Source organism: Rhizobium leguminosarum, assembly GCF_004123835.1.
Taxonomy (GTDB): Bacteria; Pseudomonadota; Alphaproteobacteria; order Rhizobiales; family Rhizobiaceae; genus Rhizobium; species Rhizobium leguminosarum_M.
Map to the genome: position 1 here is coordinate 57,672 of NZ_MZMU01000022.1, position 56,113 is coordinate 113,784.

Sequence of the window (56,113 nt, forward strand, 5' to 3'; positions counted from 1 at the left end):
CCTTCGGCTTCGACTGGGGCAAGCTGTCGCTGACTGTGGCGCCCGAGGTCAACGGCGCCAGCCGCTTTTCCGGCGGTGTCGTCGAACTGCCGAGCGGCGAGGGCCATTCCCGCCACAACCATCCGGGCGCGGAGGAAATTATCTTCGTGATTTCCGGCGAAGGCGAGCAGATGGTCGAGGACGAGACGGGTAATCCGATCACGCAGAAGGTCGCCACCGGCTGCACGATCTATATTCCGGAAAGCCGCTTTCATTCGACGAAGAACACTGGCGGCGGAAAGATGCTCCTCTTCGTGGTCTACTCACCGGCGGGGCCGGAGCTTGCGCTTCGCGATTTGCCGGACTTCCGCCTGCTGCCGCCGGGCTTCTGAGGCGGCGCATCCATTTTCTGGGAGGAAAGACGATGAACGACAATGCAGGGCAAACAAGGCAGGCCGCCGTGACGCCGTTCGATACGGCCAAGCTCGACCGTCTCATGGAGGAAGCCGGTATCGACGTCATCGTCGCCACTTCCAAACACAACACGCAATATCTCATGGGCGGCTATAAGTTCATCTTCTTCGCCGCCATGGATGCGATCGGGCATAGCCGGTACCTGCCGATGGTGATTTATGAGAAAGGCGCGCCTGATCACTCCGCCTATGTGGGTAACCGTATGGAGGGCGCAGAGCACCAGAACAACCCATTCTGGACGCCCGCCGTGCATACGGCGAGTTGGGGCACGCAGGACGCCACCGGGCTCGCCGCCGAGCACCTGAAGAAAATCGGCAAGGCCGGTGGGCGCATCGGCATCGAGCCAGCCTTCATGCCATCCGACGCCCGCGACCTCCTTGCCTCTCGGCTGGACGGCGCTCGATTTGTCGATGCCACGCATGTGTTGGAGCGGCTAAGGGCGGTCAAGACGCCGGATGAACTGGCAAAGCTGAGGCGCGCCTCCGAACTGATTACCGACTCTATGCTGGCGACAGTCGCGGCGGCCCGGGCCGGCTCGACGAAGATGGAGATCATCGAGCAGCTGCGCCGGGAGGAAACGAACCGCGGCCTGCACTTCGAATATTGCCTGCTGACGCTTGGCTCCAGCCACAACCGCGCGGGCTCGCCGCAAGCCTGGGTCGAGGGCGAGATTCTGTCGATCGATTCCGGCGGCAACTATCACGGATATATCGGTGACCTCTGCCGCATGGGTGTGCTCGGCGAGCCGGATGCGGAGCTGGAGGACCTTCTGGCTGAAGTCGAATGCATCCAGCAAGCGGCCTTCGCCAAGGTTAGGGCAGGCGCTCCGGGCAGTGAAATGATTGAGGCGGCACAAGCCGAGCTCAAGGCCTCGCCGTCGGCGGCCTTCACCGACTTTTTCTGCCATGGCATGGGCCTCATCGCCCACGAAGCGCCATTCCTCATGACGAACCACCCCGTCACCTATGATGGCATCGATGCCGACAAGCCGCTGGAAGCCGGGAGCGTGATCTCGGTCGAGACGACGATGCTTCACCCGAAACGCGGATTCATCAAGCTGGAGGATACGCTTGCCGTCACCGATGGCGGCTATGAAATGTTCGGCGACCGTGGCCGCGGCTGGAACCGCGGCGGAGCGTGATTGCAGGCCCAACCGCAAAGAAGGCCCGGCAGATGTCAGCTGCCGGGCCTTTTCGTTACTTGGTACCGTCGTCTCAGCTGTGGTGAATCTCTGTTCCCAGCACCTTCAGGCATTCGCGGATAAAGGCGGCGAGCGCCGTCCAGCCCTTGGCCGAAACCATCGTGCCATCGACATAGGCTTCGGTCGGCGAGAGGTCGATATAGGTTCCGCCCGCCAGGGTGACCTCCGGTTCGCAGGCCCCAAGTGCACCCACCTTCTTGCCGCGAACGACACCGTCGACCGCGATCAGGATCTGGACCCCGTGGCAGATGGTGAAGATCGGCTTCTTCTGCTCATGGAAATGACGCACCATTGCCTGCACCCGCTTGTCGGTGCGGATATATTCCGGTCCGCGCCCGCCGGCGCAGTAGACGGCATGATACTGGTCGAGCTGGTTCTCGGCCTCGGAAAACGTTTTGTTGATGGTGACGTTGTGCCCGAGTTTTTCGGTGTAGGTCTGGTCTCCCTCGAAATCGTGCAGCGACGTCCTGAGGATGTCACCGGCTTTCTTATCCGGGCACACGACGTGCACCGTGTGGCCGACCGCCTCCATCGCCTGCTGATAGACGAAGATTTCGTACTCCTCGGTGAAATCGCCGGTGAGCATCAGGATTTTCTTGCCTGGCATGGGTTCTCCTCCTCGTTGTCAGATCGGGCAGGCACGACGTTGCCTGCCGGGGTTGCTCAAATTTCGAAGGCCGGTAACAGCCGGTCGCGCGAATGTTCGATATGGATGCGCATTGCGTTCGCAGCCGCGCCCGGGTCGCGCGCCGCAAAGGCATCGAGCAGCGTCTGATGCTCGGCGAGCGCCTCCTCGGTGACACGGCGATGAAACATCAGACGGAAGATGTGGAAATGCGTGTGCTGGAATGTCAGCATCTCGCGGATCAACTCGTTGCCGGCAAATTCCATGATGCGGTCATGGAAAATAGCGTCCTTGCGGGCGAAGGCCGAATAGTTCGCTCGTTCGTCCCTGTTGTCGCTGCGTGTCATCACCCCTGCGGCCTCCGTCAGGATGGCCAGCTTTTCGTCGTTCATCGCCTTGGCAGCCTTCGCAGCGCCGGCAGGTTCCAGCAGCAGGCGCAATTCATAGAGCTCGTCGAAGCGGTGGCGCGTAATCTGGGGCGCGGCACGATAGCCGACGAGATGCTGCTTGACGACGAGGCCCTCGCCTTCAAGCCGGCCAAGGGCTTCGCGGATCGGCGTATGGGAGACGTTGAACTCCTTGACCAGGTTGTCGACCGTGATGCGCGCACCCGGCGCTATCTTCAACGACATGAGCTGGTTGAAGATTGCCTCGTAGACGTCGCCCGCCAGGCTGTTGGCGCGCGGTATCTGGGTTGTGCCCGTTGAGGGTTCATTCAATCTCGTCGAAATCATCTGCTGCCTTGCCTCTTGACAGGTTCAATCGCTAGCACGATGCTGCGGCCAAGACAATCCTATATCCTATACGATTTAATATAGGGAGCAAGAATCGTGCGCGTATCCGAAGCGGCAGCCCTCGCGCTTGCCACCCGCCTGCTGGAGGAACATGGCGCACCGCGTGACCATGCGGCCCTGCAGGCTCGCGTCCTGGTAACGGCGGAGATGAAGGGGCACCCCTCGCATGGCCTGTACCGGCTTCCGCGGCTGGTCGAACGGATCGAGCGCGGTGTCATTGACCCGCAGACGAAGGGCACGCAGCGCTGGCGCGCGGATGCGGTGCTGGAGGTGGAGGGTTCGTCGGGATTTGGCCCCGTCGTCGCCATGGCCGCGATCGAGCGGCTGGCGCCTAACATTCCGGATCTTGGCATCGGCCTTGTCGCCGTGCGCAATGCCAACCATCTCGGCATGCTCGCGCATTATGTGGAGGCCATCGCCGCAATGGGTTTCGTCGGCATCGCGCTCTCGTCGAGCGAGGCGCTGGTCCATTCCTTCGGCGGTACACGGGCCATGCTCGGCACCAACCCCATCGCCATCGCCGTACCGACCGCCAAAGAACCGCTCGTGCTCGACCTTGCTACCAGCCTCGTGCCGATGGGCAGGATCCATCACCACGCGGCGACCGGGAGGCCCATTCCCGAGGGATGGGCACGCGATGCGGCCGGCAACCCGACGACCGATCCGGGGCGTGCCAAGGCCGGCGCGATTGCGCCCTTCGGCGACGCGAAGGGCTACGGCCTCAGCATCGCTATGGAGCTGCTGGTGGCAGCTCTTGCAGGTTCGGCGCTCGCGCCGGATGTGCGCGGCACGCTCGACAGCCAGTCGCCATGCAACAAAGGCGACGTCTTCATCTTGATCGAGCCCAGTCTGGCGCCGGGACTGCCGGAGCGGCTGTCGACCTATCTCGATGCCGTGCGCGCTTCACCACCCGCCAGCGCCGGCGAACCGGTTCTCGTCCCGGGCGATCGTGCCCGCCGGCGACGGGCGGCGGCAAGCCGCAACGGGTTCGAGATCGACCAGCGCCTCTGGGCAGACCTCAACGCGCTTTCGCGCCCGCGCATTGTGGCCTTCGAGGGACAAAGATCATGAGCCTGTTTGCCGCCTTGAGGCTGCCGCGGGAAATCCTGTTTGGCGTCGGCCAGCGCCATGCGCTCGCGAGCGTCGCCAGCAGAACCGGCCGGCGCGCACTCGTCTGCACGGATGAGCGTTTTGCCGCAACACCCGTCTTCGCGGAAATGATCGCCGCGCTTGAAGCGGCAGGCATCGTCGTCCTGGTGCATGACCGCACGCTGCCGGACGTGCCGCAAAATACGGTCGCGGTTTGTGTTGAAGCCTCGCGCGGCTTTGAGCCTGATATGGTGATCGGCATCGGTGGAGGCAGCTGTCTCGACATGGCCAAATGCGCTTCGCTCCTGCTCGCTCACGGAGGCGCGCTCGCCGATTATTACGGTGAGTTCAAGGTGCCGGCGCCCGTCCTGCCGGTCATCGCCGTGCCGACGACGGCAGGGACAGGCTCCGAGGTGACGCCGGTTGCGGTTGTTTCCGATCCCGATCGTATCCTGAAGGTTGGCATTTCCAGCCCATATCTCATCGCCGCAGCGGCGATCTGCGACCCGGAACTGACCTTATCCTGCCCGCCTGGGCTCACGGCGATTGCCGGTGCGGATGCGTTGACGCATGCCATCGAAGCCTTCACGGCCATGCGCCGCCCCGGCGATCCTGAACTCGCGCAGCAGCATGTCTTCATCGGAAAGAGCGATCTCTCTGACCAGTTCGCGCTGCATGCCATCCGGCTCCTCAGCCGGAGCCTGGAAAGGGCCTTCGTCGACGGCGCCGACATCGATGCGCGCGCCGATGTGATGATGGGCGCGCTCGCAGCCGGCTGCGCCTTCGGAACGGCGGGCACCGCTGCGGCCCATGCCGTGCAATATCCGGTCGGTGCCTTGACCCATACGCCGCACGGCCTCGGGGTTGCGACCATGCTGCCCTATGTGATGACATATAATCGCCGCGTCGCGGGCGCGGACATCGCCATTGTCGGCAGGGCGCTCGGCCTCGATCCCACCGGAGTGGAGGACGACGAAACGGTTGCCGATGCCGCGATCGGCGAGGTGAGCCGTCTCTTCGCCGCGATCGGCATCTCGCCGACGCTTGCCGGGCTCGGCCTGCCGGAAGACCGGATCGACTGGGCCGCAGAGCAGGCGCTCGGCATCGGCCGGCTGATCAAGAATAATCCCCGCTCCTTCGATGCCGCCGCCATGCGCGGTCTGGTACGCGCGGCCTATGACGGCGATCTGGCCGCTTCCGCCCTCTGACTTGGAAAACATCATGAACGTCAACCAGCATTCTTCGCATCCTGACCACGATCGCTTCGGGCTCAGCGCGTTCTCCGACGGCCTCTATATTGGCGGCGCCTGGCGGCCTGCGGCGGGCGAGGGCCGGATCGAGGTGATCGACCCCTCGACTGAGGCGGTCATTGCCTCTGTGCCCGATGCCACGGTCGCGGATGCCGCGGCGGCCGTGGAGGCTGCCGCAAGTGCGGCGGAAGGCTGGCGCGAGATGCCGCCGAGAAAGCGTTCCGAGATCCTGCGCCGCTGCTTTGAACTTATGGTGGAGCGTTCCGAAACGCTCGCTGGGCTCATTTCGCTCGAGAACGGGAAGGCGTTGCGCGACGCGCGCGGCGAGGTCGCCTATGCAGCAGAGTTCTTTCGGTGGAATGCCGAGGAGGCGGTGCGCATCTCCGGTGAGTTCGGCCTTGCCCCGGCCGGTGCCAACCGCATCGTCGTCGATTACCAGCCTATCGGCATCTGCGTTCTCATCACACCGTGGAATTTCCCGGCTGCGATGGCGACCCGCAAGATCGCGCCTGCCCTTGCCGCAGGCTGCACCGTCATCCTGAAGCCGGCGAGCGAGACGCCGCTGACGGCCTATGCGCTTGCGGCTCTCTACGAGGAGGCAGGCGTGCCGCCGGGCGTCGTGAACGTGATGACAACATCGACGCCGGGGCCCGTCATCGCCGCCATGCTGACCGACCCGCGCGTGCGAAAACTCTCCTTCACAGGCTCGACGGGCGTCGGCCGCACGCTTCTGGCGGAAGCGGCGAAAAATGTCATCTCCTGTTCCATGGAACTCGGCGGCAACGCGCCGTTCATCGTTTTCGACGATGCGGACATCGACGCGGCGATCGAGGGTCTGATGGTCGCGAAAATGCGCAATGCGGGTGAGGCCTGCACGGCTGCAAACCGCATTTATGTCCAGTCCGGTATCCACGATTCCTTCGCCGAAAAATTTACCCAACGCATGGCCGCCCTCAGGGTCGGCCCGGGTGTGGATCTGGATACCGAGTGCGGTCCGATGATCACACGCAAGGCGGTGGAGAAGATCGAGCGCCTTGTTGCTGACGCCATTTCGCGCGGCGCGCGCGCGCTCTGCGGCGGACGAACATTGGCAGGGCGCGGCTTTTTCTATCCGCCGACGGTGCTCGTCGATGTTTCTCCGGCCTCCGACATGGGCTGCGAGGAGATTTTCGGTCCCGTCGCGCCGCTCTACCGTTTCGAGAGCGAGGCGGAGGTCATCGCTGCCGCCAACGATACGGAATATGGCCTCGCCGCCTACATCTATACCCGCGACATCGGCCGCGGCATGCGGGTCGCCTCCAAGGTCGAGGCTGGAATGATCGCGCTTAATCGTGGACTGGTCTCCGATCCCGCCGCCCCCTTTGGCGGCGTGAAGCAGAGCGGCCTTGGACGTGAAGGAGGGCAGCACCACGGTATCGCGGAGTTCATGGAAGCCAAGTACATTGCCACAAGTTTCTGAGGGAGGAACTTGTGGCCGCCGATCCGTTCCGCATTCGTGACCATGTCGCAGATTTCGACGAGATCGTTGGCGATATCCGTGCTCGCAGCCTTGCAACGCGGCGCACTGTCGCCATGGAGGCCAACATCGCCTACGGGACTGCGCCGGGCGAGACGCTCGATATCTTCCTGCCAAAGAGTGCCGGCTCGGACATGCCGATCCACATGTTCATCCATGGTGGTTATTGGCGGATGTTTTCCAAGGAGGACTATTCCTGCGTCGCTGAGACCATCACCGGCGCTGGCGCGGTCGCAGCCATCGTCGATTATTCGTTGATGCCCATGGCGAGAATGGACGTCCTGGTTGGTCAGGCCCTGAAGGCCAAGGCTTTCCTGCTGGCGCATGCCGATCGTTTTGGCGCCACACCAAAGCGGTTCTCGGTCAGCGGCCACTCCGCAGGTGCACATCTTGCAACCTTTCTCTTCCATCGCTCGCAAGTGCCTTCGGGCGTCGTTGCTGCTTTCCTGCTTGGCGGGCTATATGATCTCGAACCCCTGCAGAGGTCCTTCCTGCGTGACGAGATCGCCTTGAGCGACGAGGAGGTGCGACGGTTTACGCCCATGCGTCACGAGCACGATCCTGCAACACGTGTCGCTGTCATGACCGGCGAACTGGAAACCGGTCCATTCAAAATCCAGGCGAATGCTTTCAGGGACATTCTTGTCGCCCAAGGGCTTGACGTGCGGGCATCGCAGATCGCAGAGGGCAATCACATGAGCACAGTACGCGATCTCGCCGTCCTCGGAACACCTGTGGCGGCAGCATTGCACGCCTTGATTGCCAATCATGCCGGTGAGGAACCGAAGCGATCACTCTTCCTCTGATCGCCGATTTGCGTGATCGTGGCAATGTGATGCATCAGCTCCTGTGGCGGGTACCAAGCCGTGCCGATCCGCGTTGCCGACATTGCGCAAAGGCCGACTGCTCCCTAGAAATCAGCCACTTTGCCCCAGGCGGATGTCCCGAAGCGCTCGGGGTGGTAGGGCCTCGGATCAACGATCGGCTCATCGCCCGTGACGATATCGGCGATCAGATGACCGGCGCCCGGCCCGATGCCGAAACCGTGACCGCTGAAGCCGGCAGCAAGGATGAAACCCGGCAAGGTGGCAATCTCGCCGATCCCCGGCACACCGTCGGGCGTGCTGTCGATATAGCCCGCCCAGGTCGCACTGATGGCGGTCTTCTTCAAGGCAGGCAGAAGCTCGAGTGCCCGCGCATGGGTGAGGGCAATAGTGGCCTCATCGACCGTCGGGTCGAGGATGCGCATGCGCTCCATCGGCGTCGGCCTGTCGAGCCGCCAGCGGGCCAGAGATTCGTGACCCGAGCGAAAGCCCTCCAACCCGCCGGGTGCGAGACTGCGCCAGCGCCGGGCGAACATCGGCAGGAACTGCCGCGCGAAGCGGAACTGCTGTGGCGTCGGATCGACGCGGGCGCGGCCGCTGATCGCCAGCGTGTGGCCGCCATCGCGGCGTCGCGTCACCGAAACGGCTGACGTATGCAGCGCATCCGGCAGGCTGCTTGCGCCCGGAGATACGGAGAGGATCGAGGAGCGTATCGAGGCTTGCGGAAATCGAATGCCGAGCTGGCGGCAGAAGGAGGAGGCCCAGGCGCCACCGGCCAGAACCGCGATTTTCGTGCGGATCGTGCCATGCTCCGTGACGACGCCCGAGAGCCGGCCGCCTTCGACGTCGAGGCCGCGAGCAGCACAGGATTGATGCACCGTGCCGCCGAGTTTCAGGATCGCACGTGCAACGGCCGGCGCAGCGCTCGCCGGATCGGCGGTGCCGTCGGTCGGCGAAAACACCCCGCCTTTCCATGAAGCGCCGGTGGCACGCCCGCGTTCGGTCGCCTCGGCGCTGCTCAGCATATGCGTCGTGACGCCGACCGAGCGGGCGAAATCGCGCCAGCGTGCCCAGCCGGACAGTTCCTCGTCGCTATTGCTGAGATAGAAGAGGCCGCAACGACGGAAGCCCGTATCCTCCCCGGTCTCAGTTGCGAAGCGCTCCCACAGGTCGAGGCTCTTCGTCGACATCGGCAGCTCACGAGCGTCGCGGTTCTGCTGGCGGCACCAGCCCCAGTTGCGGCTCGATTGCTCGGCGCCGATAAGGCCCTTCTCGAGGAGAGCGACCTTCAATCCGCGCCGGGTGAGATAATAGGCCGCAAAAACGCCGACGATGCCGCCGCCGATGACCACGGCATCAGCGATGGAAGGCAGTTCTGGCGTGGTGTCGACGCGATTGAGCGGTGCAGGCATGGGAGAGTCTCCGTTTTAACGCTAGTGTAACGGATCCGACGCCACGGCTTTGCCGGAGATCGGTTCGTGGCAGCAGAAGATTCCGTGTTGGGAGGATGCCAGCAGCCGTTTGTGCTTCGGCCTGTCTCGCAACGCGATCGACACGCCAACGTCATGTGCTAAGGTTGGTGTCTGGAACAAGCAGCATAATCTGCTGCGTCATTGGCGATCTCCAGCAAGTGAGGGCGTGTGAGATGAAACTCGACCGGATCGACGTAAAAATCCTTTACGAACTGCAGAAGAATGGCCGCGTCACCAATGTGGAGCTCGCCGAACTGGTAAATCTGTCGCCTAGCCCCTGCCTGATGCGGGTGAAGAAGCTGCAGTCGGAAGGCTACATCGAAGGTTACTCGGCCCAGATCAACGTCAGCAAACTGGGGCAGACGCTGACGGTGTTCACCGAGATCACCCTGAAGAACCACCGGCAGATCGACTTCGCCCGCTTTTTGGCGGCGATCGAGAAGGTCGACCAGGTGATCGAATGCCATCTGGTTTCGGGGGGCTACGATTATCTGCTGAAATTCGTCACCGCCGGGATCGACGAATACCAGACGATCATGGAGCGGCTTACCGACCTCGACGTCGGCATCGACAAGTATTTCAGCTTCGTCGTCCTGAAATCGCCGATCATCAAAGCCCACATGCCGCTAACCACCTTGTTTCCGCATTAGCCGGCGAGAGGACCGCAGCCGGGGGCGCTCAAACCCAAGATTTCGGGCTTCCAGACTGACCTCATCCCGTTGCCTTTCCCCGATCCAATCGGTCCTCCGCAGATGCCGATTCTCTGTCGCAGGTTGTTCTCCCCATAACTATAAGTTCCATACTGGTTGGAAGGACTTGCGACAGAATTTCGGGCTTGCTTTCCAAAGCCATGTTCGCTGCCACTTGCTGGCCTCTTGCCGTGAAGCTCAGGCTTTTCAACATGACCTGCCCGGGTGGGCGCTGAGTCCGGCAAGCGTCTCGCTTTTGGCTCCGAGGAGGGCAGCGCGATAACACCTTGAATCGGCACTCAGTGCCGGCAATAGGCCCGCACCAGTTCCAGATCCTGCTGGAGCCCGTCGAGCCAGGCCGGATCGAGCGTCGGCACCGACGAGAAGAGCAGTTGCGAATAGGGGTGTTGCGGCGCCTTCACTGTCGAGGACGTGATTTCCTCGACCTTCCGGCCTCCATACATCACGACGATCTCATCACAGATCGCCTCCACCACCGAGAGGTCGTGGCTGATGAAGATGTAGGAGAGGCCGAGTTCGCGCTGCAATTCCTTGAGCAGGTCGATGACCGCGGCGGCGACCACCGTGTCGAGCGCCGAGGTGATCTCGTCGCAGAGGATCAGCTTCGGATCGGCGGCGAGCGCCCTGGCGAAGTTGACACGCTGCTTCTGCCCACCCGAGAGTTCGCCCGGCCGGCGATGGCGCAGGTTGCGGGGCAGGCGTACCATGTCGAGCAGTTGATCGATCCGGGCGTTCCGGGCCTTTCGATCCATGGCGTGGTAAAAGACCAAAGGTCTGTCGAGTATGTCCTCGACCGATTTTGCCGGGTTGAGGGCGGTATCGGCATATTGGAAGACGATCTGCATCTCGCGCAGCTCATCACGTGAACGCCCGCGCGCGTTGCGATTCAGTTCCGTGCCGTCGAAGACGATCTTGCCGACCGCGGCCGGCAGGATGCCGGCGATGGTGCGGGCGAGCGTCGACTTGCCGCAACCGGATTCGCCGATAATGCCGAGATTGCGGCCTTTTTCCACCTTCAGGCTCACGTGCTCGACCGCGCGAACGAGCGGCAAACCATCAGCCTGGCGCTGCCCATAGCCCGCGACAAGATCTTCGATGCTCAGCAGCGGAGCCGTCGAAGGTTCGGCCGGGCCTGCCGCGCCGCGCGGCTTCGGCTCGAAGGCAGCGAGCAGCTCCCTGGTATAGGGGTGCTTGGCATTGTTGAGGATTTCGTCGGTGGTGCCGGTTTCCTGGGTCTCCCCGCCTTTCAGGACGACGATGCGGTCGGCGATCTGGGCGACGACGGCAAGGTCGTGCGAGACATAAACGCCTGCTATGCCGCCCTTTTTCATGACCGATTTGAAAGCCCGCAGCACTTCGATCTGGGTCGTGACGTCGAGCGCCGTCGTCGGCTCGTCGAAGATGACGAGGGTCGGGTCGCCGATCAGCGCCATGGCGGCCGCCAGACGCTGCAGCTGGCCGCCGGAAACCTGGTGCGGATAACGGCTGCCGATCGTCTCGGGGTCCGGCAGGGACAGCGCCCGGAAGAGCTCGACGGCCCGGGCGCGCGCCTCGTCCGGCGACATCAGCTGATGAATGCGGGTGACTTCGATCACCTGGTCCATGATCGACGTGGCCGGGTTGAAGGCGGCAGCCGCCGATTGCGGCACATAGGCGACTTCGGTGCCGCGCACCTTGGCGCGCTGCTTTTCGCTGAGCGTGACCATGTCCTTGCCGCCGACCGAAACGCTGCCGCCGGAGATGCGACAGCCCGCACGGGTATGGCCCATGAGGGTCAGGGCGATGGTTGTCTTGCCCGAGCCGCTCTCGCCGATCAGCGCGACGATCTCGCCCTCGGCAACATCGAGGCTGACACCCTTGATGATTTCGACACGCCGGCCGGAATCGGTAGTGGCTTCGACCTTCAGGTCACGGATTTCGATGAAATTGCTCATGACGTGCTCCGGTCGCGGATTTTCTGCGGCAAGTTGTCGATCAGCAGGTTGACGCTGATCGTCAGGCTGGCGATGGCAAGCGAGGGAAACATCACCGCCGGCGCACCGAATGGCAGGCCACCGATATTTTCGCGCACCAGCGCACCCCAATCGGCATAGGGCGGCTGGACGCCAAGGCCGAGGAAGGAAAGCCCGGATAGGAGGAGAACGATGAAGACGAAGCGGATGCCGAGATCGGCAAGCACCGGTCCGACGATGTTGGGCAGGATTTCCGAGCGAATGAGATAGAGGGTGCTTTCGCCGCGGATGCGCGCGACCGTGATGAAATCCATCGCATTGATGTTGACGGCGAGCGCCCGGGCGAAGCGGTAAGCGCCTGGGATGTAGATCACCGACAGCGTCATGATCAGCACCGGGACCGAGGAGCCGACGGCAGCGACGACGACCAGGCCGAACAGCTTGCTCGGGATGGAGTTGAGCGCGTCGAGGAAGCGGCTGAGGATCGTGTCTAGCCAGCCGCCGGCGACCGCTGCGATCATGCCGAGCACCACGCCGCTGAAGCAGGCGATCGTGACCGCCGCCAGCGAGATGCCGACCGTGTAGCGTGCGCCCATCAGAATCCGCGAGAGCATGTCGCGGCCGAGATAATCGGAGCCGAACCAGAGTTCCCGGCTCATCGGGCCGAAATAGTCGAGATCGATAATCTCACCGACGGGGTAGGGAATGACCCATGGCGCGAAGATCGCGACGAGCGCCCATAAGAGGATCACAGTGAAGCCGATCGCGCCGACGATGTTGAAGCGATAGCCAAACCGGGTTCCCGACAGCCGGCCGGAGGTGGTTTCGGAACTGGTCATGGTCATCGGAGCCTCGGATTGGAAAGGATGGCAATGATATCGGCGATGGTGATCAGCAGCAGATAGCCCAGGCAGAAAATCATCGCGCAGCTCTGGATCAGCGGCAGGTCGCGGGTGGCGACGGCATCCAGCATCAGCTTGGCGATACCGGGATAGTTGAAAATGGTCTCGACGATGATGACGCCTCCGAGCAGATAGGACAGCGAAAGCGCGACGGCATTGACGATCGGGCCGAGCGCATTCGGCAGTGCATGGCGAAAGACGATGCGCGGCCGGGAGGCGCCCTTGAGTAATGCCATCTCGACATAGGGTGTGTTGAGCGTCTCGATGACAGCCGCGCGCGTCATGCGGATCATCTGGGCCGAGACGACGAAGGTGAGGGTGATCACCGGCATGGCATAGACGCGCAACAGGTCGGTCAGACTGTGGACTTCATTGGCGAAAGACAGCGCCGGCAGCCATTTCAGATAGACGGCGAAGATGAGTGCTGCGGAGGTCGCGACCATGAACTCCGGCACGGAGATGACGCCGATGGTGATCACGGTGACGATCCGGTCGTAGAGGGTCCCGCGCAGCATCGCTGCGGTGATCCCGAGCGTCAGCGCAATCGGCACGGAGAACAGCGCGGTGACGCCGGCAAGTTTCAGCGTATTGACGAAGCGGCCGGCAATGAGAGCGGCGATCGGCATTTCGTTGGCATAGGACGTGCCGAGGTCGCCTTGCAGCAGCCCGACTAACCAGCGCAGGAAACGAAAGAGCGCCGGTTCGTCGAGATGCATGGCCTTGCGCAGGCCTTCGACGGCTTCCGGCGTGGCGGCTTGGCCGAGCAGGATCGTCGCCGTATCTCCGGGCAATAGCGTTGTTGCGAAGAAGACGGCGAAGGAGACGATCACCAGAGTGATCACCGCGACGAACAATCTGCTCAGTACAAGGGATAAGACCTGGCGGTTCACGGGCGTCTTCCCTTTTGCGTTCGAGTTGAGTTCCACCAATGCAGATGGAAGAACCGGGGCGCGGCTGCAGCCCCGGTCTCCTTTGCGCTATCAGGCTTCAAGCCAGACATATTCCGCGAAGGCGTATCCCATCTGGCCGCCAAGCGGGTTGGCCTCCAGGCCCTTGAGCTTGGCAGTCGTGGCATCGACGTTCGAGATATAGGCCGGAATGATAGTGCCGGCTTCCTGGGCGACCATGCCCTGCATCTCGTTATAGATCGTCTTGCGCTTGTCTTGATCGAGAGAGCCGCGCGCCTCGATCAGCATCTTGTCGAACTTCCCCGACTTGTAGTGGCTTTCGTTCCACGGAGCGTCCGAGGTGTAGAGCAGGGAGAAGAGGATATCGGGGGTCGGCCGCGGGTTGATATTGCCGAAGTGGATCGGCGCCTTGAGCCAGTAATTGTCCCAATAACCATCAGATGGCACTCGCTGCACATCGAGCTTCATGCCGATTTCGGCGCCGGCCGCCTGGATGATCATGGCCATGTCGATCGACGAGCTCGCCGCATCGGAAGCGATGATCGGAATGGATTGGCCAAGCACGCCGGCCTTTTCGAAGTGGAACTTCGCCTTCTCAGGATCAAAGGCTCGCGCTTTCAGCTCTGCGTCATGATAGAAGTTCGCCGGCGAAACGGGTTGATCGTTGCCGACTTCACCGAGACCGCGCAGCGCCGATTTGACGATCTGTTCGCGGTTGACGAGATACTTCATGCCCTCGATGAAGTCCCGCTTGTTGCCGGGCTCCATATCCAGTCGCATGTTGAGATTGGTATAGTTGCCGGACGTGGTCTTCGACAAGGTGAAGCCGTCGCCCTGGGCCTCGACGAGGCGCATAGAGCGCGGATTGATCGTGGCTGCGAGATGGATGTCGCCCGCAAGCAGTGCGTTTACACGGGCATTGTCGTCGCTGATGGCGAAATATTCGAAGGAATCGACGTTCGGGCCGGATTTCCAGTAATTCTTGTTCTTGATCCCGACCGACCGGACGCCCGGCTCGAAGACTTCCTTGACGAAAGCGCCGGTGCCGTTGGCTTTGGTGAAATCGGTCGTGCCGTCGGCGACGATCATGAAATGATGCATCGACAGAATGGTCGGCAGGTCGGCATTCGGGCTGGCGAGCGTGATCTCGACGGTTTGCTTGTCGACCGCCTTGAAGCCGGTCATCTGGGCGGCGATCTTGGCGACCTTCGAGCCGACGGCCGGGTCGAGATGGCGTTTCAGCGAGAAAACCACGTCATCGGCGGTCAGCGGCTTGCCGTCATGGAAAGTAACGCCGTTCTTCAGCTTGACCGTCCAGGTCTTCGCATCCTTGGACTCGATCGCTTCGGCAAGCTCCATCTGCGGCGTGCCTGATTTGTCGAGGAAGGTAAGGCGGTTATAGAAGGAGCAGCACCGGACATAGTCGGTGGAGAGCGACGCCTTGGCGGGGTCGAGCGTATCGGCTGTGGAGGACGACCAGCCGGCCGCCTTGAGCGAGCCGCCGGAAACGGGCGTAGCGGCGAGCGCCTCGCCGGCGCGGCCAAGCACGAGCCCGCCAGCTGATATGGCCACGCCGCCCGCAAGCATCATATGCAGCAACTCGCGACGAGTGGCGCCACGACGGATGGCGCTTTCGACCATGGCGTCGTCGGATCTGGTCCAATTGGTGATCTTGTCGTTCATCTCATTCCCCTTTTCTTGTGTGGCGGGCTGCCCGTTGCGGGCAGGCCCGATCTGCTTTCAAAGTCAGGCGCGCGCGGCGGCATCGGCAAGGCCGGCCATGGAGGTGAAATGGTAATCGGGTTTGGTGAATTCGGCCGGTTCGATCGTGCCGCCGTAACCCTTCTCGGCATGTCGCCGTTCGATCCAGCAATTGGTCAGCCCGAGTTTCCTGGAAATCCCGATATCGTGGTACTGGCTCTGGGCGACATGCAGGATGTCGTCCTTCGAATGTCCTTCCGAGGCGACGTAGTCGAATACCTTCTCGAAGAAGGCGGGATCGGGTTTCTCGGTGCCGGTATCATCCGCGGTGAAGGCGGCATAAAAGGGATTGCCGAGTTCCTTCTCGAAGAAATCGAAGGCCCAGCGGCGGGCATTGGTCATCGCCACGAGGCGGTAATCCTTCGCAAGACTTGCCAGCGCCGCGGCGCTGTCTGCAAAACCCTTCCAGCTCTTCGCCGAGTCCCGCAGCCGTTCGCCATATTTTTGCTCAGTGGGCAGGCCGAGCTTCGGCGCGATCGCAAGGTAGACGCGCACGAGGTCGTCCGGAAAGAGATCGGCATCCTTGGAGTAGCGGGCTGCGCGGTAGAGGCTAAGCGCTTGCTCGCCGTCGACTGTGCGTCCTGCCTCGGCCGCGATTTCGGCGAAGCAGGTCTTGAGGCCGCCCTCGAAGTCGATAAGCGTACCGACGACGTCGAAGGTCATGTATTTGAATTCCGAAAGGCTCTTGCTCACGCGAATTCCCCAGTGTTCGGCTCCGATGGGAGCTCGGCTTCTCGAAGAAGAAAATTCTGTTCCGCTGGCGGGGTCATTGTCCCGCTCTTGTATGGGAAGGCCCGCATCTGCCGGGATCCAGGCCTTTCGTTGACTTCAGTTTGTCACCTGCACTGCGCCGGATTCGCCGAATAGGCGGCATGAGGCGGCACAAAATACCGAATCTGGCCGTTTCCCGATATTCTCAGGCCTGCAGCGCCCGACGCACATCCGGGTCCTCCAGCGTCTCATCCAACGTGATGCGGGTGCGCTCGACGATCGCGTCGATCTCCGTTTCGGTGCAGCAGAGCGGCGGAGCATAGCCGAGCACACCATTGCCGAACGCGCGGATGACGAGGCCGTTTTCCCAGGCGCGATCGAAGATGCGGCGGGCGGGTTCGGCGGATGCCGGCAACGGCGTTTTGTTCACCTTGTCGACCACCAGCTCGACGGCGGCCAGCATGCCGCGGCCGCGGACATCGCCGACGAGCGGATGATCCCTCAGCGACCCCAGGCCCTGCATCAGCCGCGCACCGGCCCTGACGCCGTTTTCGAGAAGGCCGTTTTCGTAGAGCTTCAGGACTTCGAGGCCGACCGCGGCGCTGACAGGATGGGCCGAATAGGTATAGCCATGGCCGACGGCGGCAGCACCGGCGCCCTCGGCAATCGTTTCATAGACGTGATCGGCCATCAAGACGGCGCCCATGGGGACGTAGCCGGAGGTCAGGCCCTTAGCGGTCGTCATGAAATCGGGCACGACTTCATCCTCGCTACAGGCAAATAGCGGGCCGGTGCGGCCAAAACCGGTGATCACCTCGTCCGCGACGAATAGGATGTCGTGTGCGCGACAGAATTCGCGCATGGCTTTCATCCAGCCTTTCGGCGGCACCAGAACGCCGCCCGAGCCCTGGATCGGCTCGACGTAGAAAGCGGCAACGCGTTCCGGCCCGATCGCCTCGACCTTGCTTTTCAGCGCCGCAAGCGAGGCGTCGATGATCGCCTGCGGATTATCGCCCACCGGGTTGCGATAGGCATAGTGAGACGGAATCTTATGCTGCCAATCGAAGGGAACGCCGAAGCCGGCATGGAAGGCAGGCAGCGCTGTCAAACCCGCACCGACCGTCGACGAACCGTGATAGCCCTGTTCGACCGAGATGAACTGATCGCGCTGAGGCTGTCCACGGGCATGCCAGTAGTAGCGGATGAAGCGGACCGTGCTGTCCACCGCGTCGGAGCCGCCGAGCGTGAAATAGACATGGTTGAGATCGCCCGGCGCGCGGTCGGCGAGTTCGCCGGCAAGCCGGATCGCGGGCTCGGAGCCGAGGCCGAAATAGGCCGTCGCATAGGGAAGCTCGCGCATCTGTCGGGCCGCCGCCTCGACGATGCTTTCGTGGCCGTAACCGGCATTGACGCACCAGAGGCCGGCGAAACCGTCGATCAACTGCTTGCCGGAGGCGTCGGTGACCGTCGCACCCTTGGCCGAGGCCAGCACGCGCACGCCGAGCTTTTCATGGCCGCGGTAGGAGGCGACCGGATGGATGAGGTGGGCGCGATCGAGTTCGATGAGGGAATTGCTGTACATGGAGATCTCCGGATCAGCCGAGTGCCTGGCTGGCGAGGGCAAAGGTGGTGACGGCCGGGTCGGCGGCGTGGTGGACGAACGGCTTTTTCATCGTGATCCCACCGCCGACATGGGCGAGCCCCTGTTCGGCGAGCCACGGGGAAAGCCCGGTCTCGGCCGTGGTATCGACCCTGAGGAACCGTCCGGGCCGTCTGGCGATGAAATGTTCGATGAGCATCCGGGCCTGCCCGAGGTCGGCGGCCACGACGGGTCCGATCACCTCGCCGCGGCCGAAGGGACGCAGGCATGCGAAGCCGGAAATACCGCCGTCGCGGCGAATGACGGCGAATGCGCCGATCCTGGCGAGATAGGAGAGCAGTCCTTCGCGGTCGGCGCCGAAGGCAAGTCGGTCGAGCCCCGCGATACCAGCGCGATCGGCATCGGTGGCGGCTTCCGTTTCCGCCGGCGCGGCGATGTCTCCAGCAAGGCCCTGGTGCTGCAGCACGGTTCCCGTCTCGCGGAAGCCAAGCTTTTGGTAGAGCGGCAGACCTTCCGTCGTCGCCACCAGCCTCAGCGGCCGGTCTCCTGCGGTGAGCAATGCGGCGTCCATTAGCTTGCGGCCGAGGCCCCTGCCGCGCATCGTCTCGTCGACGATGACCATGTTGATCGTCGCACAATCTCCCTTGTAAGGCGTGACGAGGACGGTGCCGACGACCCTGCCGTCCTCGACCGCAACCATCCCTTCGCTCAAGGCGAGCGCCAACTGCCAGTCTTCCGTCCGATGCGGCCAGCCCGCCTGTCGGGAGAGCGCGACGGCGGCTTCCAGATGGTCGGGGCCGAACGGGACGATTTCGATCTGACTTGCTTGCATGGGGGCGTCCTTCATATCGTACCCGCCAGTCTGCCGGAGCGCCGGCGGGCAGATCGTCTGAAGGCCATGGTTCAAGCAGTATCTTATGGCTTTGCCACCATCGGCCGCCGCATCTTATGCTAGAACCGATCGATATCGATGCTATCCGGGTTCTGTCAGCGCATCATCGCCAGCGCTGCCGTAAAGAAATCTTCGCCTCCGAAGTTTCCGGATTTCAACGCCAGAAGCATATCGCCCTGGGCATTGCCGATCGTGCGCAGCACCGGCACGCCGGGCGCAATCTCCGGGCCGATCAGAAATGCCGGAATGGCGAGCCTGTCGACTGCCGCGCCCGAGGTTTCGCCGCCTGCGACCACCAGGCGCCGGACGCCTCTCTCCACCAGTTCGGCGGCGATTATCGACGTCGCGGTCTCGATCGCATGGCCGGAGGCCTCGCGTCCATAGAGCGATTGCAGCCGGGACACGGTTTCAGGCGCAGCGCTTGCGGCGACCACGACGGGGCCGGCGGAAATGCGGTCTCCGGCCCAGGAAATCGCCGTGGCGATCTCATCCGGACCAGCAAGCAGCCGCTCCGGATCGAGCCGCAGGACCGGCATCGACCGTTCGGCGACGTCGAGCTGATGGAGCGTCGCCTTGGAGCAACTGCCGGCAACGATCGCTGAAAGTCCGCCCACGGGGCGAATGGCGTCCGCCGTTGTCGCGCCGCCGGAAGATATCCGGCCGGAGCGGACGAGCGCACGGGCAAGGCCGAGGCCGAGGCCGGACGCACCGGTGGACACCGGCGTTTCGAGAGCGACCTCGCCGAGCGTTTCAAGATCGTGTTCGAAAATCGCATCGGCGATAACAGCAGTGACGCCTGCGGTGCGAAAGGAATCGAGCCTCATTTTGACGGCGCCGGGTCCGGCGGCGATGGTCGTCAGATCGATCAGTCCGACGGCATTGCGCGACTGGCGGGTCAGAACCCGCACGAGATTGGCGTCATGCATCGGATTAAGGGGGTGGTCCTTGAGCGGGCTTTCGTTCAACGGCTGGCCGCCGACGAAAAGATGACCGAGATAGACGGTACGTCCCGTTTCCGGAAAGGCGGGTGTCACCAGCACGACGTCGCCGCCGGCCGCCTCGCTCAATGCCTCGGTGACCGGACCGATATTGCCGGCATCGGTGGAATCGAAGGTCGAGCAGATCTTGTAAAGCACATGGCCGGCGCCGCGCTGGCGCAGCCATTGCTCGGCGCTCGCCGCCGCCGCCACGGCGTCCGAGGCCGGGACGGAGCGGATCTTCAGGGAAATGACCACGGCGTCGACATCCGGCAGGGCGAGCGACGGATCAGGGATGCCGACCGTCTGCACCGTGCGCAGGCCGTTCTTTGTCAGCGTGTTGGCGAGGTCGGAGGCGCCGGTATAGTCGTCGGCGATTGATCCGAGCAAAATAGCCATCGTCTAGCTCCGTGCAAAAGGTTTGAACCAGCCAAGACCGTCCAATGTGTTGCCGCGCGGGATATATTCGCAGCCGATGAAACCGTCATAACCCAGACGGTCGATTTCACCGAACAGATAGGGATAGTTCAGCTCCTCCCCATCCGGCTCGTTGCGTGACGGCACGCTGGCGATCTGGATATGGCCGGTGATCGGCAGCAGGCGTCGCAACGCCATAGTGACGTCGCCATGGATGATCTGACGGTGATAGATGTCGAACTGCAGCTTCAGGTTCGGCAGACCGCATTCGGCGATCAGCCGCTCGGCGGCGCCGAAGTCGTTGAGGAAATATCCCGGCATGTTTCGCCCGTTGATCGGCTCGAGCAGCAGGTCGATGCCCTTTTCCGCAAGCCGTCCGGCAGTATAGGTGACGGAGCGCCGATAAGACGAGGCGGCGTCTTCGTCATGAGGGTCGGCGATGCCTGCCATCAGGTGCAACCGCCTGACGCCCGTCGCCGCCGCATAGTCCAGTGCCCGCTCGACATCCGCTTTCAGCGCATCGAACCGTCCAGGGAGGGCAGCTATGCCACGTTCGCCTGCTGCCCAGTCGCCCGGCGGCAGGTTGAACAAGGCCTGTTGCAGATTGTTGCGGGCAAGCCGTTCGGCGATCGCCTCCGGCGGGGCTTCATAGGGGAAGAGGTATTCGACGGCGGCAAAGCCGGCATCGGCTGCGGCGTCGAAGCGGTCGAGGAAGGCCCATTCGTTGAACATCATCGTCAGGTTGGCGGCGAAAACCGGCATGTCTAGGGTTCCTTTTACAGACTCTGCGGCTCTTTGGTGGAGCTGGGCAATTCAGCGCCGGAAAGCTTGGCATAGAGCCGCGCCAGCGAGGAATCGTCGTCGCGGCCCATGCCGGCGCCTGCAGCGGCCAGATACATCTGCAGGGCGGCTGCCGCGAGCGGTACTGGATAACGCTCGGAGCGGGCCATGTCCTGGACGATACCGAGATCCTTGACGAAAATCTCGATACTGCTGAGCGGCGTATAGTCTCCGGCCAGCACATGCGGCACGCGGTTTTCGAACATCCACGAATTGCCGGCCGAAGCGGTGATCACCTCATAGACCTTGTCGAGGTCGAGGCCCTGCTTGGCGGCAAGGGTTATGGCCTCACAGGCGGCCGCGATGTGCACGCCCGCGAGAAGCTGATTGATCATCTTGAAGGCAGCACCTTTTCCGGCCTCGTCGCCAAGCTCGTAGACCTTGCCGGCCATGGCGTCGAGACCCGGGCGCGCCGTGTCGAAGGCCTGTCTGGAGCCGGACGCCATGATCGTCAGTTCGCCACGCGCCGCCTTGGTCGCGCCGCCTGAAATCGGCGCGTCGAGATAATGCAGGCCAAGAGCTTCCACCCGCTGCGCCAGATCGCGTGCGACCGCGGGATCCATAGTGGCCGACGAGACGAATACGGCGCCGGGCTTCATCGCATTTGCGACGCCTTGAGGCCCGAACAGCACGGCCTCGGTCTGCGCGCCGTTGACGACCACGGAGACGACGATGTCGGCGTCCTTTGCCGCAGCGGCAGGGGTCGCCGCGCCACGTCCGCCGTCGGCGATGAAGCGGTCCACCGCCGCCGGCGTGATGTCATATCCAACGACGTCGAGACCTGCGCGCTTCATCGACTGGGCCATTCCAAGCCCCATGGAGCCAAGACCGATGACGGCTGCGACAACGGCCGAGCCCGAGTTTTCAGCAAGCGGTGGCATGAGGAGGTTCTCCAGTCTTGTGAGGAAAGGTCTGCGCCCCTCCGGGTATCATCCCGGAGGGGCTGTAGCTCAGCGATTGACGCTTTTCGCCGGAACCGTCAACACGGCCATCGAACCAATGATTAACGCAGCCGCCAGCAGATACATGCCGGCGCTGTTGGTGCCGGTGAAGTCTTTGAGATAGCCTACCAGAAACGGCCCGAGAAACCCGGCGAGATTGCCGACCGAGTTGATCCAGGCAATGCCGGCCGCAGCGCCCGTGCCGGCGAGAAACGCCGTCGGAAGCGACCAGAACAGCGGCGCGCAACTGATGGCGCCGGCGGCAGCCAGCGAGAGGCAGACAATCGAGACCGTCGTGCTCGTCGCCATGGTCGCCGCGACGAAACCACCGGCGGCGATGAAGGCCGGGACGACGAGGTGCCAGCGGCGTTCGCGCAGCCTGTCGGCGGAACGTCCGAGCGCCAGCATCACGACGAATGTGCAGATATAGGGGATCGCGGAAATCAGGCCGATATTGAGGTTTCCGTTGACGCCCGAGGCCTTGACGATGGTCGGCATCCAGAAATTCAGGCCATATTGCCCGAGCACGAAGCAGAAATAGATCAGGCACATCAGCCAGACGCGGCGGTCGGTCAGCGTTGCGCCGATGCTGTGTGGGCTTGCTGTCTTGGCCCGGTTCTCCGCCTCGATATTGGCCGTCAGCACGCGCTTTTCCTCATCGTTCAGCCATTTCGCGCCCTGGATCGTATCATCAAGGTAGAAGAACGTCGCAACGCCGAAAAGAATAGCCGGAATGGCTTCGATCAGGAACATCCACTGCCAGCCGGAAAGTCCGTGCGTGCCGTGAAAACTATCCATCAGGAGACCCGAAAGCGGATTGCCGAAAATGGCGGATATCGGGATCGCCGACATGAAGGTGGTGATGATCCTGGCGCGGCGATGGGCCGGATACCAGGCGGTCAGATAGAGAATGATGCCGGGGAAAAATCCGGCTTCGGCAACGCCGAGCAGGAAACGCAGGATATAGAAGACGGTTTCCGACGAGGTGAACATGAAGGCGGCGGAAATGATGCCCCAGGTGAGCATGATGCGGGCGATCCACACCCGCGCGCCAACCTTGTTCATGATGATGTTGCTAGGCACTTCAAACAGAAAATAGCCGATGAAGAAAATGCCCGCGCCGATGCCATAGGCGGCTTCCGAGAGGCCGAGCTCGCTCGACATCTGCAGCTTGGCGAAGCCGACATTGACGCGGTCGAGATAGGCGACGACGTAGCACAACATCAAGAAGGGTACGATGCGCCAGAATACCTTGCCATAGGCACGGTCTTCCGCGGGTTCAGCGGTATATGCGCCAGCGACTGGCGCCTGCGTCTGCAGCGTCATGATTTTCTCCTCCGATTGTTGCCGCGGTCTCCTGTCGATCCTCGCGCGGCACGCCGCGCCATTTTTGGCAGCGCTGCCATTTTTATTAGTCCATTTTGGCAGCGCTGCCAACCGCAAATTGGTAGCGCTGCCAAAAAACCCTTGCTTCTTGGCGGGAGCGGTGAAAAATGGTGAAGGAAAAGCTGGGTTCAAACGTAACGATGGAATTCAAACATCAACCGACGGCAACGCTTGCCGAGGTCGCGGAAGCGGCCGGTGTTGGCGAGAGCACGGTGTCGCGCGTGTTGCGCAACCACGGTTCGTTTTCCGGCAAGACGCGCGAGCGGGTGATGGCCGCCGTCGAGCGGCTGGGCTATGTGCCGAACCGGATTGCGGGAACGCTGGCCTCCACCGGTTCGCGTCTTGTCGCCTTCGTCATTCCGTCGCTCTCCAACATCGTCTTTCCCGATGTGCTGCGCGGCGCCGGTGCCGTTCTGGAAGAAAACCGGTATCAGGCGGTTTTCTCCGTGACCGATTATGATCCGGGCAAGGAGGAAGCGCTCGCCGCCGCGATGCTTGCCTGGCGGCCGGCGGCGGTCATGCTGGCGGGATGCGAGCATACCGAGGGCACGGTGAAGATGCTGCGCGCCAGCGGGTGCCGGGTCGTCGAACTGCTCGATCTGGACGGCGATGCTCTCGATATCGCGGTCGGTTTCTCGAACCGCGCGGCCGGGCGGGAGAGCGCTGCCTTCCTGCTGAAGCGGGGCTATCGCCGGATTGGCTATGTCGGTCACGACCTGAACCGCGATACCCGTGCCGGCAAGCGGTTTTCCAGCTTTTGCGAAACGCTCGATGCGCATGACGCCCCGCTCGTCGCCCGCGAAATTCTCCCAGGCGCTTCGTCCGTGGAAAATGGCAGGTTGGGGCTGGAGCGGCTGCTTGCCCGGACGACCGATCTCGATGCGGTTTATTTCTCCAACGATGACATGGCGCTGGGCGGCTATTTTCACTGTCTGGCCGAGGGGATCTCGATCCCGTCGAAGCTCGCCATTTTCGGCTATAACGGCCTCGATATCGGCCGGGCAACCCCACAACCCTTGTCGACCATCCGAACGCCGCGCGTGGCGACCGGGGAGATAGCCGCGCAGCTGGTCGTCGCCAACGCGCCGGCGCAAGCCGTCGATCTCGGCTTTGAACTGATCGAAGGGGCAACCGCCTAATATTGGAGGAACTGTCATGTCCGACGCGCGCCTGCGTGAGGAAATCTGCCGATACGGCCGTTCGCTGTTCGAGCGCGGGCTGACGCCCGGTTCGTCGGGCAACATATCGTTCCGGCTGGAGGATGGCGGCTGGCTGGTCACGCCGACCAACGCCTCGCTCGGCTTTCTCGACCCGGCACGGATCTCCAGGCTCGATGCCGAAGGCAGGCTCCTGTCCGGCGACAAGCCGACCAAGGAAATTCCGCTGCACACTGCCCTTTACGATACGCGCGGCAGCGCCCGCGCCATCGTCCATCTTCACTCCACCCACGCGGTGGCACTGACCATGCTGCCGGAGATCGATCCGCGCGCCGCCCTGCCGCCGATGACGCCATATTATCTGATGCGCGCCGGCGAAACCGCGCTGGTGCCTTATTATCGTCCCGGCGATCCGGGGGTGGCCGACGCCATCCGCGGGCTGGCGGGCAAGTATTCGTCGGTGCTGCTGGCCAATCACGGACCTGTTGTCGCCGGCGACAGCCTGGAGGCGGCGGTCTTTGCGACCGAGGAACTGGAGGAAACGGCGAAGCTCTATCTGCTGTTGCGCAACCTCAATCCCCGGTTCCTCAGTCCGGCGCAGGTGGCCGATCTCGTCAACACCTTCGGTCTCGACCTTCCGTCGCATCACGATCACGATCACGAAGGCGATTGAAGGCTTGACTCCGCCGGCCGTTGACCGCGGGCAAGCGCGCAACCTTCTGCCAAACCCTGCTTTCGATACGATAGATTCTGCTTCCGATGCCGGTAATTCAGGCGAGCGGCGAGTGAAGCGGTGCCTATGATTGTGACACGTCCCCAGTTCCGATCGCTCAAGGATACTCAAATGACGACGTTCCGTCCGAAATACATCACCTTCGACTGCTACGGCACGCTGACCAACTTTCAGATGGCGGAGGCGGCACGCGATCTCTACGGCGAAGAGCTCGACGAGCCACGCATGGCGGAGTTCATCAAGAATTTCGCTGCCTATCGCCTCGACGAGATCATGGGCGACTGGAAACCCTATGCCGAGGTGGTGCACAATTCGCTCGAGCGGACATGCAAGCGCAACGGCGTGACATTTCGCGACGAAGCCGCCCGGATGATCTATGAGCGGGTTCCGACCTGGGGGCCGCATTCGGATGTCCCGGCCGGTCTCGCCAAGGTCGCCAAGGAAATCCCTTTGGTCATCCTCTCCAACGCCATGAATTCGCAGATCATGTCGAACGTCGAAAAACTGGGCGCGCCCTTCCATGCGGTCTATACCGCCGAGCAGGCGCAGTCCTATAAGCCACGCTTCAAGGGCTTTGAATATATGCTCGATATGCTGGGTTGCGGACCGGAAGACGTGCTGCATTGCTCGTCCTCCTTCCGCTACGACCTGATGTCGGCCCACGACCTCGGCATCAAGAACAAGGTTTGGGTCAATCGCGGCCATGAGCCTGCCAATCCCTATTACGGCTATGTCGAAATCCCTGACATCTCGGGCCTGCCTGGCGTCGTCGGGCTCTGACGGAGACACGCGGATGCAGTTCGAATCCTACTGGCACAACACCGCCCAGCCCTTTGCCGGCGGCGCTCAAGGCCCCGTCGAAGGACATTACGACGTCGCCGTCATCGGCGCCGGCTTTACCGGGCTTGCCGCGGCGCGACAGCTTGCAAAGGCCGGCGTCAAGGTCGTGGTGCTGGAGGCCGAACGGGTCGGCTGGGGGGCGTCGGGACGCAATGGCGGCCACCTCAACAACGGCCTCGCCCACAGTTTCCTATCCGCCAAATCAGCACTCGGCGTGGAGCGGGCCGTCGCCCTCTACAAGGCGTTCGACGATTCCATCGACACGATCGAGGCGATCATCACCGAAGAGGGGATCGACTGCAATTTCCGCCGCGCCGGAAAGCTGAAGCTTGCCTCCAAGCCGCAGCATTTCGACGCAATTGCCCGCAATTTCGAGGCTGTTCACAGAGAAGTCGATCCGGACACGGCACTTCTGACGGCGAGTGACCTGAAAAACGAGGTCGGGTCGCCCTTCCATGGCGCCATGTTATCCAAGAAGAGCGCGATGATGCATATGGGCCGCTATGTCGCCGGGCTCGCCACTGTGGCCGCCCGCCATGGCGCCGTCATCTTCGAAAGCGCGGCGGTAACCGCGCACCGGCAGGGCAATGGCCGCCACAGCCTTACGACCGCACGGGGCACCGTCACCGCAGACCACGTGCTGGTCGCGACAGGCGCCTATACGTCGTCGCTCTTTAATTATTTCCGCCGCCGGATCGTTTCCGTCGGCAGCTTCCTCATCGCCACCCGTCCGCTGACCGACGCCGAAATCGCCGCTACGATGCCGGGTAACCGCACCTGTGTCACGTCGATGAACATCGGCAATTATTTCCGGCTGTCGCCGGACAAGCGGCTGATCTTCGGCGGCCGCGCCCGGTTTTCCGCCACATCGGATCAGCGCTCGGATGCAAGGAGCGGTGACATTCTCCGCGCCAGCCTGGCTGAGATCTTCCCGCAGCTTGCCGGCGTCGAGATCGACTATTGCTGGGGCGGCCTCGTCGACATGACGAAGGACCGCTATCCGCGCGCCGGCTATGTCGATGGTGTCTGGTATGCCATGGGCTATTCCGGCCACGGCGCCCAGCTCTCCACCCATCTCGGCATGATCATGGCCGACGCTATCCTCGGCAAGGCCGACCGCAATCCGATCAAGGGCCTCGACTGGCCCGCCGTCCCCGGCCATTTCGGAAAGCCGTGGTTCCTGCCGCTCGTCGGGCTCTATTACAAGACCCTCGATCGCTTCCAGTAACGGACCGGATCAGTCTGACTGCAGCCGAAACGGCTCGATGGGGGCAGGATTGAGATGAGCACCTGCGCGGGGGTCAACTATCTGGCCTCACTGACTGGATAGATCCTGAGAATCCCAAGGCGGTTATCAGTCGTGATCACTGCAATACCCGCTTCATATGCCGCGCGGACGATTGCCTCATGCAATTGCTCGGGTTCGCTCTCTCCGGTAAGGACCTCCAAACAGATTCTCACCGCTGTGAGGAATTCCTCACCATCGTCGGTGGGCCATTCCTTCAGCAACAGTTGGGCAGCCTCGTGAGCGGTACGGATCACCTTGCGATCTTTCCCTTCGGCAAAGACAAGAATTATCGTTGGGAACTTTCTCACCATATCGAATCTCATTGCCCCTGAACTCCGCGGGACGGCCAGTGCCGAGTCATGGTTCGGACCGAGATTGGCCACACATGCTCGTCAACCATCTCCCGTGTCGTTTCGACAATCACGTGCCTATCCTCCGGTTGGTGGGAAGGAGGAATTCGCTAGATTGGCTTTTAGCTCGCGGGCTGCCGCCTCAAGGAGTCGCTTGAATTCTTCGGAGGTCACGCCATCCGCGCGCATGACGATAGCGATTAGTGGATCACGAAGAGCTTCGGTTATCGTCAGCTCATCGTTCTTTCCGGCAGTTGCGCCAACGGGGCAACAATATTCCGAGGAAAATAGCGCGATCATGGACATACCTTACATCCGGGGTGTTTTAAGGGAGCGCAGCTCGGCTTGATCGCCTTTGAGGTCCAATATCCATTGGCGTCCCCGGGCGACCGAGTGTCTCGAAAGGCAGTTTTGGGCGATCTGCGACACCGCAAGGCCGGCGACCAATGGGTTGTCGACGGTGGCCGGCAGGGTGCGAAAGCTGCCGTCGGTTGCGACTTGGGTGGCGCAATGGCAGACGGAACATGCGTCCTCATGCACCAAGACCAAAGGACCTGCCATGCAATAGTTTGCCGAGCGGCCCACATGCAGATGCGGCGGCAGGCCGGCTTTCAATGCTCGGCAGGCCGACAGGAGATCTTGGGATGGATGAGAATCGTCGCCGGCGAGGATGAAGAACGGGTTATTAGCGTAGTCTGCGATTAACCGTAGCGCCGAGGCGCCCTCCGCAAATTCCGGCAGCGCGAAGACATAGGCCGAGAAACCCGCGGCCAGATGGGTCGCCAGCCTGTCCGTCTTCAGCCAGCCGAGATCAGCCTCGCTTGCCCATGGGAGATGGTTCAAGTTGTTCTCATCGATACGATCCGCATCCACGAGAAGGAAATGGCGCGCGCCGAGGGCCGCGAGCTGGATGGCGATCTGTGAGCCCAAGTCGCCGCATCCGATGATGACGAAGTCGATATCGCCAAACCGTGCGACGTCGCGTTGCCGATGGCAAAGAGGCGTCAGGATGGTGTCGTGGTGATCGATTGCAGCGGAGTCATATTCGTCCTCCGGCGGCATATCGGAAGCCTTCAACGAGACGACGAACGCAGACCGGGTAACATGGGGGCTCTGTTCCTCGACAGAATCGGCACTATTGCCGGTGAACAGAGCCCCCCGGCCGCCCCGCCCGAGGCTGTGGGTGACGAGGTTCGGGAAGTCGACGGACGCGGTGGCGGTCGCTGACAATCGTTTGGACCGATCATTGACCATCACATCGCCTCCATCTCGCTGGGCGCATATCCGCGGATCGTCTCGGCGTAGCGACCGTAGTCCTTGCCCATCGCATGGTCGGCGTCCTTCGGGATCACGTGGAATTTGCCGTCGTACCAGAGGCTGACATTGTCGCCGCTGTCATCGATCTCTCGCCGGCCCATCCGAGGATCGACCGGCTCTTTGCCGCGTAGCAGCATCTGTCCGATATCCCAGGCTTGGCGATCGAGAATTCGCTGGCGCTCGGCAAGGTGCGCCTGGCGGTGCGCAATGGGCTCTTCGGCAAGCAACTGGCCCACGAGGAACAGGATCCGGCTACTCCAGGAAGGAATGGCGGCGATGTCTGGGAGGTCGAGGAGGACATCGCCGCCGAGACGTTCGATTCCTTTCCGAGCGATATCGATGAGCGGGATTTGCCGCGCGGCATAGGTAATTATGAATGCCGTCTTCAAGGCGCGGCGCTCAGGATCCGCCTCGTTGGATAGGCATGCCATGCGCAAGGCGCACTCCCAGGGAACGGTGTACACCACGTGCAGGATGCTCTCGAGCGTCTGTAGATCCCCCTTGTATGGGGAAACATATTGGAACTCGCCGGGCAGGGATGCCGCCGCCGAGGTCGTATAAAACCCGAGCAGGACATGCCCCGCTTGGTGAAGCAGTTGGGCCGCGGTCGCGGCATGATCGCCGTCGCGCAATCTTTCTCTGGAAAGCACGATGATCGCACTGCCCGGCAATTCGTTCGAACTCGAGAACGAACACGGCGGTTCGCGTCGCACGCCAACGTGAAGCGTATGCAGGCCAGCGATCAGGCGCTGATGGCCGTACACGTCCAATTCCGCGATTAGCGCGAAGGCCTTCTCCAGATGATCGGCGATGCGATCCAATTCCGCGTCGTCAGGGGTGGGGTCGTCGAAACCGCGATAGTTCGGCATGCATTGGCGGAGGAGGGCTTGCATGACGCGGCTCCGCGCCAGGCTTTCGATGCGGACGAGGCCGATGCCGCAAGAGAGGCGGCGCGCCGGCTGACGTTCGAGTTCAAGATCCGATGCGATGAGATCCGACTGCAGATAGCCGCTGACGATCTGCGCATCGGGGCCTCCCGCCTGCCATTCCAGGCTCCGCGCGAGCCCACTCATCCAGGCAGCAAGCACGGACGAACGATAAGGGTCGGCACCGACCGGCTCGGCAACCGCTGGGGGAAGTTCCAGCAGACGAGTGTATCCGCCATCTGCAAGGCCGGGGAAATATCGTGACAGCGCCTCTACCCCGGCCGAACAATCGGTGAGCCTCGAAGCCGCTGCGAGCGTAGACCCATATTGGAAGCGTCGCTTTAAAAGGTTGCGAGTTGCGACGCGCTGCAGGGAGGCGGTGCTAGCCATCAGGGGATTGCCCCTGAGCAGGTGGCACGCCTCATCTGCCAATTGTTGAATGCGAGACGCGGACATCGACAGCCTCCGTGGGTTTGTCTTCTGATGGATCAAGGTTGCATGTCGGGCGAAGATGCCCCGGTTCGGGCCGGCTTCGTCGGCATCGGAACGGTATGCGCCGTTCGTTGAGAGGCACTATTGCCCAAGGGCGTCATTCGCCCGCCAGTACCGCGTTAAAAATCCGTAAAAAGGGCGTAAACAAAGAAAAAGCCCCCTCGATAGAGGAGGCTTGGAATCTGGGGAAAAGCATCCCCGGGATTCAGATGGCCAGAGCTGCCTGTACCGCCGCCCGCGCATTCGGCAGGCCCGATCCAAAGAAATAGGCCATCTCGACGGCGTCCTCGCTTTCGGCGTTCATGCAATCCGCCGTCAATTTCCTCGTGCCGGGCGCGACAATGGCGTCCAGGCGGGATGCGGTCTTCAGAATTGATTTCACTTGATGCCCCGAGAGGCGGTCGCCGGGATTGTGGCGACTTTTGTAGGCCCGCTGTATCAGGGCACATAGCCCGCCCACCTGCGCCGACGCGCCTGATGTGCCCCCGAATGTGGTATAGTATCCACCCCCGATGCCGAGATTGGTTCCGAACGGCACGATGGCCGACCACGGGTCGGAGCCATGATCATAGCCGAAAATCCCCGATAGGTCCGTCGTCAGCAGCGAGAAGTGTGAATAGCAGTATTCCCGCGTTCGAAAGGCGCTGTAGTCGTGCTGCGCGGCAAATGGAGCAAGCCGGTCGAGGCGCAACTGGTGCCTGTTGAAGACCTCCCCATCGTCGGAGGGAGAGACAACCGTCAATCCTTCGCCGTAATTGCTGTAACCCGAACGGAAACCTTCGACGGTAACGGCTCCAACGGCAATGATGCCGTTGTCGTCGGCGGCAAGACTTGCCGGATAGATCAGCTGGCTCTCGCCGCTGTTTCCTGCGGCGCAGACAATCGGGATGTGCCGGCTGATGGCGAGGATGAGTTGTTTGAGGACATGCCACGGGCGATCCGGATTGGAGCCTTTCTGCGCAGCCTTCGGCTCCAGTTCGGGCTCACCCTGATCAGCAAGCGCAATGCGCGTGAACAGATTGGCGGCATCCTGGTTTTTCCATAATTCCAGGTCGGCCTTCAGCTCGTTCTTCGGATCAACGATGCTGCGTTTCGGGTCAGGCAGACCGCGCGGCAAGACGATTACGTCCGCTTTCTGAAGATAGGCATATAGGAAGGCCGCAATGAACTGCCTGACATCGTCTTCGAAGGACGTTCTGATCGAGATGAGCCTTGAGAAGGGATCAACGCCGAAATAGGGGATGACATTGCGATTGCCGCTCGTACGCAGCTCGTCGCCATTCCCGTAGAAGGCTCCTTCCGGCGGAAGGCCTGGCGTGCCTTCTTCCGCAATAACGGCGGGTTCGCCGACGATCAGCCCTGCGCAGCAGGTACCATGCGACGCAAACAGCGATTCCGGATTGTAGAGCCGCCGGAGAACACCCTCCGACGCGGCGTATTCGGCAACCAGATCGCCGAGATAGTCTCGGTCGTCGTTCGAAAGGCCGATATTGCCGAGCGGAGCGATGTCGAGCCCGGCAAAGAAGGCATATCTTTCCTCGCGGTCAAAGGACGTGGTCGTATCGAGAATTTCGAGAGCGCGCGCGCCGTAACGATGGGTTGTCAAATCGATTGACGCTTCGCGGTCAAGCCGGGTCGCCAGATTTGGATGATCGGGAGACACACCGACATCGATGAGCGCGACTCGTGCGGGTCGCAGCGGGCCGGCGGAAGCGATGGCATCCCAGACCGTGCCGGTGATGAGGGGATCGGGGAGTGCGCGTGCGGCGCTCGCATCGGGCGCTGGAGGCGCCGGCGGAGCCGATCCGTATTCCGCGTCGACCACGCCTAAGGCAGTCAGGTGCCAGAGATAGTAGTAGTTGATCGGGGCGGGCTTAGGCATTTGTATTTGATCCGTCATGATTGTAACCCTGTTGAGCAGCAGCTGGCGAATTCAGACCCATTCGTCGTGTACGGCCTGAAACAGAGGACCGAACGCGTCGTGGAGGTAGGGAGCGAAGCGCCGCGCGAGATCTCGCCCTGCCTGCGTGTCGCTCGGATAGTGGAGGCCGGCCCATTCGCGATTTTCGGCGACGTTCTGGGCGATGCGGGCAAGCTCGTCGGTGGCCGGGTGTTCCGGCAGGATCGTCGCAAACGCCAAGGCGATCGAAAAGCACTGGAACGAATGATTGCTTGGATAGGATTCGTGGACCGGCACGGCGAGCAACGGCCGCAGCATGGGCTCAAACTGGTTTGGCCGCAGCCGGTTGAACTGGCTCTTGTAGATCAGTCCGACATATTCGCAGGCAGTCAGGATCGCCTGGAAAAGGCCTTCCGTCTGCTCGAAACCGCCGATATCCTCGATATGCAATGCCCGAGTGAATTCCCCCACGGAGATCGTCGACTCGATTTGGATGTCGGGCAGGCGCCGCACGCGTTCGCGGTCGCGGCGTTGCATAGACAGCAGCACCGTCGTTTCGAGGCGGGTATAATCCGGGCCGGGCGGTGGAAGTATATCCAGCATTTCCCAGGTGAAGCGCCGCGCCGCGGTATAGGCGTTTCGTGACGGCTGCTGGTGAAGCCTGCGTAGCTCGAAGGAGGGGATAAGCTGCGATGTGCCGAGGCTACCGCCATCCATCGTCGACTTGTTCTTATTCTTGTTCTTATTTTTGTTTTTGTTTTTGTTCAGCGACGCCTTGTTGAGCACCGACTTGTTCGCCACACTCTTGTTGAGGACCGAGGCTACGGCCATCGTCGCCATCATAGGCCCGGCTAGAAGCGATGCATCTTCGCCCGTGCCGGGGAAAAATGCAGGTTCGGCGGCTGCATCAGGCGCGGCCGGCGATGCACCGGCGAGAGGATCAACGCCGGCATCGACTCTGGGTTCGCATGGAAGGACCGTATCCGGCTCAATCCTGAATTTGTAACTGTTTAGAAATAAAACAAGTTTTGATTGCGATTCGTGGGTAGTGTCCGCTTCCATTGCAGCCTCCTTGCGCGATGATGTGAAGAATTGTCCGGGGTTCAGCGCAGCTTGGCGCCGGCCTTGAGCAGGCCGTCGATCAAGATCTGGCCGCCGCCTGTGTCGAGCAGCGGATAGCCGCTGCCGCGGAAGTCGTTGATGGAGAAGCCGCCCTCGACTGCCTCAAGACGCTGCAGGTAATGCCGCGCGCCGCCGAGATCGTTGGAATGGGCATGACTGGAGGCAAGATAGCGCAGCAGGCTGTTGAAGTTCGGCCGTGCCCGCAAGGCTTCTTCGCCTGCAGTTATGGCTGCGGCATGGTCGCCTGCAAGCGCTGCCGCAATGCATTTGGTCGTATCGAAGTAATATTTATGCGGGCTGTAGACGCCGAGTTCCTGTACCCAACGCGCCATCGCCACCGCCTTGTCGGGCTGGCCTGCATAGCAGTGCAGCATTGCATAGAGGTCCCAACCGAGCGGCAGGGCCGGATTCAGGCGGATCGATTTTTCGAACAGGTTGGCCGCATAGTCGTATTCGCCGAACAGGAACGAATGGACGTGGCCGACGAGCGCGAGCGACACGGAATTCTGCGGATCGAGTTCCAGCGCCTTGCGTGCATAGGCCTGGGCTTCCTCGATCAGATGCGCGTCCAGCGCGTTGAAACGTTGGCCGACCTGAAAAGTCCGAATGAATGACAGCCAGGCAAAAGTCGATGATCGCGGCTGATACTGGATCTGTTCTTCCAGGCGCCGTTCCGCGTTATCGAGGTCGTCGCGCGACAGCCGAAAGATCGCATTGACGGCATCGATCAGGAGACCGTCTTGCGACAATCGGCTGTCGGTTGCCTGGATCTCCTGGAAATAGGCCAGCTGATCGACGGCCTGACTGATCAGCGCAGCGGCGATGCCGAACTCGCCCCGCTCGAACTGCGTGCGGTTGATTGCCTGACTGCCCAGCCAATGAATACGGTTGTTGATCAGGTGCTTCATCACCAGTTCGATCAGCACCATGTCACCATCAAACGTCAGGCGAAGCTGTAGGCATATGGGAAGGCTGATCTGCTGTTCGTTCTCTTCAGTATCCGGCAAGCTAAAGGAGAGGTCGGTGACGCCAAAGCCCAGCCCATCGATGATGGCTTTTGCAATGAGGTTCTGGAACCGTGTCGCAGCAATTTGTCCGCCCTCTCCGGCACCCACCACGATGGGGGACAGAAGAGCCATCATCCATTGCCAGCCACCGCCGACCCGCCGCCCATATGGGTCGCTGCTGGCGATGTCCGCGGGTTTGCCTGTTCTCGACCTATCCGGGGCGCCTGTTAAAGGCAGCAGGGCGGAATGTTTGGCGACATCACGGCTCGGCTGCTGTCGCGGCTCGAATACATCGTGGACTTGTCCTTCATCGAGACGGCGATACCAGTTTTGCCTTTCCAGCGCCAACCAGTCCTCGAATTCGGGATCGCGGATGTCGATACCTTCGAGCAATTCGTCGGTAACTTGATCCGGAGACCGCTCCGTCCGAAGATCGGTATCGAGCACGAGTCGGTCCGTATCCAGCCAAACGGTATTCTTATCCGCAATCAAGAGATCACGTGCCGGCCCCAGACTCTTATGAATGTCCAAAAGCGCCTGGCGTAGACTGGCTGCCGCCTGGTCATCGGAGCGATCGCTCCATAACTTGTCCCTAAGCCAGATTCTCGAACGCGAGCCCCGAGTGGACAATGCAAGCATTGCCAGAAGAGCCTGTGCCTTTTTGGATTTCGGAGCAACAGATCGCCCCCCGGCGTCCACAAGGGCAAAAGGCCCGAGCAGGAACATCCGAAACGGATAGTGCTCCTTGTTCATGCGATCCACCGGCACCGCCCCCGCTGCCTCCGATACGCTCGTTTGGCGGCCGGAAAACCTGGCATCCAGGGGCCAGTCTGCCACAACTTCGGCTCCTGGCAAGCAACCGGGAAGGGAAACCGGGATTGCGAAATGTAAATCTATGCTATGACGATGATCGAACTGAAGCATAACCGGTTGAAATCCCTCTGCGTAACTTCGCAAACCGGCCGTAGCATCCTGCCGTCAAAGCAGCGTCAAAGAAATGTTGTTTGGGCACCGTAATTTTGCAGGCATCCGCCAAAGGCTGCGGAGTACTTAAAACGACGTGTCGGAGTTGCTCCAGCAGGAGCATCGACAGTCGCTCCGATCATCCAGCGCCGGGATGATGTCCCGGCGCTCTTTTGTTTTCCTGTAGTCAGGCGAGACCGCCGATGTGGAAGCTCTTCATTTCCAGATATTCGTCGATGCCGCATTGGGCGCCTTCACGGCCGAGGCCCGACTGCTTGACACCGCCGAAGGGAGCGACCTCGGTCGAGATCGCCCCTGTGTTCAGGCCGACCATCCCGAATTCGAGCGCTTCGGCGACACGCCAGGAGCGTTTCAGGCTCTCGGTGTAGAAATAGGCCGCAAGGCCGAAGGGCGTGGCGTTGGCGATGCTGATCGCCTCTTCCTCGTTGTCGAAACGGAAAAGCGGGGCAACGGGTCCGAAGGTCTCTTCGCTGGCAAGCTGCATCTCGGTCGTCGCACCGCCGAGCACCATCGGCACCGCATATTGATCGCCTTCAGGAACGGAACCTGCGGTGGCGAGGATCCTCGCTCCCTTGTCCACCGCATCGTCGACATGACGCTTGATCTTCTCGATCGCCGCCTTGTTGATCATCGGCCCGATATCCGTGCCGGCATCCGTGCCGGCCCCGACCTTCATGGCCGATACGCGTGCGGAAAGTTTGGCGGCAAAGGCCTCGTAGACGCCGGACTGGACGAGAAGCCGGTTGGCGCAGACGCAGGTCTGCCCGCCATTGCGGAATTTCGATGCGATTGCGCCTTCCACGGCAAGATCGAGATCGGCGTCGTCGAAGACGATGAAGGGCGCGTTGCCGCCGAGTTCGAGGCTGAGCCGCTTGACGCTGTCGGCCGCGCCGCGCATCAGCAGCGAGCCGACGCGGGTCGAGCCGGTGAAAGAGATCTTTCGGACGGTCTGGTTCGCCATCAGTTCGTCGCCGATACCGGCCGGCATGCCGGTGACGATATTGATCACGCCCTTGGGGATACCGGCGCGCTCCGCCAATACGCCGAGCGCCAGCGCCGAATAGGGGGTGAAGTCCGATGGCTTGATGACGACCGTGCAGCCCGCGGCGAGCGCCGGCCCGACCTTGCGGGTGATCATCGCATTCGGAAAATTCCACGGCGTGATGATCGCCGATACGCCGACGGGCTCCTTCAGAACGACGATCCGCCGATCCGTCGTTGGCGAGGGAATGGTCGTCCCGCCGATGCGGCGCGCCTCCTCGGAAAACCATTTGATGAACGAGGCGCCATAGCGGATTTCACCGCGCGCTTCCGTCAGTGGCTTGCCCTGCTCACGGGTGAGAATCAGTGCCAGATCCTCGATATTGTCGAGCATCAGATCGTGCCAGGCTTCCAGCAACGCGCCGCGTTCGGCATTGGTCTTTGCGCGCCATGGACCAAAGGCCTTTTCCGCCGCCGCGATTGCCGCCCTCGTATCGGCTCCGTCCATGTCGGGCACCGTGCCCAGCACCTGCTGCGTCGCCGGGTCGATCACCTCGATCGTGCGTCCGGCTGCTGCCTCGCGCCATTCTCCGTCGATCAGTCCCTGCTGGCGAAACAGGCCGCTATCCTTTAATCCGTTCATTCTGTTCTCCATTGATCAACCAAGTGCCGAAAGCACCGATGCCGTGATCGCGTCGGTCTTGTCCTTGCCGGGAATTGCGCCGATGCCGCGCGCCGTCGTCGCTTCGATTGATGCCATCAGCCTTGCGGCAGCAGCCGTTTCTCCCAAATGCTCCAGCATCATCGCGCCCGACCAGATGGCGGCGATCGGATTGGCGATGCCGAGATGAGCGATATCGGGCGCCGAGCCGTGGACCGGTTCGAACATCGACGGCGCCGAGCGATCGGGGTTGATGTTGGCGGAGGCTGCAAAGCCAAGCCCGCCCTGGATGGCGGCGCCGAGGTCGGTCAGGATATCGCCGAACAGGTTGGAGGCGACCACGACGTCGAGGCTATCAGGCGCCATGACCATGCGGGCGGCCATGGCGTCGATATGGTAGCTGGTCACCTCGACATCGGGATATTCGGCGGAGAGCCTCTGGGTGATCTCGTCCCAGAAGACCATCGAATATTTCTGCGCGTTGGACTTCGTCACCGAGGCAAGCTTGCCGCTGCGCGCACGCGCTTGCTCAAAGCCGAAGCGCAGAATGCGCTCGACCCCCTTGCGGGTGAAAATCGAGGTCTCGACCGCCACCTCATTATCGGTGCCCTGGTGGACGCGGCCACCGGCGCCAGAATATTCGCCCTCGGTGTTTTCCCGAATGCAGAGGATGTCGAAGCCATCAGACCGCAACGGCCCTTGCACACCCGGCAGCAGGCGGTGCGGGCGGATATTGGCATATTGCACGAAGGCCTTGCGGATCGGCAGCAAAAGCCCATGCAGCGACACCGAATCCGGCACTTTGCGAGGCCAGCCGACGGCGCCGAGCAGGATTGCATCGAAGGATCTGAGCGTTTCGATGCCATCGGCGGGCATCATGCTGCCGTTCTCCAGATAGTAGTCGCAGGACCAGGGATAGCTGGTTGCGTCAAGAGAAAATCCGTTCAGGCGAGCTGCCTTTTCGAGCACGGCCCAGGCTGCTGCCGTCACGTCACGGCCGATGCCGTCTCCGGGCAGAAGGGCGATTTTGTAGGTTTTCATCGCAGGTCCTCACAGGCTGATGAGCACACTCTTGCTCTTGCGGTTGGCGAGATAGGCGTCGCGGCCGAGATCCTTGCCGATGCCGGACTGCTTGTAGCCGCCGGTCGGCAGGATATGGTCGCGCGAGCGGCCGTAGCGGTTTACCCAGACGGTGCCGGCCTGCAGGCGGCGGGTCACGCGGATGGCACGCGAGAGATCACGGGTGAAGAGGCCGGCGGCGAGCCCGTAGGCCGGATGGTCGGCGAGGCTCAGCGCCTCCTCCTCGTCCTCGAAGGTTTGAATGGTCAGCACCGGTCCGAAGATTTCTTCCAGAACTGCCGGCGATGTTGCCGTCACGCCGGAAATCAGGGTCGGCGCGTAGAAATAACCCTCGCGATCGAGCCGGCGGCCACCGGTGAGGCACTCGGCGCCGTCGTCGATAGCGGCACGGATGATGCCGTCCATGCGGGCGATCTGTCGTTCGGAGATGACGGGCGAATAGTCAGTCGCCTCATCCCAGGTGGGGCCGGGGCGGATAGCCGCCAGCCTCTCGACGAGAGCGGCTGCGAGCGCGTCCGCCACCTTCGCCTCGACGATGAGACGGGATCCGCAAACGCAGGCTTGACCGGCGTTGGAGAGAATGCTGCCGGCGATTGCGCCCGCCGCAAGCTCGAGATCGGCATCGGCGAAGACCAGTTGCGGGCTCTTGCCGCCGAGTTCCAGCGTCATCGGCTTGACGCCGGTGCGGGCGATGTTGGTCATGATTGCCGCGCCGGCCGCGGTCGAACCGGTGAAGCTGACCTTGGAGATGCCGGGATGTCCGGTGATCGCATTTCCGGTGGTCGGGCCGTCGCCGAGCACGATGTTGACGAGACCGGCCGGCAGGCCGGCCCGCACCGAAAGTTCGGCGAGATAGAGCGTCGAAAACGGCGTCATTTCTGATGGTTTCAGCACCACCGCATTGCCCGCCGCCAGCGCCGGGCCAAGCTTCCAGCCGGCCATGGACAAGGGAAAATTCCAGGGCGTGATGGCGCCGACGACGCCATAAGGTTCCGTCATGATCATACCGAAGTTCGCGTCGTCGGTCGGGACGAGGTCGCCGCCTTCCTTATCGGCGAATTCGGCAAAGAAGCGGATCTGTTCGGCGGTGACGGCGATGTCGCCGGCGACGAGATGACCGATGGGCCGTGTCGAAGAGAGTGCCTCGAGCTTGGCGATGGTCTCCGCCTCGGCTTCGATGAGGTCCGCCCAGCGCTGCAGCGCCACAGTGCGCTCGCGTGGCCGAACGCCACCCCAATTGCTCGTCTTCAATGCTGTCCTGGCTGTTTCGACGGCCTGGTCGACGAGGGCCTCGTCGGCCAGCGGGCAGCCGGCATAGGCCTTGCCGTCGGATGGACGGTGCATGTCGATGACGGCTTCTGCCGGAACCAGCCGGCCGCCGATGAAATGTCCGACGGGCAGGGAAATCGAGTTCGGATCGAAGCTGAGTGTCATCGCATGTCCTCGGGATGGGCTGAGACAAGCCTAACTGGGGAAGGCGAGCAGCATGCGTTGACCGGCGGTGCCGCAGCGGCGAAAAATTGCGTTTTCGCCGCTGCGGCAGCCAAATCTACGGCGTCACGTCACGGTCACATAGATCTTGCGCACCGTCTCGATCGTCTTCCAGACGCCAACGAAGCCCGGCTTCATGACGAAGCTGTCGCCCGCCTTGTAGACCACCGGTTCACCACCTTCCGGCGTGAGTTCGACAAGGCCGGAAAGTATATGGCAGAACTCGAAGGTCTCGCCCTTGATCGAGCGCGTCTCGCCGGGGGTGCCTTCCCAGACGCCGCTATGAACAGTCTCGCCGCGGGCGACATCCTGCGCCCAGGTCTTGAAGGCCGGATTGCCCGAGATCAGCCGTTCGGGGAGGGGGCCGGATTCGCGCGGCGCGAAGGATGGGTTGGTGTCGATCGTCTTGAGGAGGGACATGATTTGCTTTCCTAGGTTGAGAACTCAGTAGCCACGGTTGCGATCGACCAGACCGATCGGATCGACGCCCGCCTGGTGCCGTTTGATGTTGCCGATTACGGCCGCCGCGGCGGTTTCAGGCTGGGTGACGCTCGCAATGTGCGGCGTCAGCAGGATCTTCGAATGGCTCCAGAAGGCGTGGTCTGCAGGCAGCGGTTCCGGATCGGTGACGTCGACGACGGCGCCGGAGAGATGCCCGGCGTCAAGCGCGTCGACGAGCGCCTGATGGTCGAGCTGAGCGCCGCGTCCGGCATGGACGAGCACGGCGCCGGCCGGCAGTCCGGCGAAGAGCTCGGCATTCAGGAAACCGCGCGTCTCATCCGTCAACGGCAGCAGGCAGACAAGAATGTCGGTGGTTGCAAGCAGAGTATCGAGGCCGTCCCGGCCGCTCAGGCATCGGATGCCGTCGATCTCGCGCGGGTTGCGGCTCCAGCCCGAAAGCGGAAAGCCGAAGGGCTGTAAACGTTCGAGCACGGCGCTGCCAAGCATGCCGAGGCCGAGCACGCCGATGCTGCGTTCCGAGGCCTGCCTAGGAGCGATAGCCTGCCAGGTCCGGCGCCGCTGCTGGTCGAGATAGGTCGGCAGGTCGCGATGGAGCGCAAGGACTGCCAGCGTCACATATTCCTGCATCATCCTGATGATGCCGTCCTCGACCATGCGCACCACCTTCACCGACGCAGGCACTGCATCGATACGGAGCTGGTCGATGCCGGCGCCGATCGAAAACAGGATTTCGAGATTGCGGTAGCGTGCGAGATCCTCCGGCACGGTCCAGGTGATCAGGTAGCGCACGGCGTCCGGTTCGACCGACTTGGGATCCATGGAGAAGGCAATGTCGGGCAGTTCGCGCGCGAAGGCTTCGGCGAAGATGGCGCCGCGCTTCGCATCGGAATTGAAGAGAAAGGTCATTGCGTCGGCTCCTTGATCTCGATGTCATCAGGCGCAACGGCGGCCAAGCGCCTCGACCATCGCCTGGCAGGCGAGCAGTTCGCCGGCGAGGATGAATTCGTCCGGCTTGTGGGCGCGGCCGATGTCGCCCGGTCCGCAGATGATCGCATCGATGCCGGCGCGCTGGAAAAGGCCGGCCTCCGTGCCGTAGCTGACGGCGGCGAGCGGCTCGATGCCGGTCAGTTCGCCGAGCAGAGTTGCAAGCGGCGCATCGGCGGCAAGCGAAAGTGCCGGATAGGTGCTGAGCTCCCGCCATTCCACCTCAAAGCCGCGCTGCGATAGCCCCTCGGCCGCCGCGCGGAGCGGGGCAAGCAGCGTGATCGGATCGACGCCGGAAATGGCCCGTGCTTCGAACTCGGCCTCGCAACTGTCGGGAATGATGTTGACTGCCTGGCCGCCCTTTAGCGTGCCGACCTGAAGCGAGGAATAGGGCGGTTCGAAGACAGGCTCATACGGGCCGCGCGTGAGCCGTTCGGCTTCGGCGCGAGCGCAAGCCAGGACGTCGGTGATGGCATGGATTGCGTTCAGTCCCTGGTCCGGACGTGAGGAGTGGCCGGAGCGGCCCCTGACTGTCAGCCGGGCGGCGGCCTTGCCCTTGTGGGCGCGGATTGCCCGCATGCCGCTCGGCTCACCGATGATCGCGCCAAGCGGAGTGGCACAGAGCTCCGGCAGGCGCGCGATCATGTGCGGCACGCCGCGGCAGCCGGCCTCCTCGTCATAGGAAAAGGCAAGGTGGACGGGGCGGCGAAGCGGTGTTTCCGCCAGCGCCGGGACGGCGGCGAGAACGGCGGCCAGGAAACCCTTCATGTCGGTGGCGCCGCGACCGTAGAGGCGGTCCGCTTCGGCCCGCAGGCGGAACGGGTCGCTGGTCCAGCCGCTTTCGGCGGCGGGGACCACGTCCATATGGCCTGAGAGGATATAGCCCGGCGTTTCCTTCGGGCCGATCGTCGCGAAGAGGTTCGACCGATCGCCCTCCGGGCCGGGGAGCTCCGTGACGACAGCGCCGTGGCTTTGCAGATAGTGCCGGATCCACGCCACGATCTCGCCGTTCGGCGTGCCGACGACGGAGGGGAAGCCAATGAGCCTTTCGAGAATTTCAATTGCCTGCATGGGATTCCTCACAGTGCGGGATCTTCGAGGTGCTTGCAACTGGGCTGACGGGAGGCGACATTCCAGGTTCTCACGGTGAACGGCAACTGCGCCCCGTCGGGCCTAGTCAATGACTTTAGAGGACGGTCCAGGCTTTATTTGCCGAAAGCGCAGCGGATTTGGTCGATTGTTGTGTTTGCGCCGGCCTCACCAGTGAATTGTATCGAACGATCTGTTCTAGTCTTGGCAGAGAAGTTTCCGGACGCCGGCTTGGCCAGAAATGCGGCAGGGGGTGGGAGTGAGTGAACTGACATCCGAATCCAGGTTTGTCGATAGTTTCGAGACGCATATCGCCGGGATCGACAGCGTTGCTCTCGACCAGTTGCATGCGCTGTCGATGACCGTCGCCTGGCCGCATCGCGGCGAAGACTGGCAGTTCCTGCGGGAGTTCGGACAGGGCATCGTGGCGATCGATGAAATCGGCCGCATCTTGGGCTCTGCGATGTGGTTTCCCTATGATGCCCAATTTGCCACGATCGGCATGGTCATCACATCGCCGCGTCTTCAAACCAATGGCGCCGGGCAATGGCTGATGGGCCACGCGCTGAATCAGGTCGCTGGGCGGAACCTCGGGCTGAATGCGACGCGCGCAGCGCGCCGTCTTTATCGGTCCCTGAACTTTGTTCGGGAGGCTCTCGTCTTTCAATGCCATGGCGAAGCGATATCGCCGCCGGATGTGGAGCCGCCGACCAGTGCCGTGATACGGGCCGTCGAGGCTGGCGATCTGGAAGCGATCGCCGAATTGGATTGCGTGGCCTTCGGCACGGATCGCAAACTGCTCCTGGCCCGGCTCATGGCAAATTCCAAGGGTATCGTGTTGAGCCGCGCCGGCCGGATCGAGGCATTCTCGCTTTGCCGGCGGTTCGGGCGCGGCCATGTCATCGGTCCCGTTGTGGCGCGCAGTGACGCAGACGCGATCGCCGTCGTCCGCCCGCATGCAGCTGAGCACGCAGGAACGTTCCTGCGCCTCGACACACGCGAGCAGGGCGGAATGTTTTCCGATTTCCTCTCCCGCTGCGGTCTTCCTGTCTACGATATCGTGACGACCATGTCGCTCGGTGGCCCTTGGCTTCCGGTTGCCGGACGTGCGGTGGCGCCCGAGCCGAAGACCTATGCGCTCGTCAGCCAGGCACTCGGTTGACGCAAGCCTAATGACGATCGTTGTCGGGTTTTAAGCGCCGGGACAGATGGGTATGCAGGTCTGAGCCTGCTGACGTTCGAATTCGGGCCGGAACGAACGATATTGCCAGAGACCTTCCGGGCTTTCCCGGCGGTATACGGTCTCGAGCCAGAACACTGAGTCATCGATCGGCGAGACAGGGTGCCACGCATACCATTCCGACCAGATTTTTCCTGCCGGGTCTCTGTCCATGATCGCCACTCGCCTCCTCATCATCGGCGCAACTCGAACATGCGTGCGGCACGGGAGCCGTTGCCATCCCGGCGTGCCTGGGCAAATGTTCTATTATGGAGAATAACAGGGGGAGAATATTCTTCAATGGAGATCATTTTCCCGTATTGCGCGAAGTCTTTCTTGTCCGCGGTCGGGGGATGTTTCAGGTTGTAAGATGTGGCTCTGTTGACGAATGATTTCGCCGGTGGATACAACGCCTCGATTGGGCTTCGACACCGGCGATGAACTGCGGTGTTCAATCACCACTGATCTGTTTGCGTGATGGTTGGATGGCTCAGCTAATCGAACGCAGCCCGAGATAGGCCGCCAAACTGACGGCGGAGAGGGCGATCGTCAGCCTGGGTCTTGCATCGTCGAACATCGCCGCCAGCGAAAGGCCGAGCATCAGGATGACGGATTTTGCCCAGAGATCTTGATCGGAGACGGTGAAAGCGATTGCCGTCAGAAAGACGGCGCTTGCGACGATTGTTACAGGAGCAGATTTCTCGGCGAGATCGCCACCTGGGAAATATGGCATTAGAAAACGGCGCATGCTCAAGCCTGAAGCGACGCTCAGAAGAAGACAGGTCAAGACAAGTTGCAACATAGGGTCGTCGCCGATCGATCCGCAGATAGCCCTACGCAAGCAAACCTCATGCCAGCCTCAAACCCTCAAAACGTCATCCGACAGAGGCAATGTGGCGGCTTGCATGGCTATTTCCTCGGCGTCGCGACCCTTTTTTCGGCAATCGCTTGCCTGTCCCGTCCGCGGATGGCGTTTTTTCGCCCAATGCCGAAACCGGCTTGAGCCTGCGCAATGATTTTTATATAGAGAATTATCTGTCGTCTTAATTCCGGAAACGAGATCTTTTCATTGGACCTCTCATCGATCGAGATATTTCTCGCTGTCGCCAGCGACCGCAGCGTTACGAAGGCCGCCAAGGCCGTAGGGCGAGTGCCGTCGAATGTGACGACGCGCATCCAGCAATTGGAGGAGGACCTCAACGTTTCCCTCTTCAGCCGTGACGGCAAGAAGATGACGTTGACGCGGGAGGGCGAGACGTTTCTCGCCTATGCCAACCGGCTTATGGCGCTTGCGCTCGAAGCGCGCCAGGCCGTGCGGCCTCTCGCCCCATCGGGGACATTGCGGGTCGGCACCATGGAGAGCACGGCAGCAAGCAGGCTGCCGGCGGCGCTGACGCAATTCAATCAGATGTGGCCGGATGTGTCGCTTCATCTGACGATGGGTGCGTCCCGCGATCTTACCCGCGACGTTCTCTCCGATGCGCTGGATTGCGCGCTGATTGCCCGCCCACCGAAGGCGATGCGCGAGGAAGATTCGGGTTTCGATGCCGAACTCAAGGCGCTGGAGATGGAGCCGGTTTTTGTCGAGGACCTGTTGATCGTCTTGCCGTCCGGGCATCCCTCCATCAAATCCGCCGCAGATCTGCGTGTCGGGTCGCTCGCCGCTTTGGAGCCTGGCTGCACCTATCGCAGGATCGCCGAAAACTGGGCGCGCAAATCGAGCGCCCTGCCGACGAGCGAGCTCGGCTCCTACCACGCGATCCTGGCGAGCGTTGCGACCGGCAACACGGCCGGCGTCATGCCGCGATCCGTCCTTGATCTCATGCACTGGCCGACGCCTGTCCAGACCCACCAGCTGGGACCCGTCGAGACGCTGCTCGTCTATCGCAAGAATGATCGTCCCAGCGCGTTCAGCGCATTCCACGAAGTCCTCAGCGCGACAAAGGGCAGAGATATCAGGCTGGCAACAAACTAACCTGAACGCCTTCCTCCTTCGCCGCCAGATAATCCTCGCTTAAAATTGGTCTTGTCATGCAGTATCCCGTTTCCCCGAAGGTGGGACCGAGCCGCTTCAGCCGCTTCCGTTTGTTTTCACCTATTCTGGCCGGTGCGACCTTACGAGAGCGATTGATTGGATGTCTCGGCGCCTTGCTGGCCATTGGTCTCACTGGCGTCATCAGCGGCTATCTGTTCGGCCAGGGGCCGCATCTTCCCCTGATCGTCGCGCCGATGGGGGCGTCCGCGGTGCTTCTTTTTGCGGTGCCGGCAAGCCCGCTGGCGCAGCCATGGTCAATCATCGGCGGCAATACGATTTCCGCCCTGATGGGTATTATTGCTGCATACTTCATTGGTGATCCGATCATCGCGACCGGCGTCGGCGTTTCGCTTGCCATCGGCGCGATGTCCTTCACGCGCTGCCTTCATCCGCCAGGAGGAGCCGCCGCACTGACCGCCGTTCTCGGCGGCCCTGTCGTTGCCGGCTGGGGATTTCTCTTTCCCTTCGTGCCCGTCGCTTTGAACTCCTGCATTCTCGTCGGCCTTGGCCTGCTGTTCCACAAGCTTTCCAAGCGGAATTATCCGCACGTCGTTCCGAAACCGGCGGAGAACACTCATCAGACGATCGACCTGCCATCGGCAGTGCGGGTGGGGTTTCACGAGGAGGATGTCGATGCGGCCCTCGAAGCGCTCGACGAAACCTTCGATATCGACCGGGCAGACCTTAGCCGGCTGCTGCAGCAGGTCGAGCTCCAGGCGGCCATCCGCTCAAATGGCAAGATCAGCTGTGCCGATATCATGTCGCGTGACGTGATCGCCATTGGCGAAGCTTCGGAACCGGAAGCCGCACGGCATCTTCTGCTCAAGCATAATATCCGTACGCTGCCGGTGAAGGACCCGGAGGGCCGCCTCATCGGCACCGTCGGCTTGCGGGAATTGTCGAGGAGCACCGAGACCATCGCGCATGCGATCTCGAGACCGGCGGTAGCGAGGCCTTCGGACCCCGCTCTGTCGCTATTGCCCGTTCTGACGGACGGACGCACGCATGCCGTCATCATTGTCGATGACGATTACCGGATCCTTGGCCTGATATCGCAGACGGATCTGCTGAGCGCAGTAGCGCGGCTGCTGCCAAAAGAAGACAATGCGATTCCGGCGGTGGCCTGAGCCGTGAGCGTGGAACTTAGCTGGAGAAAAAATCGGTGCGGATCGAGCGCGATTCAAATGGCGATTTTATCCTGGAATCATCGGAACTGGCGGAACGGTTCGGATTGTCGCTGGCCGATCTTCGCCGCCACATGCGCCATGGCTCCGTCGTCAGCTCCGTGGAAATCGGGACTGCTGAACACGAGGGGACGAAACGGGTATCGCTTCGGCTCGGCAACAGGGTCTGGCAAGCGGTTTTGAACGATGAAAATGAAGTGCAGCAGGAGCAGCTGACCATTCTTCGGGGGAAGCTGTCCGGGCGATACCCGCGCTGACATCATCGTCATGCATGGTCCCGCGGCATGCTTATTGCACGCACGGCATTCACTACCGCTCGCTCGTTTCGAAGAGGCCGCGGGCCGCCTCGACCATCGACTGCAGGTGATCGGGGTCGCGCACGCCCTGCCGGTAAAGCTCGATGATGATGCTCGCCATTCGTTCGGCTTCGTCGCCGTCCTTTGCTATCCCGTAATCGGCGCTCAGCTTGTCGAAGACGCGCTGGCAAGTTTCAAGATCGCGGGAGTCGAGCGGTACCTGCGATCGGGTTTTGATCGTTTGAACCATCTCTATTCCCTCCGAAAAGGCCCGCCGGCGAAGCCGGCGGGCCGGTAGCCGTCTTAGAAGTCCATGCCGGCGCCGGCGGGCATGGCCGGAGCGGCCTCCTTCTTGGGTTTCTCGGCGATCATGGCTTCCGTCGTCACGAGAAGACCGGCGATGGAGGACGCATCCTGCAGCGCGGTGCGAACCACCTTGGCCGGATCGATAACGCCCTGGGCATAGAGGTCGCCATATTCGCCCGTCTGAGCGTTCCAGCCGTAGGAGAACTCGGTCTTCTCGCGCAGCTTGCCGACGATGATCGAGCCTTCCGCTCCGGCATTTTCGGCGATCTGGCGAGCCGGCGCCTCGACCGCGCGGCGGACGATATCGATACCGACGCGCTGGTCCTGGTTGGCCGTATTGAGGTTGTCCAATGCTTTGACGGCGCGCAGCAGCGCCACGCCGCCACCCGGCAGGATACCTTCCTCGACCGCCGCGCGGGTTGCATGAAGCGCGTCGTCGACGCGGTCCTTCTTTTCCTTCACTTCGACTTCCGTCGAGCCACCGACGCGGATGACGGCAACGCCGCCGGCGAGCTTGGCAAGACGTTCCTGCAGCTTCTCGCGGTCGTAGTCGGACGTGGTTTCTTCGATCTGGGCGCGGATCTGGGCAACACGGCCTTCGATGTCGGACTTGGCGCCTGCCCCATCGACGATCGTCGTGTTTTCCTTCTCGATCGACACCTTCTTGGCACGGCCGAGCATGTCGAGCGTGACGGATTCGAGCTTGATGCCGAGATCTTCGGAGATGACGGTGCCGGCGGTCAGGATGGCGATGTCTTCGAGCATGGCCTTGCGGCGGTCGCCGAAGCCCGGAGCCTTGACGGCAGCAATCTTCAGGCCGCCGCGCAGCTTGTTGACGACGAGGGTCGCAAGCGCCTCGCCTTCGACGTCTTCAGCGATGATCAGCAGCGGCTTGCTGGATTGGACGACGGCTTCGAGAACTGGCAACATCGACTGCAGGTTCGACAGCTTCTTCTCGTGGATGAGAATATAGGGGTCTTCAAACTCGACCCGCATCTTGTCGGCATTGGTCACGAAATAGGGGCTGAGATAGCCGCGATCGAACTGCATGCCTTCGACGACTTCGAGTTCGGTTTCCGCGGTCTTGGCTTCTTCAACCGTGATGACGCCATCATTGCCGACCCTTTCCATAGCTTCCGCCAAAAAGCGGCCGATTTCGGCATCGCCATTGGCGGAGATCGTGCCGACCTGGGCGATCTCGGAATTGTTGGAGATCTTGCGGGCGTTGGCCTTCAGTTCGGCGACGATGGCGACGACCGCAAGATCGATGCCGCGTTTCAGGTCCATCGGGTTCATGCCCGACGTGACCGCCTTGGCACCCTCCTTGACGATTGCTTGGGCCAGCACCGTTGCAGTCGTGGTGCCGTCACCGGCGATGTCGCTGGTCTTCGAGGCGACTTCGCGGACCATCTGGGCGCCCATGTTTTCGAACTTGTCTTCGAGTTCGATTTCCTTGGCAACCGAAACGCCGTCCTTGGTGATGCGCGGCGCGCCGAAAGACCTTTCGATCACGACGTTGCGGCCTTTCGGGCCGAGGGTCGCCTTCACGGCGTTGGCCAGGATGTCGACGCCACGCAGCATCTTCTCACGGGCTTCGGTGCTGAATTTGATTTCTTTAGCAGCCATGTCCTCACTCCTTCATAGGCAGCCAGAGCAATTCCAGGAAAAGTGCGACGCGGTTTTCCATTCGGAATTGCGTCAGAAATAAAAGGTTGGAGCGGCTCTGCGTTTCCATGAAAAGCTGAAGCGCTCCAGCGTTGACGGATGTCCGCAGGGATCTCAGGCGGCCTGCCTCTTTTCGCCCTGGGTTTCGATGATGCCCATCACGTCGCTTTCCTTCATGATCAGCAGGTCTTCGCCATTGATCTTGATCTCGGTGCCGGACCATTTGCCGAACAGGATGCGATCGCCGGGCTTGACGTCGAGCGCCTGGATCTGACCGGCGTCGTTGCGCGCGCCGGGGCCGACGGCGATAACCTCGCCTTCCTGCGGCTTTTCCTTGGCAGTATCAGGGATGATGATGCCGCCCTTGGTCTTTTCCTCTGAATCGACCCGGCGGACGAGAATGCGGTCATGAAGCGGTCGGAACGACATGTCTTCCTCCATCGATGAACAGTGATGACGTTGTTCCCCTGGCCGGACCGGATGACCAATCCGGGCGGGTGCAGGTTCGCGCGCGCGCCTTGCGCGAATGATCTGGTTCGATGGTTCGGCAATTTCAAGAGGCGACGAAAGAAAAATTGGCACTCTCTGCCGGTGACTGCTAACGCCCGAGAAGGAACAGACAATCGGCTCCTGCGTTCGAATAAAAGGCGAATGTCATTGAGGCTTGAATCCGGATTTCGGCATTCCTAGTTCTTTGGTGGCCGAGGCTTGATGAGCTCGGTCACTGTCCCACGTCTTTAGGAGTGAGTGACATGGAAGAGAACACCAAACTGATCAAAGACCTCAGTATCGAGGAACGCGAGGAAATCTTCGTCGATATTGCGCGGACGCTGGAGGATACGGCGCGTGAGGCGCTTGTCGAAGGTAATACGCATTTTGCGGCAATTTCTAACAACATGGCTGAAGCGATCCGCATTAACGCCGACGAACTCGCCCGTGACGATCCCGAAAATGCCGAGCGCGTGCTGCTACAGGCAACGGCGATGATTTCGCAATTCGAGGCCGTGCATCCTTATCGCATGGTGAGTATGGCCGTTCATTGATGGCGCCCCGGGCGACGCGGCTCGTCACCCGCTCAAATCATTCTCTACGCGCGCGGAACTCTCCCTGTTTGCAGAGGTTATTGGATCACAACATCGAAAGGTGATCCTTGATGACTTCCAAAACCAACGTGCCGCCAGAGAGCGGCACAGACGACGCGCGATCCGCCGATACCGAACGGGCTGAGACCGATCGTAAAAGGGCATTGGAGACCGCCCGGCGCAACGCGAGTTCGGCGTTAAGTCGCGACAGCGGCACCGAAACCCCAAGCCTGAAGCTTGCAATGGAATATCTCAGCCTCGGCGGCCACCGCCGGTCCATGATCGACGACAACATCACCGATGTTCGCCAATGGGATGAGGATCCGCCGGAGGCCGAACGGTTCTGGAAGGAACGGGTGGAAACGCTTTCAAAGGACGAGCGCAAACAGGTGGAGGATTTTCTTCCAACCATCAACACGCCCTGAAGGCGGCCGGGCCGCTCTTCGGACGGCTCATCCAAATGCGCTTGGAGGAGATCATGGCTACAGACAAGCACGAGCAGATACGCCAGCGCGCCTACGAGATCTGGGAGGCCGAGGGCCGCCCTGATGGCGCTGACGAGCGCCACTGGCTGCAAGCCTGTGACGAACTGGCAGGCGCGAATGAGCATGAGACGCTGCAGAACCTGCTCGATGAAGACGAAAGGGATGATGCGGCACTGCTTCAAGGCGCCGGTGAGAGCGGCGATCTCGATCGGCGACGGGCGAGGCCTGTTCAGGCCGCCGTGGCTCCCGTCCCTGACATCGAGATGACGACGGGCGAAAAACCTTCCCGGCGGAAGATCAGGAAGACCGAGGGACCGTGATCGCCATGCAGCATCTCGACCATGCCATCCAGATCGCTCTTACAGCCCATGAAGGTAAGGCGGACAAAACCGGCCGGCCGTACTTCGAGCACTGCCAGCGGGTAGCCCTTCTTGTTTCCGGTGACGAGACGCGAACGGTCGCTTACCTTCATGACGTCGTCGAGAAGGGAAGCGGCTGGACGCTCGACAGGCTGAGGGAAGAAGGCTTTCCGCCGGCGATCATCTCCGCGGTGAATGCTCTGACACGGCGGCCGGACGAGCCGGATGACGACTTCGTCAGACGTGCGGCATCAAACCCGCTGGCCTTGCCCGTCAAACGGGCCGATCTCGAAGATAATCTCCGGCAGGCCGAACAAGCTGGCAAGAAAACGGAAAAATACCAGCGCGGCCTGGATCTTCTGCGCGACATCAGGAACGGACAATAGGAACTCGGACAAATTTGCGCAGTTCGCCTGCAACTGCCACCAAGGTCGGCAATCGGCGCAAGAGCGAACTACTCGGCTTTCATGTCATGTGAGCGACCGCAACCTGGCCTCCGCTGTGCAGCGGCGGAGGCCGTTTGGCCCTATTTCATGCTTTGTTGGTAAACCACACCGTCGGGGTGCCGAGTACGCCTCCCGTGCGCATCGCCGTCTTCAGCTCGTCCAGCTTGATGAACGACTGAGCCGCTTCAAGCGTGGCAAACTCATGGGTGACGGTAATATCGTTCGGATTGTCGACGGCTCGATAAACGGCTTGCGCCGTCACCCCATTGGCCTTCTGCACTGGCGAAAAGGCATCATATATCTTGCGCCAGGCGGCGTAGTCGGAGACCTCGTGCCTCACGAATAATGTCGTCATGTCATCCTCCCGCGTTGCATTTCCAAGTCTCGTCGAGATGTGTGTTACGATTGAACGAGGAACGTCATGGTCTCGGGCAAGACGCCGTCACTCGCCATCGCATCGGCCGCTGCCTTGGTCTGCATGAAGGCCATCAACTTTTCCATGTCTGTAACGTCCATGACCAAGCCGACGCGGTTGGACGTTTGAGGGTCTGTAAACGTGCGAATGTTCGTGACGCCAACGGGTTCCAATACCTGTTTGCGGATGGGTGAAGCGAGCCAGTGTTTCGTGTCTTTGACGTCGTGATAGATCATTATGGTGGGCATTGCGGTCTCCTCTCAAGATCTCGGAAACTGAAAGCTGAGTATGCTGCTGCGCTTTGCCGGATTTCAATACAGCAATGTTGCGAAGAGTGGGTTTTTCTTATTCATTAGTTGAAGATATAAATATAATTATTGAGTAATTCGAAAATATTATGCGACGGCGGCGTTGAGCGCGCATTGGTTTTTTGAGAATAGCTTTGGTGACGGTTCCGGAGTCAGCGAGCGTCATTGGCGCTAAGATATGATCGTGATGCCCGCACGGCGCCCATAGTCCCGCAGTTCGAGAAGGAGACCAGCATCCACACCGGCGTCAATGGATTGAACAACATCGAGCCGGTCCTCTGCCATGCGATCCTCGAACAGGATGATGCATTGTTCGGGGTCGCGCTGGCGGGACGTCCAGATCAACCCGTCAATGTCTGCGCGCGCCCGATGAATGGCTTCGGCCCACAGGACGGACTCGCCATATGTCGACTTCGGCGTTTCGATGAGATCCGTTCGATTGAGTTTCCAGGCTTTCAAATCGGCTGCGAAAAGGCTTGCCAACCGTAGATCACGCTTTGGCGCGATGACGCTCACCGTCCGCGCTTCGACGACAGCAAGCCGGAGGGTCTTGAAAGCGGTGGCCGGTTCGATGTCGTGAAAGATCGACTCGAAGGCGGCCGCCTCTCTGCTCGTTGCCGCATAGAGCGTCGCGACACAATTGCCGTGTGCGTCGTTGAACGGTGCAAAGCGCGTCGGCTGTCCCTTGCAGGGATTGAATTGCCCTGCCCGGAACGAAGACAGATGGCTTCGATGAAGCGCCGTACCTGCCTTGATCGTCCGGATGTTGATCGTTGGAAAGGGCGACGGCGGGCTTGGCAGAGGAGGGTGGCTCACCCAATGACCTCTTGCCGTTCACGGGCCGCGGCAGCAGCCACCGCGTCGATATCGTCAAGCGCATCCATGGGCGCCTTGTCGTCCAGCCAGCCGTTCGTTGATACGAACCAGAACGCGCGCTGCCATGGAGACAGGTTTTCCGGAAGCGCCACAAGCGCCTTCTTGATCGCAGGATGCGGCCGTCCATCCCGGAGCTGAAACGCCGGAAAATATTCGGTGCCGCGATGATGTACGGAGAAAATGTCGCCGGCTTTCTTCCAGCGCGCCGCAGTCGCGTACAGGTTTCTCGCGCTTGAGCCGGCGCGGTTTCCGATCTCCGCGCTGGTGAGCTGCGGCACCTCAGCGATGAAACGATCCCTGAGCTCCAGATTGTCCGCTGCGAGCACGCCGCGCGCCTCGCCAAGCTCATCAGGCAGGATAACATCCGCGAGCTTGTTGATCGCGTCTTCCAGCCGGCTTTCTTCCAGCGAGCCGCTGACGCGGACCATCGTCTGGAAGAAGGTCTTGACGGATCGGCGATGTCCTTCCGGGAGATCGGGTTTCAAACGGATCACCACGGAATCGCCAACCGCAACATCCGCCATCGCCCTGGCGAGCTTGGCGAGCTCGGGAGCAGCGGAACGCTCAACGGTCAGCTTCGTCAGCGTCTGCAGGAAGGCATCGGTGAACGCATCCCGCAGAGTGGTTTCATCCGAAGGCTGTTCTGAAGGAGCGCCCTTGCGCCGGCGGCGAGTTGATGGCCCGGTCCCTTCGGCAGCGGCGGTCGACCGGTCAACCATGAGAAATTCGGAAAAGAGAGATTCGGTCATTTTGTTCACGTGAGATGGGTGATAACTATCTTAGTATCACTTAAGTCATGCAAAGTCGATTGCAATGGGCGTCTGCAATCCGAAAGCCCGTACACCTCTGTCGTACCCTGTTCTTCCAACCTCAGGTTACAGCTGAAGGTCGAATGCCGGCACCCGGGTACCTTTCTCAAGAAAGAGCCGCTCCACCTCGTCGAGGCGTGGGCTGGCAGGTGGGTTCTCAAGCGCTTTTACCCAGTTCTCACGGCTGGGCAGGGCCATCGCGGCAGTCACCAGCACGGTGGTTCCGGTGCCGATGTCGCCGCGCAGCTGCGGCAACAGGGTCTTGGCATGGATGAGATTGGTGTTCGGTATCGGGCTCATCGCATGGCCGGCCCTTCGATTGGCCGATAGATCGACGATCGCGCTGACGTCGGTCTGTCCGTACCAGACGGCCCGACCATCGCTTACATCGGAGCGATCGGCATTGAAATCCGCGCGTTCGATCGCAAAGCCGCCCTCGATGGTCATCAGGGTGCGCGGCGTGGCGATGCGGTGCATGCGGATGTGCCACGGGTTTTCGGGAAGCAGCCAGGTTTCGATCACGACATCGCTCCAGGGGCGCCAGCGCGAATAGAGAAGGTCGCCGGCAACCAGCGCCTCTTCGAGGGTTTCCCGCATGCGGAAATGGACGCCGTCGTCGGAGAGGCCGAGCACGCCGTCGAAGCTTGCGGCGGAGAAATTCCGGTCGTCGGCTTCGATGTTGAAGGCGTAGCGCGTGGAATAGACGAATTTCGAATATTTCTCGTGCGCGCCGAGCATCTTGTCGTGCTGCTGCCCTGAGGAGAGCACGACCACGTTTCCCGGCGTGTGCATGGCGACCATTCCCGCCGGCTTCAACGCAACCGGTTCCGGAAATTCCGGCTGCGGTGCCTCCTCGGCGGTCCAGAATGGATGATTCCCTGCAAGGGCGAGCGGCAGGAAGAATTTCAGCGCCCAATAGGGCGAGCCGGGAGAGTTGTAGCTCTCGCTCATGAAGAGGTTCGGATAGCCGTAGCCGACCGAGAGAACGCCGTCGCGATCGGCAATCGGCATCGCCGACCACCATCGGATATGGCGCATGTAATAGCCCTTGATCTCCGCCCAGGGCAGCGCTTCGACGCCGGCAAAGGCAAGCGCGCCCCAGAAACCGCCCGCCGCGAAGCGGTAGGTCTGGCTGCGGCCGAAGGCAAGGGCTGCCCCATCGGGGCCGAACCAGTGGCGAATATCCCCGGCGAATGTCCGCGCGCGATCGCGGAAGCGATCCTTGCGCGCCTCGTCGCCCTTGGCCAGCACCGCATAGATCAGGCCGTAGAAATGCATGGCGAAGGGAATGTAGTGATCGACCCGTCGGACCGGCCCGTCGCGATACCAGCCTTCTCCGAGGTCGAAGGCCTCCAGCTCGTCGAGATAGGTGAGGGTTTTCCGGTGATCGAACGCCACGCTCACGCGTTCCAGCCCGAGGTCGATGAGCACACGGAAGAATTTCCAGTTGTTGTCGATGAATTCCAGCTCGCGCGCTCTGAGAAGATAGGCAGCGACCGTCTTCTTCTCGCTGTCGTCAAGCGGTTCCCAGATGTGCTCGGGCACGAGCGCCAGGGCGAAGCCGACGGCGGCGAGTTCGACCAGCCGCTGATTGCGGTCGGCAAGATCGCCCCAATATTCGGGATGAGCGGGATTGGTGCCGTTTGCCAGCCCGCGGCGATAGAGATGCCAGTGCGGGAACGCGCCGCCGCCGGCAGCGAGCGGAACGATCCCCCAAAGCGGCCGCGCAAATCCCTCCAGATCCGCCGCCGCCCGATCGAAGATCGCGCCGGCCGCACCGAGGCGCACACGGGCGCCGCCTTCGGAAAAATACGGCAGCAGCGGTTCGAAGAGATCGGTGACGGCCTTGGCGAGGTCGTCGCGTGTCTTTAGGGGATTGCCGAAAAGCGGATTGGCCCGGGCGGGATCATATATCATTGGCAGGCTCGAAACTCATGAAAGCAGGATCGGCCGCGGGCAGATATTCCCCGCGGCCGTCGACATTTCTTGACGCTTACTTGATGGCCTTCACGCCTTCGGTCATTTCCTTCAGCCCGTCATCGACGGAGGTGCTGTCGGTCATGATCGCGTCATGCGCACGGTTGAGCACGACCTCGATCTTGGCGGCGTTCGGGTTGACCGCCATCTCCAGGTAGGTTTTCGACGGCTTCAGCGCCTCCTTGCTGGCCGCATCCTCAGGAAAGCCGGGTGTTGCCGCGATCTTGGCGCTGACATCATCCGTCTTGAGCGCAGGGAAGGTGCCCGTCGACGCGATAACTGCTGCGCCCTCAGGACCGGTGACGAACTTGATGAAATCGAGCGCGGCCTCCTTGTGAACGGAATTGGCGTTGACCGCCAGGCCCGAGATCTGCGCAGCGGTCGTGCCGGTTGCCACACCGTCGGGATGCGGGAACTTGACGATGCCCCAGTTCTTGCTCTTCGATTCACCCGATTTCACCTTGGTGATCTGGGTGCCGACGAACCAGGTTCCCATCGGCAGCATGCCGATCGTGCCATTGAAGAAGAGCGCCGAATAATGTGTGTTCGAGGTCTTCAGGAAGGCA

The 56,113-nt window shown here is 61.7% G+C and carries 57 protein-coding genes (2 of these 57 only partly in view); 19 read left to right on the forward strand and 38 right to left on the reverse strand.

Going from position 1 to position 56,113, the window contains the following annotated elements; genetic code table 11:
* Together B5P46_RS28970 and B5P46_RS28975 are read left to right on the forward strand one after the other, a co-directional pair.
* Positions 1 to 371: the 3' portion of a cupin domain-containing protein gene (locus B5P46_RS28970; protein WP_129421741.1), read on the forward strand. Its footprint begins 43 nt before the window's first position; 371 of the gene's 414 nt are visible here — the last part of the coding sequence; its start codon lies off the left edge, out of view; it ends in the stop codon at positions 369 to 371.
* A gap of 32 nt (positions 372 to 403) precedes the next feature.
* A complete protein-coding gene (locus B5P46_RS28975) occupies positions 404 to 1,594 on the forward strand; it encodes a M24 family metallopeptidase (RefSeq protein ID WP_129421742.1) in 1,191 nt (396 codons plus the stop codon).
* 73 nt (positions 1,595 to 1,667) lie between these two features.
* Here B5P46_RS28975 and B5P46_RS28980 read toward each other — a convergent pair whose 3' ends face one another.
* Both B5P46_RS28980 and B5P46_RS28985 read right to left on the reverse strand, forming a co-directional pair.
* Entirely contained in the window at positions 1,668 to 2,261 is a 594-nt protein-coding gene (locus B5P46_RS28980; protein ID WP_064246445.1) for a DJ-1/PfpI family protein, read from the reverse strand.
* A 56-nt stretch (positions 2,262 to 2,317) separates the two neighbouring features.
* The gene (locus B5P46_RS28985) at positions 2,318 to 3,013 is read right to left on the reverse strand and encodes a GntR family transcriptional regulator (protein WP_129421743.1); all 696 of its coding nucleotides are present in this window, start codon (positions 3,011 to 3,013) and stop codon (positions 2,318 to 2,320) included.
* Between the two features lie 96 nt (positions 3,014 to 3,109).
* On the opposite strand from B5P46_RS28985, the gene B5P46_RS28990 reads away from it, so the two are divergent.
* The 4 genes from B5P46_RS28990 to B5P46_RS29005 are packed head-to-tail and all read left to right on the forward strand — an operon-like array spanning position 3,110 to position 7,734.
* Positions 3,110 to 4,144, forward strand: a complete 1,035-nt coding sequence (locus tag B5P46_RS28990) for an Ldh family oxidoreductase (protein ID WP_129421744.1) — start codon at positions 3,110 to 3,112, stop codon at positions 4,142 to 4,144.
* On the forward strand, positions 4,141 to 5,370 hold the full coding sequence (locus B5P46_RS28995; protein WP_129421745.1) for an iron-containing alcohol dehydrogenase: 1,230 nt from the start codon (positions 4,141 to 4,143) through the stop codon (positions 5,368 to 5,370). Before B5P46_RS28990 ends, B5P46_RS28995 begins: the two co-directional genes overlap by 4 nt.
* A gap of 13 nt (positions 5,371 to 5,383) precedes the next feature.
* On the forward strand, positions 5,384 to 6,871 hold the full coding sequence (locus tag B5P46_RS29000) for an NAD-dependent succinate-semialdehyde dehydrogenase (RefSeq protein WP_129421746.1): 1,488 nt from the start codon (positions 5,384 to 5,386) through the stop codon (positions 6,869 to 6,871).
* Between the two features lie 11 nt (positions 6,872 to 6,882).
* The gene (locus B5P46_RS29005) at positions 6,883 to 7,734 is read left to right on the forward strand and encodes an alpha/beta hydrolase (protein ID WP_129421747.1); all 852 of its coding nucleotides are present in this window, start codon (positions 6,883 to 6,885) and stop codon (positions 7,732 to 7,734) included.
* Positions 7,735 to 7,838: 104 nt separating this feature from the next.
* On the opposite strand, the gene B5P46_RS29010 is transcribed toward B5P46_RS29005, so the two are convergent.
* Positions 7,839 to 9,164, reverse strand: coding sequence for an NAD(P)/FAD-dependent oxidoreductase (locus B5P46_RS29010; RefSeq protein WP_129421748.1), 1,326 nt, complete (start codon positions 9,162 to 9,164; stop codon positions 7,839 to 7,841).
* Positions 9,165 to 9,397: 233 nt separating this feature from the next.
* On the opposite strand from B5P46_RS29010, the gene B5P46_RS29015 reads away from it, so the two are divergent.
* Entirely contained in the window at positions 9,398 to 9,874 is a 477-nt protein-coding gene (locus B5P46_RS29015; protein ID WP_025397104.1) for an Lrp/AsnC family transcriptional regulator, read from the forward strand.
* Between the two features lie 338 nt (positions 9,875 to 10,212).
* Here B5P46_RS29015 and B5P46_RS29020 read toward each other — a convergent pair whose 3' ends face one another.
* The 11 genes from B5P46_RS29020 to B5P46_RS29070 all read right to left on the reverse strand — a co-directional run bounded on the left by B5P46_RS29020 (position 10,213) and on the right by B5P46_RS29070 (position 23,161).
* Positions 10,213 to 11,868: an ABC transporter ATP-binding protein gene (locus tag B5P46_RS29020; RefSeq protein WP_129421749.1), complete on the reverse strand. Its 1,656-nt coding sequence runs from the start codon at positions 11,866 to 11,868 to the stop codon at positions 10,213 to 10,215.
* Positions 11,865 to 12,731: an ABC transporter permease gene (locus B5P46_RS29025; protein WP_129421750.1), complete on the reverse strand. Its 867-nt coding sequence runs from the start codon at positions 12,729 to 12,731 to the stop codon at positions 11,865 to 11,867. Before B5P46_RS29025 ends, B5P46_RS29020 begins: the two co-directional genes overlap by 4 nt.
* A complete protein-coding gene (locus tag B5P46_RS29030) occupies positions 12,728 to 13,678 on the reverse strand; it encodes an ABC transporter permease (RefSeq protein ID WP_028742929.1) in 951 nt (316 codons plus the stop codon). The genes B5P46_RS29025 and B5P46_RS29030 overlap by 4 nt, the downstream gene beginning before the upstream one ends.
* 90 nt (positions 13,679 to 13,768) lie before the next feature.
* Complete coding sequence (locus B5P46_RS29035; protein WP_129421751.1) at positions 13,769 to 15,379, reverse strand: ABC transporter substrate-binding protein; 1,611 nt, start codon at positions 15,377 to 15,379, stop codon at positions 13,769 to 13,771.
* A gap of 63 nt (positions 15,380 to 15,442) precedes the next feature.
* A complete protein-coding gene (locus B5P46_RS29040) occupies positions 15,443 to 16,150 on the reverse strand; it encodes an HAD-IA family hydrolase (RefSeq protein ID WP_129421752.1) in 708 nt (235 codons plus the stop codon).
* 223 nt (positions 16,151 to 16,373) lie between these two features.
* Positions 16,374 to 17,750, reverse strand: coding sequence for an aspartate aminotransferase family protein (locus B5P46_RS29045; protein WP_129421753.1), 1,377 nt, complete (start codon positions 17,748 to 17,750; stop codon positions 16,374 to 16,376).
* A 13-nt stretch (positions 17,751 to 17,763) separates the two neighbouring features.
* The gene (locus B5P46_RS29050; protein WP_164986571.1) at positions 17,764 to 18,600 is read right to left on the reverse strand and encodes a GNAT family N-acetyltransferase; all 837 of its coding nucleotides are present in this window, start codon (positions 18,598 to 18,600) and stop codon (positions 17,764 to 17,766) included.
* Positions 18,601 to 18,755: 155 nt separating this feature from the next.
* On the reverse strand, positions 18,756 to 20,036 hold the full coding sequence (gene otnK, locus B5P46_RS29055; protein ID WP_129421755.1) for a 3-oxo-tetronate kinase: 1,281 nt from the start codon (positions 20,034 to 20,036) through the stop codon (positions 18,756 to 18,758).
* 3 nt (positions 20,037 to 20,039) lie between these two features.
* Positions 20,040 to 20,816 (reverse strand): 2-oxo-tetronate isomerase, encoded by a 777-nt coding sequence (otnI, locus tag B5P46_RS29060; protein ID WP_129421756.1) that lies wholly within the window; start codon positions 20,814 to 20,816, stop codon positions 20,040 to 20,042.
* A gap of 14 nt (positions 20,817 to 20,830) precedes the next feature.
* Positions 20,831 to 21,775 carry an L-threonate dehydrogenase gene (ltnD, locus tag B5P46_RS29065; protein ID WP_129421757.1) on the reverse strand — a complete coding sequence of 315 codons (945 nt, stop codon included), beginning with the start codon at positions 21,773 to 21,775 and terminating at the stop codon, positions 20,831 to 20,833.
* A 69-nt stretch (positions 21,776 to 21,844) separates the two neighbouring features.
* Entirely contained in the window at positions 21,845 to 23,161 is a 1,317-nt protein-coding gene (locus tag B5P46_RS29070) for an MFS transporter (RefSeq protein WP_129421758.1), read from the reverse strand.
* Positions 23,162 to 23,361: 200 nt separating this feature from the next.
* Here B5P46_RS29070 and B5P46_RS29075 point away from each other — a divergent pair, with 200 nt between their 5' ends.
* From B5P46_RS29075 to B5P46_RS29090, 4 genes are all read left to right on the forward strand, one after another.
* Complete coding sequence (locus B5P46_RS29075; protein WP_129421857.1) at positions 23,362 to 24,360, forward strand: LacI family DNA-binding transcriptional regulator; 999 nt, start codon at positions 23,362 to 23,364, stop codon at positions 24,358 to 24,360.
* Positions 24,361 to 24,376: 16 nt separating this feature from the next.
* Positions 24,377 to 25,051 carry an aldolase gene (locus B5P46_RS29080; protein WP_129421759.1) on the forward strand — a complete coding sequence of 225 codons (675 nt, stop codon included), beginning with the start codon at positions 24,377 to 24,379 and terminating at the stop codon, positions 25,049 to 25,051.
* A gap of 171 nt (positions 25,052 to 25,222) precedes the next feature.
* Positions 25,223 to 25,891 carry a haloacid dehalogenase type II gene (locus B5P46_RS29085; RefSeq protein ID WP_018072931.1) on the forward strand — a complete coding sequence of 223 codons (669 nt, stop codon included), beginning with the start codon at positions 25,223 to 25,225 and terminating at the stop codon, positions 25,889 to 25,891.
* Positions 25,892 to 25,904: 13 nt separating this feature from the next.
* On the forward strand, positions 25,905 to 27,179 hold the full coding sequence (locus B5P46_RS29090) for an NAD(P)/FAD-dependent oxidoreductase (RefSeq protein ID WP_129421760.1): 1,275 nt from the start codon (positions 25,905 to 25,907) through the stop codon (positions 27,177 to 27,179).
* Between the two features lie 77 nt (positions 27,180 to 27,256).
* On the opposite strand, the gene B5P46_RS29095 is transcribed toward B5P46_RS29090, so the two are convergent.
* The 13 genes from B5P46_RS29095 to argE form a co-directional block, all read right to left on the reverse strand.
* The gene (locus B5P46_RS29095; RefSeq protein ID WP_064655387.1) at positions 27,257 to 27,562 is read right to left on the reverse strand and encodes a DUF982 domain-containing protein; all 306 of its coding nucleotides are present in this window, start codon (positions 27,560 to 27,562) and stop codon (positions 27,257 to 27,259) included.
* Positions 27,563 to 27,667: 105 nt separating this feature from the next.
* Positions 27,668 to 27,889 (reverse strand): hypothetical protein, encoded by a 222-nt coding sequence (locus B5P46_RS29100; RefSeq protein ID WP_003549783.1) that lies wholly within the window; start codon positions 27,887 to 27,889, stop codon positions 27,668 to 27,670.
* Positions 27,890 to 27,898: 9 nt separating this feature from the next.
* The gene (locus B5P46_RS29105; protein WP_129421761.1) at positions 27,899 to 28,846 is read right to left on the reverse strand and encodes a ThiF family adenylyltransferase; all 948 of its coding nucleotides are present in this window, start codon (positions 28,844 to 28,846) and stop codon (positions 27,899 to 27,901) included.
* Positions 28,843 to 30,288: an aKG-HExxH-type peptide beta-hydroxylase gene (locus B5P46_RS29110; protein WP_129421762.1), complete on the reverse strand. Its 1,446-nt coding sequence runs from the start codon at positions 30,286 to 30,288 to the stop codon at positions 28,843 to 28,845. Before B5P46_RS29110 ends, B5P46_RS29105 begins: the two co-directional genes overlap by 4 nt.
* A 241-nt stretch (positions 30,289 to 30,529) precedes the next feature.
* The gene (locus B5P46_RS29115; protein ID WP_129421763.1) at positions 30,530 to 32,224 is read right to left on the reverse strand and encodes a S8 family serine peptidase; all 1,695 of its coding nucleotides are present in this window, start codon (positions 32,222 to 32,224) and stop codon (positions 30,530 to 30,532) included.
* Positions 32,225 to 32,257: 33 nt separating this feature from the next.
* Complete coding sequence (locus tag B5P46_RS29120; protein ID WP_129421764.1) at positions 32,258 to 33,286, reverse strand: phosphatase PAP2 family protein; 1,029 nt, start codon at positions 33,284 to 33,286, stop codon at positions 32,258 to 32,260.
* Positions 33,287 to 33,327: 41 nt separating this feature from the next.
* On the reverse strand, positions 33,328 to 35,277 hold the full coding sequence (locus B5P46_RS29125; protein WP_129421765.1) for an SARP family transcriptional regulator: 1,950 nt from the start codon (positions 35,275 to 35,277) through the stop codon (positions 33,328 to 33,330).
* 226 nt (positions 35,278 to 35,503) lie between these two features.
* The gene (locus B5P46_RS29130) at positions 35,504 to 36,961 is read right to left on the reverse strand and encodes an NAD-dependent succinate-semialdehyde dehydrogenase (protein ID WP_129421766.1); all 1,458 of its coding nucleotides are present in this window, start codon (positions 36,959 to 36,961) and stop codon (positions 35,504 to 35,506) included.
* 15 nt (positions 36,962 to 36,976) lie between these two features.
* Entirely contained in the window at positions 36,977 to 38,020 is a 1,044-nt protein-coding gene (locus B5P46_RS29135; protein ID WP_129421767.1) for a tartrate dehydrogenase, read from the reverse strand.
* Between the two features lie 9 nt (positions 38,021 to 38,029).
* On the reverse strand, positions 38,030 to 39,493 hold the full coding sequence (locus B5P46_RS29140; RefSeq protein WP_129421768.1) for an aldehyde dehydrogenase family protein: 1,464 nt from the start codon (positions 39,491 to 39,493) through the stop codon (positions 38,030 to 38,032).
* A gap of 123 nt (positions 39,494 to 39,616) precedes the next feature.
* Positions 39,617 to 39,970 (reverse strand): cupin domain-containing protein, encoded by a 354-nt coding sequence (locus B5P46_RS29145; protein ID WP_129421769.1) that lies wholly within the window; start codon positions 39,968 to 39,970, stop codon positions 39,617 to 39,619.
* Positions 39,971 to 39,994: 24 nt separating this feature from the next.
* A complete protein-coding gene (locus B5P46_RS29150; protein WP_129421770.1) occupies positions 39,995 to 40,918 on the reverse strand; it encodes a 2-hydroxyacid dehydrogenase in 924 nt (307 codons plus the stop codon).
* Between the two features lie 27 nt (positions 40,919 to 40,945).
* Entirely contained in the window at positions 40,946 to 42,067 is a 1,122-nt protein-coding gene (gene argE, locus B5P46_RS29155) for an acetylornithine deacetylase (protein ID WP_129421771.1), read from the reverse strand.
* Between the two features lie 259 nt (positions 42,068 to 42,326).
* On the opposite strand from argE, the gene B5P46_RS29160 reads away from it, so the two are divergent.
* Entirely contained in the window at positions 42,327 to 43,247 is a 921-nt protein-coding gene (locus tag B5P46_RS29160; protein WP_129421772.1) for a GNAT family N-acetyltransferase, read from the forward strand.
* A 30-nt stretch (positions 43,248 to 43,277) separates the two neighbouring features.
* On the opposite strand, the gene B5P46_RS35195 is transcribed toward B5P46_RS29160, so the two are convergent.
* On the reverse strand, positions 43,278 to 43,502 hold the full coding sequence (locus B5P46_RS35195) for a hypothetical protein (protein ID WP_129421773.1): 225 nt from the start codon (positions 43,500 to 43,502) through the stop codon (positions 43,278 to 43,280).
* Positions 43,503 to 43,794: 292 nt separating this feature from the next.
* Complete coding sequence (locus B5P46_RS29170; RefSeq protein WP_129421774.1) at positions 43,795 to 44,106, reverse strand: hypothetical protein; 312 nt, start codon at positions 44,104 to 44,106, stop codon at positions 43,795 to 43,797.
* A gap of 267 nt (positions 44,107 to 44,373) precedes the next feature.
* Between B5P46_RS29170 and B5P46_RS29175 the strand changes: the two genes are divergently transcribed.
* Genes B5P46_RS29175 through B5P46_RS29185 form a run of 3 tightly spaced genes read left to right on the forward strand, consistent with a single transcriptional unit; the run spans position 44,374 to position 46,780 of the window.
* Complete coding sequence (locus tag B5P46_RS29175; RefSeq protein WP_129421775.1) at positions 44,374 to 45,279, forward strand: LysR substrate-binding domain-containing protein; 906 nt, start codon at positions 44,374 to 44,376, stop codon at positions 45,277 to 45,279.
* 56 nt (positions 45,280 to 45,335) lie between these two features.
* Positions 45,336 to 46,466 carry an HPP family protein gene (locus B5P46_RS29180; protein WP_129421776.1) on the forward strand — a complete coding sequence of 377 codons (1,131 nt, stop codon included), beginning with the start codon at positions 45,336 to 45,338 and terminating at the stop codon, positions 46,464 to 46,466.
* A 35-nt stretch (positions 46,467 to 46,501) separates the two neighbouring features.
* Entirely contained in the window at positions 46,502 to 46,780 is a 279-nt protein-coding gene (locus tag B5P46_RS29185; protein WP_129421777.1) for a DUF6522 family protein, read from the forward strand.
* Between the two features lie 52 nt (positions 46,781 to 46,832).
* Here B5P46_RS29185 and B5P46_RS29190 read toward each other — a convergent pair whose 3' ends face one another.
* From B5P46_RS29190 to B5P46_RS29200, 3 genes are all read right to left on the reverse strand, one after another.
* Positions 46,833 to 47,069, reverse strand: coding sequence for a hypothetical protein (locus B5P46_RS29190; RefSeq protein ID WP_129421778.1), 237 nt, complete (start codon positions 47,067 to 47,069; stop codon positions 46,833 to 46,835).
* Positions 47,070 to 47,122: 53 nt separating this feature from the next.
* Entirely contained in the window at positions 47,123 to 48,751 is a 1,629-nt protein-coding gene (gene groL, locus B5P46_RS29195; protein WP_129421779.1) for a chaperonin GroEL, read from the reverse strand.
* A 153-nt stretch (positions 48,752 to 48,904) separates the two neighbouring features.
* Complete coding sequence (locus tag B5P46_RS29200) at positions 48,905 to 49,219, reverse strand: co-chaperone GroES (RefSeq protein WP_129421780.1); 315 nt, start codon at positions 49,217 to 49,219, stop codon at positions 48,905 to 48,907.
* A gap of 323 nt (positions 49,220 to 49,542) precedes the next feature.
* On the opposite strand from B5P46_RS29200, the gene B5P46_RS29210 reads away from it, so the two are divergent.
* From B5P46_RS29210 to B5P46_RS29225, 4 genes are all read left to right on the forward strand, one after another.
* Complete coding sequence (locus tag B5P46_RS29210) at positions 49,543 to 49,833, forward strand: hypothetical protein (RefSeq protein ID WP_129421782.1); 291 nt, start codon at positions 49,543 to 49,545, stop codon at positions 49,831 to 49,833.
* A 110-nt stretch (positions 49,834 to 49,943) separates the two neighbouring features.
* Positions 49,944 to 50,297 (forward strand): hypothetical protein, encoded by a 354-nt coding sequence (locus tag B5P46_RS29215; RefSeq protein WP_129421783.1) that lies wholly within the window; start codon positions 49,944 to 49,946, stop codon positions 50,295 to 50,297.
* A 53-nt stretch (positions 50,298 to 50,350) separates the two neighbouring features.
* Entirely contained in the window at positions 50,351 to 50,677 is a 327-nt protein-coding gene (locus B5P46_RS29220) for a DUF2934 domain-containing protein (protein WP_129421784.1), read from the forward strand.
* Between the two features lie 5 nt (positions 50,678 to 50,682).
* Positions 50,683 to 51,102, forward strand: a complete 420-nt coding sequence (locus B5P46_RS29225) for an HD domain-containing protein (RefSeq protein ID WP_129421858.1) — start codon at positions 50,683 to 50,685, stop codon at positions 51,100 to 51,102.
* 145 nt (positions 51,103 to 51,247) lie between these two features.
* Here the strand turns inward: B5P46_RS29225 and B5P46_RS29230 are convergent, their stop codons facing one another.
* The 6 genes from B5P46_RS29230 to B5P46_RS29255 all read right to left on the reverse strand — a co-directional run.
* The gene (locus B5P46_RS29230; RefSeq protein ID WP_129421785.1) at positions 51,248 to 51,517 is read right to left on the reverse strand and encodes a cyclase; all 270 of its coding nucleotides are present in this window, start codon (positions 51,515 to 51,517) and stop codon (positions 51,248 to 51,250) included.
* 44 nt (positions 51,518 to 51,561) lie between these two features.
* Positions 51,562 to 51,825, reverse strand: coding sequence for a hypothetical protein (locus B5P46_RS29235; protein ID WP_129421786.1), 264 nt, complete (start codon positions 51,823 to 51,825; stop codon positions 51,562 to 51,564).
* A gap of 231 nt (positions 51,826 to 52,056) precedes the next feature.
* On the reverse strand, positions 52,057 to 52,701 hold the full coding sequence (locus tag B5P46_RS29240) for an RES family NAD+ phosphorylase (RefSeq protein ID WP_129421787.1): 645 nt from the start codon (positions 52,699 to 52,701) through the stop codon (positions 52,057 to 52,059).
* Positions 52,698 to 53,510, reverse strand: coding sequence for a hypothetical protein (locus B5P46_RS29245; protein ID WP_129421788.1), 813 nt, complete (start codon positions 53,508 to 53,510; stop codon positions 52,698 to 52,700). Before B5P46_RS29245 ends, B5P46_RS29240 begins: the two co-directional genes overlap by 4 nt.
* A 126-nt stretch (positions 53,511 to 53,636) precedes the next feature.
* Positions 53,637 to 55,487: a DUF2264 domain-containing protein gene (locus B5P46_RS29250; RefSeq protein ID WP_129421789.1), complete on the reverse strand. Its 1,851-nt coding sequence runs from the start codon at positions 55,485 to 55,487 to the stop codon at positions 53,637 to 53,639.
* A 76-nt stretch (positions 55,488 to 55,563) separates the two neighbouring features.
* A protein-coding gene (locus B5P46_RS29255; protein ID WP_129421790.1) for an ABC transporter substrate-binding protein crosses the window boundary here: on the reverse strand, positions 55,564 to 56,113 show its 3' end. The gene runs 725 nt beyond the window's last position; the window shows 550 of its 1,275 coding nt (coding positions 726-1,275); the start codon falls outside the window, past its right edge; the stop codon is at positions 55,564 to 55,566.

Bases quoted from the DNA above. Each gene is read 5' to 3' on its own strand.
- B5P46_RS29070 (WP_129421758.1), bottom strand. From the start codon at position 23,161: ATGACGCTGCAGACGCAGGCGCCAGTCGCTGGCGCATATACCGCTGAA.
- B5P46_RS29080 (WP_129421759.1), top strand. From the start codon at position 24,377: ATGTCCGACGCGCGCCTGCGTGAGGAAATCTGCCGATACGGCCGTTCG.
- B5P46_RS29045 (WP_129421753.1), bottom strand. From the start codon at position 17,750: ATGTACAGCAATTCCCTCATCGAACTCGATCGCGCCCACCTCATCCAT.
- B5P46_RS29150 (WP_129421770.1), bottom strand. From the start codon at position 40,918: ATGACCTTTCTCTTCAATTCCGATGCGAAGCGCGGCGCCATCTTCGCC.
- B5P46_RS29035 (WP_129421751.1), bottom strand. From the start codon at position 15,379: ATGAACGACAAGATCACCAATTGGACCAGATCCGACGACGCCATGGTC.
- B5P46_RS29095 (WP_064655387.1), bottom strand. From the start codon at position 27,562: ATGAGATTCGATATGGTGAGAAAGTTCCCAACGATAATTCTTGTCTTT.
- B5P46_RS29215 (WP_129421783.1), top strand. From the start codon at position 49,944: ATGACTTCCAAAACCAACGTGCCGCCAGAGAGCGGCACAGACGACGCG.
- B5P46_RS29115 (WP_129421763.1), bottom strand. From the start codon at position 32,224: ATGACGGATCAAATACAAATGCCTAAGCCCGCCCCGATCAACTACTAC.
- B5P46_RS28985 (WP_129421743.1), bottom strand. From the start codon at position 3,013: ATGATTTCGACGAGATTGAATGAACCCTCAACGGGCACAACCCAGATA.
- B5P46_RS29025 (WP_129421750.1), bottom strand. From the start codon at position 12,731: ATGACCATGACCAGTTCCGAAACCACCTCCGGCCGGCTGTCGGGAACC.
- B5P46_RS29050 (WP_164986571.1), bottom strand. From the start codon at position 18,600: ATGCAAGCAAGTCAGATCGAAATCGTCCCGTTCGGCCCCGACCATCTG.
- B5P46_RS29010 (WP_129421748.1), bottom strand. From the start codon at position 9,164: ATGCCTGCACCGCTCAATCGCGTCGACACCACGCCAGAACTGCCTTCC.
- B5P46_RS29130 (WP_129421766.1), bottom strand. From the start codon at position 36,961: ATGAACGGATTAAAGGATAGCGGCCTGTTTCGCCAGCAGGGACTGATC.
- B5P46_RS29160 (WP_129421772.1), top strand. From the start codon at position 42,327: ATGCGGCAGGGGGTGGGAGTGAGTGAACTGACATCCGAATCCAGGTTT.
- B5P46_RS29090 (WP_129421760.1), top strand. From the start codon at position 25,905: ATGCAGTTCGAATCCTACTGGCACAACACCGCCCAGCCCTTTGCCGGC.
- B5P46_RS29180 (WP_129421776.1), top strand. From the start codon at position 45,336: ATGCAGTATCCCGTTTCCCCGAAGGTGGGACCGAGCCGCTTCAGCCGC.
- B5P46_RS29170 (WP_129421774.1), bottom strand. From the start codon at position 44,106: ATGTTGCAACTTGTCTTGACCTGTCTTCTTCTGAGCGTCGCTTCAGGC.
- B5P46_RS28980 (WP_064246445.1), bottom strand. From the start codon at position 2,261: ATGCCAGGCAAGAAAATCCTGATGCTCACCGGCGATTTCACCGAGGAG.
- B5P46_RS28995 (WP_129421745.1), top strand. From the start codon at position 4,141: ATGAGCCTGTTTGCCGCCTTGAGGCTGCCGCGGGAAATCCTGTTTGGC.
- B5P46_RS29140 (WP_129421768.1), bottom strand. From the start codon at position 39,493: ATGACACTCAGCTTCGATCCGAACTCGATTTCCCTGCCCGTCGGACAT.
- ltnD (WP_129421757.1), bottom strand. From the start codon at position 21,775: ATGCCACCGCTTGCTGAAAACTCGGGCTCGGCCGTTGTCGCAGCCGTC.
- B5P46_RS29145 (WP_129421769.1), bottom strand. From the start codon at position 39,970: ATGTCCCTCCTCAAGACGATCGACACCAACCCATCCTTCGCGCCGCGC.
- B5P46_RS29085 (WP_018072931.1), top strand. From the start codon at position 25,223: ATGACGACGTTCCGTCCGAAATACATCACCTTCGACTGCTACGGCACG.
- otnI (WP_129421756.1), bottom strand. From the start codon at position 20,816: ATGCCGGTTTTCGCCGCCAACCTGACGATGATGTTCAACGAATGGGCC.
- B5P46_RS29200 (WP_129421780.1), bottom strand. From the start codon at position 49,219: ATGTCGTTCCGACCGCTTCATGACCGCATTCTCGTCCGCCGGGTCGAT.
- B5P46_RS28975 (WP_129421742.1), top strand. From the start codon at position 404: ATGAACGACAATGCAGGGCAAACAAGGCAGGCCGCCGTGACGCCGTTC.
- B5P46_RS29235 (WP_129421786.1), bottom strand. From the start codon at position 51,825: ATGCCCACCATAATGATCTATCACGACGTCAAAGACACGAAACACTGG.
- B5P46_RS29210 (WP_129421782.1), top strand. From the start codon at position 49,543: ATGGAAGAGAACACCAAACTGATCAAAGACCTCAGTATCGAGGAACGC.
- B5P46_RS29100 (WP_003549783.1), bottom strand. From the start codon at position 27,889: ATGATCGCGCTATTTTCCTCGGAATATTGTTGCCCCGTTGGCGCAACT.
- B5P46_RS29190 (WP_129421778.1), bottom strand. From the start codon at position 47,069: ATGGTTCAAACGATCAAAACCCGATCGCAGGTACCGCTCGACTCCCGC.
- otnK (WP_129421755.1), bottom strand. From the start codon at position 20,036: ATGGCTATTTTGCTCGGATCAATCGCCGACGACTATACCGGCGCCTCC.
- B5P46_RS29110 (WP_129421762.1), bottom strand. From the start codon at position 30,288: ATGTCCGCGTCTCGCATTCAACAATTGGCAGATGAGGCGTGCCACCTG.
- B5P46_RS29245 (WP_129421788.1), bottom strand. From the start codon at position 53,510: ATGACCGAATCTCTCTTTTCCGAATTTCTCATGGTTGACCGGTCGACC.
- B5P46_RS29075 (WP_129421857.1), top strand. From the start codon at position 23,362: ATGGAATTCAAACATCAACCGACGGCAACGCTTGCCGAGGTCGCGGAA.
- B5P46_RS29230 (WP_129421785.1), bottom strand. From the start codon at position 51,517: ATGACGACATTATTCGTGAGGCACGAGGTCTCCGACTACGCCGCCTGG.
- B5P46_RS29020 (WP_129421749.1), bottom strand. From the start codon at position 11,868: ATGAGCAATTTCATCGAAATCCGTGACCTGAAGGTCGAAGCCACTACC.
- B5P46_RS29225 (WP_129421858.1), top strand. From the start codon at position 50,683: ATGCAGCATCTCGACCATGCCATCCAGATCGCTCTTACAGCCCATGAA.
- B5P46_RS29125 (WP_129421765.1), bottom strand. From the start codon at position 35,277: ATGCTTCAGTTCGATCATCGTCATAGCATAGATTTACATTTCGCAATC.
- B5P46_RS29135 (WP_129421767.1), bottom strand. From the start codon at position 38,020: ATGAAAACCTACAAAATCGCCCTTCTGCCCGGAGACGGCATCGGCCGT.
- B5P46_RS29250 (WP_129421789.1), bottom strand. From the start codon at position 55,487: ATGATATATGATCCCGCCCGGGCCAATCCGCTTTTCGGCAATCCCCTA.
- B5P46_RS29015 (WP_025397104.1), top strand. From the start codon at position 9,398: ATGAAACTCGACCGGATCGACGTAAAAATCCTTTACGAACTGCAGAAG.
- groL (WP_129421779.1), bottom strand. From the start codon at position 48,751: ATGGCTGCTAAAGAAATCAAATTCAGCACCGAAGCCCGTGAGAAGATG.
- B5P46_RS29220 (WP_129421784.1), top strand. From the start codon at position 50,351: ATGGCTACAGACAAGCACGAGCAGATACGCCAGCGCGCCTACGAGATC.
- B5P46_RS29120 (WP_129421764.1), bottom strand. From the start codon at position 33,286: ATGGAAGCGGACACTACCCACGAATCGCAATCAAAACTTGTTTTATTT.
- B5P46_RS35195 (WP_129421773.1), bottom strand. From the start codon at position 43,502: ATGATGAGGAGGCGAGTGGCGATCATGGACAGAGACCCGGCAGGAAAA.
- B5P46_RS29000 (WP_129421746.1), top strand. From the start codon at position 5,384: ATGAACGTCAACCAGCATTCTTCGCATCCTGACCACGATCGCTTCGGG.
- argE (WP_129421771.1), bottom strand. From the start codon at position 42,067: ATGCAGGCAATTGAAATTCTCGAAAGGCTCATTGGCTTCCCCTCCGTC.